At 74.9% G+C, this 55,685-nt stretch carries 56 protein-coding genes and 1 pseudogene (2 of these 57 cut by a window edge); 44 read left to right on the forward strand and 13 right to left on the reverse strand.

Features of this window, described 5'->3' with window-relative positions; translation table 11 throughout:
- From DER29_RS27545 to DER29_RS27625, 17 genes are all read left to right on the forward strand, one after another.
- Positions 1-41: the final stretch of an FtsW/RodA/SpoVE family cell cycle protein gene (locus tag DER29_RS27545; RefSeq protein WP_121400921.1), read on the forward strand. It extends 1,372 nt beyond the left edge of the window; the window shows 41 of its 1,413 coding nt (coding positions 1,373-1,413); its start codon lies beyond the left edge, outside the window; it ends in the stop codon at positions 39-41.
- A complete protein-coding gene (gene murG / locus DER29_RS27550) occupies positions 41-1,147 on the forward strand; it encodes an undecaprenyldiphospho-muramoylpentapeptide beta-N-acetylglucosaminyltransferase (RefSeq protein WP_121400557.1) in 1,107 nt (368 codons plus the stop codon). The genes DER29_RS27545 and murG overlap by 1 nt, the downstream gene beginning before the upstream one ends.
- Positions 1,148-1,178: 31 nt before the next feature.
- Positions 1,179-2,732 carry a UDP-N-acetylmuramate--L-alanine ligase gene (gene murC, locus DER29_RS27555; protein ID WP_121400558.1) on the forward strand — a complete coding sequence of 518 codons (1,554 nt, stop codon included), beginning with the start codon at positions 1,179-1,181 and terminating at the stop codon, positions 2,730-2,732.
- A complete protein-coding gene (locus DER29_RS27560; protein WP_121400559.1) occupies positions 2,729-3,544 on the forward strand; it encodes a cell division protein FtsQ/DivIB in 816 nt (271 codons plus the stop codon). Before murC ends, DER29_RS27560 begins: the two co-directional genes overlap by 4 nt.
- 246 nt (positions 3,545-3,790) lie before the next feature.
- On the forward strand, positions 3,791-4,906 hold the full coding sequence (ftsZ, locus tag DER29_RS27565; RefSeq protein ID WP_121400560.1) for a cell division protein FtsZ: 1,116 nt from the start codon (positions 3,791-3,793) through the stop codon (positions 4,904-4,906).
- 9 nt (positions 4,907-4,915) lie between these two features.
- The gene (locus DER29_RS27570; protein WP_121400561.1) at positions 4,916-5,662 is read left to right on the forward strand and encodes a YggS family pyridoxal phosphate-dependent enzyme; all 747 of its coding nucleotides are present in this window, start codon (positions 4,916-4,918) and stop codon (positions 5,660-5,662) included.
- A 191-nt stretch (positions 5,663-5,853) separates the two neighbouring features.
- Positions 5,854-6,549, forward strand: a complete 696-nt coding sequence (locus DER29_RS27575) for a cell division protein SepF (RefSeq protein ID WP_121400562.1) — start codon at positions 5,854-5,856, stop codon at positions 6,547-6,549.
- Positions 6,550-6,579: 30 nt separating this feature from the next.
- Positions 6,580-6,885 (forward strand): YggT family protein, encoded by a 306-nt coding sequence (locus DER29_RS27580; protein WP_088999245.1) that lies wholly within the window; start codon positions 6,580-6,582, stop codon positions 6,883-6,885.
- A gap of 44 nt (positions 6,886-6,929) precedes the next feature.
- Positions 6,930-7,742 carry a DivIVA domain-containing protein gene (locus DER29_RS27585; protein ID WP_121400563.1) on the forward strand — a complete coding sequence of 271 codons (813 nt, stop codon included), beginning with the start codon at positions 6,930-6,932 and terminating at the stop codon, positions 7,740-7,742.
- Between the two features lie 76 nt (positions 7,743-7,818).
- Positions 7,819-8,439 (forward strand): hypothetical protein, encoded by a 621-nt coding sequence (locus DER29_RS27590; RefSeq protein ID WP_121400564.1) that lies wholly within the window; start codon positions 7,819-7,821, stop codon positions 8,437-8,439.
- An 18-nt stretch (positions 8,440-8,457) separates the two neighbouring features.
- Positions 8,458-8,757, forward strand: a complete 300-nt coding sequence (locus tag DER29_RS27595) for a DUF167 domain-containing protein (protein ID WP_121400565.1) — start codon at positions 8,458-8,460, stop codon at positions 8,755-8,757.
- Positions 8,758-8,779: 22 nt separating this feature from the next.
- A complete protein-coding gene (locus tag DER29_RS27600) occupies positions 8,780-10,279 on the forward strand; it encodes a potassium/proton antiporter (RefSeq protein ID WP_121400922.1) in 1,500 nt (499 codons plus the stop codon).
- Positions 10,280-10,502: 223 nt separating this feature from the next.
- A complete protein-coding gene (locus DER29_RS27605; RefSeq protein WP_121400566.1) occupies positions 10,503-10,922 on the forward strand; it encodes a TraR/DksA C4-type zinc finger protein in 420 nt (139 codons plus the stop codon).
- Positions 10,923-10,988: 66 nt separating this feature from the next.
- Positions 10,989-11,624 (forward strand): signal peptidase II, encoded by a 636-nt coding sequence (gene lspA, locus DER29_RS27610; RefSeq protein ID WP_121400567.1) that lies wholly within the window; start codon positions 10,989-10,991, stop codon positions 11,622-11,624.
- Complete coding sequence (locus tag DER29_RS27615) at positions 11,621-12,565, forward strand: RluA family pseudouridine synthase (protein WP_121400568.1); 945 nt, start codon at positions 11,621-11,623, stop codon at positions 12,563-12,565. Before lspA ends, DER29_RS27615 begins: the two co-directional genes overlap by 4 nt.
- A 290-nt stretch (positions 12,566-12,855) precedes the next feature.
- Positions 12,856-14,550, forward strand: coding sequence for an AAA family ATPase (locus tag DER29_RS27620; protein WP_199729570.1), 1,695 nt, complete (start codon positions 12,856-12,858; stop codon positions 14,548-14,550).
- A 56-nt stretch (positions 14,551-14,606) separates the two neighbouring features.
- Positions 14,607-15,554, forward strand: coding sequence for a DUF2567 domain-containing protein (locus tag DER29_RS27625; RefSeq protein WP_370040683.1), 948 nt, complete (start codon positions 14,607-14,609; stop codon positions 15,552-15,554).
- On the opposite strand, the gene DER29_RS27630 is transcribed toward DER29_RS27625, so the two are convergent.
- On the reverse strand, positions 15,469-16,173 hold the full coding sequence (locus DER29_RS27630) for an LON peptidase substrate-binding domain-containing protein (RefSeq protein WP_121400570.1): 705 nt from the start codon (positions 16,171-16,173) through the stop codon (positions 15,469-15,471). The two genes, DER29_RS27625 and DER29_RS27630, sit on opposite strands and share 86 nt — an antisense overlap.
- Before the next feature lie 106 nt (positions 16,174-16,279).
- Here DER29_RS27630 and hisD point away from each other — a divergent pair, with 106 nt between their 5' ends.
- From hisD to hisF, 12 genes are all read left to right on the forward strand, one after another.
- Positions 16,280-17,602 (forward strand): histidinol dehydrogenase, encoded by a 1,323-nt coding sequence (gene hisD, locus DER29_RS27635; protein WP_121400571.1) that lies wholly within the window; start codon positions 16,280-16,282, stop codon positions 17,600-17,602.
- Complete coding sequence (locus DER29_RS27640; protein WP_121400572.1) at positions 17,599-18,672, forward strand: histidinol-phosphate transaminase; 1,074 nt, start codon at positions 17,599-17,601, stop codon at positions 18,670-18,672. Before hisD ends, DER29_RS27640 begins: the two co-directional genes overlap by 4 nt.
- Positions 18,673-18,709: 37 nt before the next feature.
- Positions 18,710-19,321, forward strand: a complete 612-nt coding sequence (gene hisB, locus DER29_RS27645) for an imidazoleglycerol-phosphate dehydratase HisB (protein ID WP_091104907.1) — start codon at positions 18,710-18,712, stop codon at positions 19,319-19,321.
- A gap of 55 nt (positions 19,322-19,376) precedes the next feature.
- Positions 19,377-19,550 carry a hypothetical protein gene (locus tag DER29_RS34735; RefSeq protein WP_199729571.1) on the forward strand — a complete coding sequence of 58 codons (174 nt, stop codon included), beginning with the start codon at positions 19,377-19,379 and terminating at the stop codon, positions 19,548-19,550.
- Positions 19,547-20,179 carry an imidazole glycerol phosphate synthase subunit HisH gene (hisH, locus tag DER29_RS27650; RefSeq protein ID WP_121400573.1) on the forward strand — a complete coding sequence of 211 codons (633 nt, stop codon included), beginning with the start codon at positions 19,547-19,549 and terminating at the stop codon, positions 20,177-20,179. Before DER29_RS34735 ends, hisH begins: the two co-directional genes overlap by 4 nt.
- Before the next feature lie 99 nt (positions 20,180-20,278).
- Positions 20,279-20,602 (forward strand): hypothetical protein, encoded by a 324-nt coding sequence (locus tag DER29_RS27655; protein ID WP_121400574.1) that lies wholly within the window; start codon positions 20,279-20,281, stop codon positions 20,600-20,602.
- A gap of 17 nt (positions 20,603-20,619) precedes the next feature.
- Entirely contained in the window at positions 20,620-21,345 is a 726-nt protein-coding gene (gene priA, locus DER29_RS27660; RefSeq protein ID WP_121400575.1) for a bifunctional 1-(5-phosphoribosyl)-5-((5-phosphoribosylamino)methylideneamino)imidazole-4-carboxamide isomerase/phosphoribosylanthranilate isomerase PriA, read from the forward strand.
- The gene (locus DER29_RS27665; RefSeq protein ID WP_121400576.1) at positions 21,342-21,731 is read left to right on the forward strand and encodes a RidA family protein; all 390 of its coding nucleotides are present in this window, start codon (positions 21,342-21,344) and stop codon (positions 21,729-21,731) included. Before priA ends, DER29_RS27665 begins: the two co-directional genes overlap by 4 nt.
- Before the next feature lie 117 nt (positions 21,732-21,848).
- Positions 21,849-22,292 carry a MarR family winged helix-turn-helix transcriptional regulator gene (locus tag DER29_RS27670; protein WP_121400577.1) on the forward strand — a complete coding sequence of 148 codons (444 nt, stop codon included), beginning with the start codon at positions 21,849-21,851 and terminating at the stop codon, positions 22,290-22,292.
- 5 nt (positions 22,293-22,297) lie between these two features.
- Positions 22,298-22,723 (forward strand): organic hydroperoxide resistance protein, encoded by a 426-nt coding sequence (locus DER29_RS27675; protein WP_121400923.1) that lies wholly within the window; start codon positions 22,298-22,300, stop codon positions 22,721-22,723.
- Positions 22,720-23,721: an NADP-dependent oxidoreductase gene (locus tag DER29_RS27680; protein ID WP_121400578.1), complete on the forward strand. Its 1,002-nt coding sequence runs from the start codon at positions 22,720-22,722 to the stop codon at positions 23,719-23,721. Before DER29_RS27675 ends, DER29_RS27680 begins: the two co-directional genes overlap by 4 nt.
- 93 nt (positions 23,722-23,814) lie before the next feature.
- The gene (hisF, locus tag DER29_RS27685; RefSeq protein ID WP_101411832.1) at positions 23,815-24,582 is read left to right on the forward strand and encodes an imidazole glycerol phosphate synthase subunit HisF; all 768 of its coding nucleotides are present in this window, start codon (positions 23,815-23,817) and stop codon (positions 24,580-24,582) included.
- A gap of 36 nt (positions 24,583-24,618) precedes the next feature.
- On the opposite strand, the gene DER29_RS27690 is transcribed toward hisF, so the two are convergent.
- Together DER29_RS27690 and DER29_RS27695 are read right to left on the reverse strand one after the other, a co-directional pair.
- Entirely contained in the window at positions 24,619-25,080 is a 462-nt protein-coding gene (locus DER29_RS27690) for a hypothetical protein (protein WP_121400579.1), read from the reverse strand.
- A 54-nt stretch (positions 25,081-25,134) separates the two neighbouring features.
- Positions 25,135-25,788, reverse strand: a complete 654-nt coding sequence (locus tag DER29_RS27695; protein ID WP_121400580.1) for a YitT family protein — start codon at positions 25,786-25,788, stop codon at positions 25,135-25,137.
- A gap of 58 nt (positions 25,789-25,846) precedes the next feature.
- Here DER29_RS27695 and DER29_RS27700 point away from each other — a divergent pair, with 58 nt between their 5' ends.
- Together DER29_RS27700 and DER29_RS27705 are read left to right on the forward strand one after the other, a co-directional pair.
- Positions 25,847-27,304, forward strand: a complete 1,458-nt coding sequence (locus DER29_RS27700) for a PLP-dependent aminotransferase family protein (RefSeq protein WP_121400581.1) — start codon at positions 25,847-25,849, stop codon at positions 27,302-27,304.
- A gap of 104 nt (positions 27,305-27,408) precedes the next feature.
- Positions 27,409-28,704, forward strand: coding sequence for a low temperature requirement protein A (locus DER29_RS27705; protein ID WP_121400582.1), 1,296 nt, complete (start codon positions 27,409-27,411; stop codon positions 28,702-28,704).
- A 123-nt stretch (positions 28,705-28,827) separates the two neighbouring features.
- Here the strand turns inward: DER29_RS27705 and DER29_RS27710 are convergent, their stop codons facing one another.
- From DER29_RS27710 to DER29_RS27720, 3 genes are all read right to left on the reverse strand, one after another.
- Complete coding sequence (locus tag DER29_RS27710; RefSeq protein ID WP_121400583.1) at positions 28,828-30,654, reverse strand: long-chain fatty acid--CoA ligase; 1,827 nt, start codon at positions 30,652-30,654, stop codon at positions 28,828-28,830.
- A gap of 137 nt (positions 30,655-30,791) precedes the next feature.
- Positions 30,792-31,745: a terpene synthase gene (locus tag DER29_RS27715; RefSeq protein WP_121400584.1), complete on the reverse strand. Its 954-nt coding sequence runs from the start codon at positions 31,743-31,745 to the stop codon at positions 30,792-30,794.
- Positions 31,746-31,869: 124 nt separating this feature from the next.
- Positions 31,870-32,499, reverse strand: a complete 630-nt coding sequence (locus tag DER29_RS27720; RefSeq protein WP_121400585.1) for a TIGR03085 family metal-binding protein — start codon at positions 32,497-32,499, stop codon at positions 31,870-31,872.
- A gap of 144 nt (positions 32,500-32,643) precedes the next feature.
- Between DER29_RS27720 and DER29_RS27725 the strand changes: the two genes are divergently transcribed.
- Both DER29_RS27725 and DER29_RS27730 read left to right on the forward strand, forming a co-directional pair.
- Positions 32,644-34,521, forward strand: coding sequence for an ABC transporter ATP-binding protein (locus tag DER29_RS27725; RefSeq protein WP_121400586.1), 1,878 nt, complete (start codon positions 32,644-32,646; stop codon positions 34,519-34,521).
- Positions 34,522-34,722: 201 nt separating this feature from the next.
- The gene (locus DER29_RS27730) at positions 34,723-36,450 is read left to right on the forward strand and encodes an ABC transporter ATP-binding protein (protein ID WP_121400924.1); all 1,728 of its coding nucleotides are present in this window, start codon (positions 34,723-34,725) and stop codon (positions 36,448-36,450) included.
- 85 nt (positions 36,451-36,535) lie between these two features.
- Here the strand turns inward: DER29_RS27730 and rpsD are convergent, their stop codons facing one another.
- On the reverse strand, positions 36,536-37,147 hold the full coding sequence (rpsD, locus tag DER29_RS27735) for a 30S ribosomal protein S4 (protein ID WP_121400587.1): 612 nt from the start codon (positions 37,145-37,147) through the stop codon (positions 36,536-36,538).
- Positions 37,148-37,215: 68 nt separating this feature from the next.
- Here rpsD and DER29_RS27740 point away from each other — a divergent pair, with 68 nt between their 5' ends.
- Entirely contained in the window at positions 37,216-37,977 is a 762-nt protein-coding gene (locus tag DER29_RS27740; RefSeq protein ID WP_121400588.1) for a DUF2470 domain-containing protein, read from the forward strand.
- A 26-nt stretch (positions 37,978-38,003) separates the two neighbouring features.
- Here the strand turns inward: DER29_RS27740 and DER29_RS27745 are convergent, their stop codons facing one another.
- Genes DER29_RS27745 through DER29_RS27755 form a run of 3 tightly spaced genes read right to left on the reverse strand, consistent with a single transcriptional unit; the run spans position 38,004 to position 40,088 of the window.
- Complete coding sequence (locus tag DER29_RS27745; RefSeq protein WP_121400589.1) at positions 38,004-38,612, reverse strand: TetR family transcriptional regulator; 609 nt, start codon at positions 38,610-38,612, stop codon at positions 38,004-38,006.
- A 13-nt stretch (positions 38,613-38,625) separates the two neighbouring features.
- Positions 38,626-39,363: an ABC transporter permease gene (locus tag DER29_RS27750; RefSeq protein ID WP_121400590.1), complete on the reverse strand. Its 738-nt coding sequence runs from the start codon at positions 39,361-39,363 to the stop codon at positions 38,626-38,628.
- Positions 39,360-40,088: an ABC transporter ATP-binding protein gene (locus DER29_RS27755; protein ID WP_121400591.1), complete on the reverse strand. Its 729-nt coding sequence runs from the start codon at positions 40,086-40,088 to the stop codon at positions 39,360-39,362. The genes DER29_RS27750 and DER29_RS27755 overlap by 4 nt, the downstream gene beginning before the upstream one ends.
- A gap of 296 nt (positions 40,089-40,384) precedes the next feature.
- Here DER29_RS27755 and DER29_RS35630 point away from each other — a divergent pair.
- The 4 genes and pseudogenes from DER29_RS35630 to DER29_RS27770 form a co-directional block, all read left to right on the forward strand.
- Positions 40,385-40,981 (forward strand): annotated as a pseudogene (locus DER29_RS35630) (phosphoribosyl-AMP cyclohydrolase); the annotation flags it as partial.
- Positions 40,982-41,161: 180 nt separating this feature from the next.
- On the forward strand, positions 41,162-41,599 hold the full coding sequence (hisI, locus tag DER29_RS35635) for a phosphoribosyl-AMP cyclohydrolase (protein WP_121400925.1): 438 nt from the start codon (positions 41,162-41,164) through the stop codon (positions 41,597-41,599).
- Positions 41,596-43,191, forward strand: coding sequence for an anthranilate synthase component I (locus DER29_RS27765; protein ID WP_121400592.1), 1,596 nt, complete (start codon positions 41,596-41,598; stop codon positions 43,189-43,191). Before hisI ends, DER29_RS27765 begins: the two co-directional genes overlap by 4 nt.
- Positions 43,188-43,817, forward strand: a complete 630-nt coding sequence (locus DER29_RS27770) for a Trp biosynthesis-associated membrane protein (RefSeq protein WP_121400593.1) — start codon at positions 43,188-43,190, stop codon at positions 43,815-43,817. The genes DER29_RS27765 and DER29_RS27770 overlap by 4 nt, the downstream gene beginning before the upstream one ends.
- On the opposite strand, the gene DER29_RS27775 is transcribed toward DER29_RS27770, so the two are convergent.
- A complete protein-coding gene (locus DER29_RS27775) occupies positions 43,810-44,067 on the reverse strand; it encodes a hypothetical protein (RefSeq protein WP_101415126.1) in 258 nt (85 codons plus the stop codon). The genes DER29_RS27770 and DER29_RS27775 overlap by 8 nt on opposite strands.
- Positions 44,068-44,559: 492 nt before the next feature.
- On the opposite strand from DER29_RS27775, the gene trpC reads away from it, so the two are divergent.
- The 3 genes from trpC to trpA are packed head-to-tail and all read left to right on the forward strand — an operon-like array spanning position 44,560 to position 47,447.
- Positions 44,560-45,363, forward strand: a complete 804-nt coding sequence (gene trpC, locus DER29_RS27780) for an indole-3-glycerol phosphate synthase TrpC (protein ID WP_199729589.1) — start codon at positions 44,560-44,562, stop codon at positions 45,361-45,363.
- A 37-nt stretch (positions 45,364-45,400) separates the two neighbouring features.
- Positions 45,401-46,639: a tryptophan synthase subunit beta gene (gene trpB / locus DER29_RS27785; protein ID WP_121400595.1), complete on the forward strand. Its 1,239-nt coding sequence runs from the start codon at positions 45,401-45,403 to the stop codon at positions 46,637-46,639.
- A 4-nt stretch (positions 46,640-46,643) separates the two neighbouring features.
- On the forward strand, positions 46,644-47,447 hold the full coding sequence (trpA, locus tag DER29_RS27790) for a tryptophan synthase subunit alpha (protein ID WP_121400596.1): 804 nt from the start codon (positions 46,644-46,646) through the stop codon (positions 47,445-47,447).
- A 75-nt stretch (positions 47,448-47,522) separates the two neighbouring features.
- Here trpA and DER29_RS27795 read toward each other — a convergent pair whose 3' ends face one another.
- Positions 47,523-48,065 carry an NUDIX hydrolase gene (locus tag DER29_RS27795; protein ID WP_121400597.1) on the reverse strand — a complete coding sequence of 181 codons (543 nt, stop codon included), beginning with the start codon at positions 48,063-48,065 and terminating at the stop codon, positions 47,523-47,525.
- Between the two features lie 101 nt (positions 48,066-48,166).
- On the opposite strand from DER29_RS27795, the gene lgt reads away from it, so the two are divergent.
- Positions 48,167-49,345: a prolipoprotein diacylglyceryl transferase gene (gene lgt / locus DER29_RS27800; RefSeq protein WP_121400598.1), complete on the forward strand. Its 1,179-nt coding sequence runs from the start codon at positions 48,167-48,169 to the stop codon at positions 49,343-49,345.
- A gap of 13 nt (positions 49,346-49,358) precedes the next feature.
- A complete protein-coding gene (locus DER29_RS27805; RefSeq protein ID WP_121400599.1) occupies positions 49,359-50,546 on the forward strand; it encodes an NAD(P)/FAD-dependent oxidoreductase in 1,188 nt (395 codons plus the stop codon).
- Between the two features lie 154 nt (positions 50,547-50,700).
- On the opposite strand, the gene DER29_RS27810 is transcribed toward DER29_RS27805, so the two are convergent.
- Complete coding sequence (locus DER29_RS27810) at positions 50,701-51,546, reverse strand: GNAT family N-acetyltransferase (RefSeq protein ID WP_121400600.1); 846 nt, start codon at positions 51,544-51,546, stop codon at positions 50,701-50,703.
- Between the two features lie 146 nt (positions 51,547-51,692).
- Here DER29_RS27810 and gltB point away from each other — a divergent pair, with 146 nt between their 5' ends.
- Positions 51,693-55,685, forward strand: partial view of a glutamate synthase large subunit gene (gene gltB, locus DER29_RS27815; protein ID WP_121400601.1) — the 5' portion only. It continues 702 nt past the right edge of the window; the window shows 3,993 of its 4,695 coding nt (coding positions 1-3,993); it begins with the start codon at positions 51,693-51,695; its stop codon lies beyond the right edge, outside the window.

Below are 55,685 nucleotides of genomic sequence, written 5' to 3' on the forward strand. Positions count from 1 at the left end.
ACCGGACGCGCCGCGGGTCGGCGGACGAGAGGAGACGTTGATGGGTCCGCTGCGTTCGGTGGTGCTCGCGGGAGGTGGCACCGGGGGGCACATCTACCCGTTGCTCGCCTTCGCCGACTGCCTGCGCCGACACGACCCCGGCGTCCGGATCACCTGCGTGGGCACACCGAGGGGCCTGGAGAACGAACTGATCCCGCCCCAGGGCTACGACCTGCGCCAGATCCCGGCCTACCAGCTGCCCCGGTCGGTGAACATGAACCTGGTCAAGACCCCCGGCCGGATGTGGACCGCGGCCCGCGCCGCGGGCAAGGTCATCGACGAGGTGCGCGCCGACGTGGTGGTCGGCTTCGGCGGGTACGTCTCCGTGCCGGCCTACCTCGCCGCCTGGCGCCGCGAGCTGCCGATCGTGATCCACGAGGTGAACGTGCCGCCGGGGGTGGCCAACCGGCTGGGGATGCGGTTCACCAACCACGTGGCGGTCGGCTTCCCGCACCAGCCCGCCCAGGCCGAGGCCCTGCGCGACGCCCGGGTCGTCGGCGTGCCGCTGCGCCGGGGCATCGCCGGGCTGGACCGGTTCGCCATGCGCAACGCGGCCAGGGCCCACTTCGGACTCCGCCCCGACCTGCCGGTGCTCTTCGTCGCCGGCGGCTCGCAGGGCGCCCGTTCGATCAACCTCGCCGTGGCCGGCGCGGCCAAGGAACTCGCCCGCAACGGGGTGCAGGTGCTGCACGTGATCGGCGCCCGCAACGAGCCGGTGCCCGTGCCGACCGACCTGCCGGTGCCGTACGTGACGCTGCCGTACCTGTCCGAGATGGAGGCCGGCTACGCCGCGGCGGACCTGATGCTCGGCCGGGGCGGGGCGATGACCTGCGCGGAGGTGGCCGCCATCGGGCTGCCCACCATCTACGTGCCGTACCCGCACAGCAACCAGGAGCAGAAGCGCAACGCGCTGCCCGTGGTGGAGGCCGGCGGCGGGCTGCTGGTCGACGACGCCGAGCTGACCCCCGACTGGGTCGAGCGGACGGTCATCCCGCTGATCCGCGACCCGCACCGGCTGCACGCGATGGGTGCCGCCGCCGCTGCGTACGGCCGCCGCGACGGCGACGAGGCGCTGCTCAACTTCGTCTACGAGGCGGTGGCACGGTGACTCGACGCACCGCGACGGGAAGGTACTCGGCATGAACACCGCACAGTTCACCCCGGCCGGCACGCTCACCGCCGAGGACCTGGGCACGATCCACCTGATCGGGGTCGGCGGGGTCGGCATGAGCGGGCTGGCCCGGCTCTTCCTCACCCGCGGCATCCGCGTCTCCGGCAGCGAGCTGCGGGAGTGGCCCAGCCTGGCCGGCATGCGCGCCCTCGGCGGCACGATCCACATGAGCCACGAGGCGTCCAACCTCGACGGCGTCGACACGGTCGTCTACTCCTCGGCGATCCCGCAGGACCACCTGGAGATGGTGGAGGCACGCCGGCGCGGCCTGCGCGTACTGCACCGCTCCGAGGCGCTGGCCGCCGCGATGACGGGCCGCCGGACGGTGGCGGTCGCGGGCACCCACGGCAAGACCACCACCACCTCGATGGTCACCATGGTGCTCCAGCAGGCCGGGCAGGACCCGTCCTTCGTCATCGGCGGGGAGATCTCCGAGGTCGGCTCGGGCGCCCACCACGGCACGGGCGAGCACTTCGTGGTCGAGGCGGACGAGAGCGACCGCTCCTTCCTGATCTACCGCCCGTACGTGTCGATCATCACCAACGTCGAGGCCGACCACCTGAACACCTACGGTGACCTCGCCACGCTGGAGGCGGCCTTCGCCGAGTTCGCCCGGCTCACCGACCCGGACGGCTTCATCATCACCTGCGCCGACGACCCGGGCGGGCGGCGGCTGGCCGAGACGCTGCGCGCGGAGGGCCGTCGGGTGCACACCTACGGCGAGGCGGCCGACGCCGACCTGCGGCTGACCGACATCGCCTCGTCGGCCCGGGGGGTGCGCTACCTGGCGAGCATCGACGGGCGCTCGCTCGGCGAGTTCCGGCTGCCGGTGCCCGGGCGGCACATGGGACTCAACAGCGCCTCGGCCGTGCTGACCGCGTACCTGCTGGGCCTGCCGCTGGAGGCGGCGGAGGGCGCGCTCGCGGCGTTCCCCGGCGTGCGGCGGCGCTTCGAGCGCAAGGGCCTCGCGGACGACGTGCTGGTCTACGACGAGTACGCCTACCACCCGACCTCGATGACGCTGGCGTTGCGGACGCTGCGCGAGGTGGCCGGGGACGGCCGGGTGATCGTGGTCTTCCAGCCCTACCGGCTCTACCGCACCCGCGACCTCCAGGCGGAGATCGCCGAGTCGCTGGCCATCGCCGACGAGCTGGTGCTGCTGGAGGTCTTCGGCCCGGGCGAGCTGCGCGAGCCGGGGGAGGGGTCGGCGGCGCTGATCGAGGCGGTGCCGTTGCCGGCGGAGCGGAAGGTCTTCGTGGACTCGTGGGAGGCCGCGCCGGTGGAGGTGGCCCGGCGGGCCCGCCCCGGCGACGTCGTGGTGACCATGGGCGCCCCCCCGATCTCGCTGATGGGGGACCAGCTGCTGGCCGCGCTCTCGGCGCGTACGGCCGATCCGGCGGCGCCGGCGGGCACGACGCCCGGCGGCGACGCGGGCGGGACGACGACCATCGGCGGCACCGTCCCCGGCGTCGGCGGTGCCGGCGGCGCGGTCCCGGACGGCGCGGCGCCCGCGGCCGGATGAGTCCCGGTCCGGCGCGGGGGCGCACCACCGGCGCGGACGGTGGCGGCCGGCGCGGACCGGTGCGCCGGTGGCAGTTGGTCCGTGCCGGCAGCGACGCGGTCCCCGCCTCGACCCGCCGGTTCATGGCCCGGGCCCGGCAGCGTCGGATGCGCGCGGCGCTGCCGTGGGCGGTCGCCGCGGGCGTGCTCGCGGTGGCCGGGCTGGTCGCCTGGACCCTGCTCGGCACCGGCCTGTTCGGGGTGCGTGAGGTCCGCGTCGAGGGCGCCGCGCTCGTCACGACGGTGCAGGTCCGCGACGCGGCCGCGGTGCCCGACGGCGCCCCGCTGGCGCGGGTGGACCTGGCCGCCACCGCGCGGCGGGTCGGCGGGTTGCCGGCGGTCCAGCGGGCGGTGGTGACCCGGGACTGGCCGGACACGCTGGTGGTCCGGGTGACCGAGCGCACCGGCGCGGCGGCGGTGCCGCGCGGGGAGCAGTTCGTGGTGATCGACCGCGCGGGCGTGGTCTTCCGGACCGTGCCACGGCCACCGGACGGCCTGCCGGTGGTCCGGCTCGCCGAGCCGGGCCCGGACGACGGGTCGACCCGGGCGGCGCTGGAGGTGCTCGGCGCGCTCACCCCGCAGCTACGCGCCGAGCTGGTGGACGTGACCGTCGAGGGGCTGGCCCGGATCACGTTGCGGCTGCGCGGCGACCGGGTGGTGGTCTGGGGGGACGCGACCCGGGGCGCGGACAAGGCCCGGGTGGCCAGCGCCCTGCTCGACCGGAAGGCCGACACCATCGACGTCAGCGCTCCGGACGTGGTGACCCTGCGGTGACCGGTGGCTCCGCCCGCGACGTGACCCGTCCCGCTCCGGCGGCGACACGCCGAGCGGGTCCTTGGCTCATCGCGTGAGGGCGCTTACGTTGCCCCGAAGGGGATCAGTGGTTGACATAACTGTAAGCCTCTAGTAGAGGGTGAGGGTTTAATCCTGATCCTCACTGGTGACAGCTGTCGTCGGCCGCTGGTCTGGCCAGGCCTTACCCGGTCGGCCCATGCCAATCTCGAAGGGAAAGGACCGGAGATGACACCTCCGCACAACTACCTGGCGGTCATCAAGGTCGTCGGCATCGGTGGCGGCGGCGTCAACGCCGTCAACCGGATGATCGAGGTTGGGCTCAAGGGCGTCGAGTTCATCGCGATCAACACCGACGCGCAGGCGCTGCTCATGAGCGACGCCGACGTGAAGCTCGACGTCGGCCGTGAGCTGACCCGTGGGCTCGGCGCCGGGGCCAACCCCGACGTCGGCAAGAACGCCGCCGAGGACCACCGCGACGAGATCGAGGAGGTGCTCAAGGGCGCCGACATGGTCTTCGTGACCTGCGGCGAGGGCGGCGGCACCGGCACCGGCGGGGCGCCCGTGGTGGCGAACATCGCCCGCAAGCTCGGCGCGCTGACGATCGGCGTGGTCACCCGGCCGTTCTCGTTCGAGGGCAAGCGCCGCCAGGTGCAGGCGGAGTCCGGAATAGACGAGCTGCGCAACCAGTGCGACACGCTGATCGTCATCCCCAACGACCGGCTGCTGGCGCTCGGCGACCGCAACATCAGCATGATGGACGCGTTCCGCACCGCCGACCAGGTGCTGCTCTCCGGTGTCCAGGGCATCACCGACCTGATCACCACCCCGGGTCTGATCAACCTTGACTTCGCCGACGTGAAGAGCGTGATGAGCGGCGCGGGCAGCGCGCTCATGGGCATCGGCAGCGCGCGTGGTGAGAACCGCGCCGTCGAGGCGGCCGAGGCGGCCATCTCCAGCCCGCTGCTGGAGCAGAGCATGGACGGCGCGCGCGGCGTGCTGCTCTCCATCGCCGGCGGCTCGGACCTGGGCCTGTTCGAGATCAACGACGCGGCCCAGCTCGTCACCGACGCTGCCCACCCCGATGCCAACATCATCTTCGGCGCCGTCATCGACGACGCCCTCGGCGACGAGGTGCGGGTCACCGTCATCGCGGCGGGCTTCGACGGCGGCGCGCCGGCGTACAAGGCGGCAGAGCCGCCCCGCAAGAGCAACCAGAACCAGCCGACGCAGCCGAGCACCCCGGTCGCGCCGCCGGCCACCATGCCGGCCCCGCAGCAGTCGCCCCGCCGGGTGCTCTTCGACGACGTCGACGTGCCCGACTTCCTCAAGAACGGTTCCTGAGTACCGCCGATGACCGACAGCCCAGCCACGGTGCGCCCGGACCGGCGCGCCGAGATCGCGGCCGGCCTGGGCCGCGTACGGTCCCGGATCGCGGACGCCTGTGCCGCCGCGGGACGGGACGACTCCGAGGTCACCATGATCGCGGTGACCAAGACCTACCCGGCCGGGGACGTGGTGGCCCTGGCCGGGCTCGGCGTCGTCGACATGGGGGAGAACCGCGACCAGGAGGCGTCCGCCAAGTCGGCCGAGGTGGCCGCGGCGGGGGTGACTGCGCGGTGGCACTTCATCGGGCAGTTGCAGCGCAACAAGGCCCGGTCGGTGGTCCGCTACGCCGACGTCGTGCACTCGGTCGACAGTGTCCGGCTGGCGCGGGCGCTGGACGCGGCGTCGTCGACGGCGCGGGACCGGCCGCTGGACGTGCTGGTCCAGGTGAGCATCGACGGTGACGCGGCCCGGGGCGGGGCGCTGCCGGACTCGGCCGACCCGGGCGCCGGGCTCGGCGCGGTGGCCGAGGCGGTGGCCGGCGCGGAGGCGCTGCGGCTGGCCGGCCTGATGGCGGTGGCGCCGCTGGGCTGGGAGCCGGAGCGGGCGTTCGCCCGGCTGGCCGAGGTGGCCGCCGGGTTCCGGACGGTCCACCCGGGAGCAGCCGCGCTCTCCGCCGGGATGAGCGGCGACCTGGAAATCGCGATCCGGTACGGCGCGACACATGTCCGCGTCGGCAGCGCGTTGCTCGGAATGCGTCCCACGCTGCGGTAGCCTGACCGCGGGAAGCAAATTACATCTGTGTTGTTTGGGGGAGCGGCGTCCCGTTGTCGGGGGTCGTGGCACGCGACGCGAATCGCGTGCCAGGGGATTGCCGATCCGCTCCGGTGGGCAAGAGTGGTCCACTCGCGACAAGCGACACGGTACGGGGGCGCGTGCCGCACGGCGGACGGGAAGGGCGCGGGATGGGTGCACTGCGCAAGGCGGGGGTCTGGCTCGGTCTGGTCGAAGAGGACGACGAGCGGGCCTACGACGACGGTGGCTACGACAAGGGTGGCTACCGCGATTCGCGTTACCGGCAGAGCCGGTACTCGGAGGAGTTCGCCGACGACGACGAGGACGACTCCGAGGAGCCGCCGGCGCCCCGGTCCCGGCTGAGCGACCGTGGCCGGCTCTCCGAGCGCGCCGCCGCTCGGGCGGCCGACGCCGAGCGGGGTGACAGCGACCGGGCGGAGCGGGTCGAGCGGTCCAGCGTCCGCTCCATCACCCGCCCGTCGGCCGGTGAGACCTCGGGCGCGCTGACCTACCACACCCGCGACAACCTGGCCCTGGCGCCGCAGGCGCAGCCCCGGGAGCGCGCGGTGGTCGCCGAGGAGGAGCAGCGCTACCAGATCACCACGCTGCACCCCACCACGTACCGCGAGGCGCGCACCATCGGTGAGCACTTCCGCGACAACGTTCCGGTGATCATCAACCTCACCGAGATGGACGAGGCCGACGCGCGCCGACTTGTGGACTTCGCCGCCGGCCTCGCGTTCGGGCTGCGGGGTACGATCGAGCGCGTGACCAATCGGGTGTTCCTGCTCTCACCGGCCAATGTCCAGGTCACCGCGGAGGACAAGGCCAAGATCGCCGAGGGCGGCTTCTTCAGCCTGAGCTAGCCCCGCCCGACCCGAGGGACGTCGCCTGCCGTGTTGTCGATCGTGCTGCAAGTGCTGTACCTGGTGCTCTACTTCTTCCTGCTCGTCCTGCTGGCCCGGTTCGTCCTGAGCGCCGTCCTGCAGTACGGCCGTCGCTGGCAGCCGGGGCGTGGGGCATCGGTGGGGCTGGAAATCGTGTGGAGCGTCACTGATCCCCCTCTCAACGCGTTGAGGCGTGTGATCCCTCCGTTGCGAATTGGTACCGTGAGCATCGACCTGGCCTCACTTGTGCTCCTGGTTATCCTGTTCGTGCTGATGGAGTTCGTGTTGAGGCGGTCGATCATCGGCACCGTCTGATGACCGACGCGCTTTCGCGGCCGCAACTGACCCGAGGAGTTTCGATGCCGCTGACCCCGGCCGACGTCCACAACGTCGCCTTCAAAAAGCCGCCGATCGGCAAGCGGGGCTACGACGAGGAGGAGGTCGACGCTTTCCTGGACGAGGTCGAGCGCGAGCTTGCCCGTCTCATCGAGGAGAACAACGAGCTGCGCGCCCAGGTGGAGCGCGGCGGCCGCGGTGGCGCCCCCGCCGGCCCCGGTGGCGACGCCCGTCTCGCGGCGGAGCTCAACGACGTCAAGGCCCAGCTCGACCGGGTGCAGCGCGACAAGGCGGCGGCCGAGCAGGCCGCCCGCGCGATGCAGGCCGAGCTGGAGCAGGTCCGTTCCGCCGGTGGCCCGGCCGTCGGCGGCGCCGACGGCGAGCAGCAGGCGCTGCGGGTGCTGATGATGGCGCAGCGGACCGCCGACGACCACGTCTCCGACGCCCGTCGCGAGGCCGACCAGCTGCTCTCCGAGGCCCGTTCCAAGGCCGAGGAGGTCACCCGCGAGGCCCGCGCCAAGGCCGACGCCCTGGAGCGCGACGCCCGCCAGCGGCACCAGGAGGCCATGGGCGGCCTGGACGCCAAGCGCACGGCCCTGCAGAAGCACATCGAGGAGCTCAAGCAGTTCGAGCGCGAATACCGCACCCGGCTCAAGGCCTACCTGGAGAGCCAGCTGCGTGACCTCGACGGCCGCGGCCAGGGCCTGGAGGTCGAGATGACCCGTGGTGGTGAGGGCACCCGGGCCGCCAGCGGCGGCAACGGGCTGGCCACCGCCGGGCTCGCCGGCTCCTACGGCGGCGGCGGTCGCTCCGGCGCTCTCGAGACCGGTCGCTGAACCATCGGTCGGCGACCGTCGTCACGATGACGGTCGCCGACCTCGCCTCATCAGCACGACGCGGCGGGGGTGAGCCGTGATAGTCGCCAGTCTCCTGCTCATCCTCGTCGCGGTGGTGCTGCTGGTGCTCGGCCTGGCCGGTGGCTCCAGCGTTCTCCTGACCATCTCCATCGCGGCCAGCCTGCTGGCCGCCGTCGCGCTGGTCGCGGGCGCCCGCCAGGCGGCCGCGGGCCGGGCGGCGGCGGATCCGGGCCGGCCGGTCTGGCGGCCCCGTCGGGCGACCCGCCCGGCCGGGTCGGCCTTCGCCGGCGGGCCGCCGGTGGAGCCGGAGATCCCCGTCCAGCACGTTCCTTCCACGGTCGACGCCGACGGCACCGGGTGGCGGCAACCGCCCGAGCCGCCGGTGACCGACGGCGCCGTCCCGGCCGCCGCGCCCGGGGCCGGCCCCGCCGTGCCGTACGACGACGAGCCGCCCGCGCAGGACGTCACGCCGGTCGAGGCCGCCCGGGTGGCCCGCCTCGCCGCCGAGGTGCGGGTGGTCGACGGTCGGCCCCGCTACCACCTGGCCGACTGCGCGTACCTGGTGGGGCGGGAGCACGAGCCGCTTCCGGTCGCCGAGGCCGTCGACCTCGGCTTCACCCCGTGCGCCCGCTGCGCACCCGACACCGCCCTGCTCGCCGACGCCGGCCGGATCTGAGCGGCGGGACGCTTCCCGATGGACGCCACGCTGACCGTCGCGGTCCGGGTGAAGCCCGGCTCCGCCCGGGCCCGTGTCGGCGGCCGCTTCGACGGGCCGCACGGGCCGGCCCTGGTGATCGCGGTGCACGCCCCGGCCGTGGACGGGCGGGCCACCGAGGCGGCCCGGCGGGCGCTGGCCGGCGCGCTGGGCGTACGGCCGGCCGTGGTGTCGTTGCGGGCCGGCGCGGCCAGCCGCGACAAGCTCTTCCAGGTCGAAGGCCCCGCCCCGGAGCTGACGGAGGTGCTGCGCCGGCTGCGTGACGGGGCCGCCGGGTGACCGACGCCGGGGCCGGGCGGCGGTGACGCCGGGGCTGGATCTCGCGCTCCTGCTCGGCGCGGGTGTCCTGCTGGTCGCGGTCGGCGCGGTCCGGCTCTCCACCCGGCTCGGCGTGCCGAGCCTCCTGGCCTACCTGGCGCTCGGGGTGGCGATCGGGGAGACGGGGCTGGGCATCCGCTTCGACGACGTCGAGCTGACCCGGACCCTGGGCTTCTGCGCGCTCATCGTGATCATCGCCGAGGGCGGGCTGACCGCCCGGTGGAGCGCCCTGCGTCCGGTGCTCGGGCTGGCCGCCCTGCTCTCCACGGTCGGCGTGGTGGTCAGCATCCTGGTGGTCGGCCTCGTCGTGCACCTGCTGCTGGGACTGGACTGGCGGCTGGCCCTGCTCTACGGCGCGGTGCTCTCCTCCACCGACGCGGCGGCGGTCTTCGCCACGCTGCGCCGGCTGCGGCTGCCGCCCCGCCTGACGGCCACCCTGGAGGCGGAGTCGGGGATGAACGACGCCCCGGTCGTGCTGCTGGTGGTGCTGCTGTCCCGGGAGGGGGTCACCCACCCGTGGTGGTACGAGATCTCGCTGGTCAGCTACGAGTTGGGCGCCGGTGCGGCGGTCGGCTTCGCGGCCGGCGTCGGCGGGCGGTGGGCGCTGCGCCGGGCGGCGCTGCCGTCGGCGGGGCTCTACCCGATCGCGGCGGTCGGGCTGACCGTGTTCGCCTACGCCGCCGGCGCGGTGCTGCACGCCTCGGGCTTCCTCGCCGTCTACGTGGCGGGGGTGATCCTCGGCAACGCCCGGCTGCCGCACCGGCAGGCGATCCTCGGCTTCGCCGACGGCCTCGCGTGGCTGGCCCAGATCGGGCTCTTCGTGCTGCTCGGGCTGCTCGTCTCGCCGGGCCGGCTCGGCTCGGCGGTGCTGCCGGCCGTGGTCGCCGGGCTGGCGCTCGTGCTGCTGGCCCGGCCGCTGTCGGTGGCGGCGTCCGCACTGCCGTTCCGGTTCGACATGCGCGAGCAGGCGTTCCTGTCCTGGGCGGGGCTGCGCGGGGCGGTGCCCATCGTGCTCGCCACCATCCCGCTGTCGGAGCGGGTGCCGGGCGCCGACCGGCTCTTCGACTCGGTCTTCGTACTGGTGGTGATCTTCACGCTGTTGCAGACCGGGACGCTGGGGCCGGTGGCCCGCCGGCTGCGGGTGACCGCGCCGGCCGAGGCGACCGAGATCCGGGTGGAGACGGCGCCGCTGGAGCGGATGGGCGCGGACCTGCTCCAGCTGGAGGTGCCGCCGGGTTCCCGGCTGGCCGGGGTGCACGTCGACGAGTTGCGCCTGCCGCCGGGCGCCTCGGTGACGCTGGTGCTGCGCGACGGGGCGGGCGTCGTGCCCGGCCCGGACTTCCGCCTCAAGACCGGCGACAGCATGTTGATCGTGGCGACGGCCGGGGTGCGCGACGAGACGGAGCGGCGGCTGCGGGCGGTCAGCCGGCGGGGTCGGCTGGCCCGCTGGTTTGGCGAGTACGGCCAGGGTCCCGACGCGTGATCTGCTAGCGTTCCTTTTGCCCCAGTTAGGGATGACTAGGGGCCGAACGTTCGGTGCGTCGGAGCGGCACGTTGTCGTGCGCCTGTACGTTCCGTATTCTTGCGAATCTCCGGAGTGCGCGGCCCCGTCGCCGCGCGCCCCTTTTGTACCTGGGGGCGCCGATGCCGGCGGCCCCTGTCCAGGTGCCGCGGAACGCCGCGGTTCCGCGGCCGAGGGAGCGACGATGGCGAAGCCAGCCGACACCAGGACCGCCGGCCGGAAGCCGGTGGCGAAGGCCACCCGCAGCGCTGCGGAGACCGAGAAGATCCGGGCGGCCCTGGCGGCGCGGCGTGACGAGTTGCGCGCCGAGTACGATCGGACGCTGAGCGAGATCACCGAGCTGCAGCGCGACCGGCTGACCGACTCGGCCGGGGACGACCAGGCCGACACCGGGACCAAGACGTTCGAGCGTGAGCAGGAGATCTCACTCGCCAACAGCATCCTGGAACGGATCACGCAGGTCGAGCGGGCGCTGGAGCGGCTCGACGAGGGTGGCTACGGCTGGTGCGAGCGGTGCGGCAACCCCATTCCGGTGGAGCGGCTCGCCGCCTTCCCGTCGGCCACCCTCTGCGTGACGTGCAAGCAGCTGGAGGAGCGGCGCTGAGGCCCGCTCCCCGGCGGCCATGGGAGGCGGCGCGCGAGCGCCGCCGCGAGCGTCGATGGGGAGCAGATGTCCGAAGCACCGCCCGCCGGTCCCGGCAACGCTGAGCCGGGTGCCGACAGCGCCGAGCCGAGGGCCGGCACGCCCCACCGCCGGGCCGCCGCCATCCTGTTCGGCATCGCGCTCACCGTGCTCGCCGCCGACGCGGCGACCAAGCACCTCGCCCTGGGCGCCCTGGAGGACCGCGAGCCGGTCCGGCTGCTCGGCGGCGCGGTCTACCTCAGCCTCACCCGCAACAGCGGCGCGGCGTGGAGCATCGGCGCCGACCACACCTGGGTCTTCCCGCTGATCACCCTCGGGGTGGTCGGTTGGATCGTCTGGATGGCGCTGCGCCTGCGCTCGCTGCCCTGGGCGATCTCGCTGGGCCTGGTGCTGGGCGGGGCGCTGGGCAACTTCACCGACCGGGTCTTCCGCGCCCCGGGCTGGTTCGTGGGGCACGTGGTGGACATGGTCAGCGTCTTCGCCCCGTACGGCCGGGTGTTCCCGGTGTTCAACCTGGCCGACAGCGCCCTGGTCTGCGGCGTGCTGCTCGCCCTGGCGCTGGAGCTGACCGGCCGGCAGCGCGACGGCAGCCGGATCGGTCACGGCGAGCCCACCGACGAGGCGGCGGCCCAGGCCGACGCCGGGCAGCGGGAGCGGGCATGACCGCCGCCTTCGCCGCCGGCGGCGACCACCGTTCCCTGCCCGTCCCCGACGGCCTCGACGGCTCGCGGCTCGACCAGGCCGTGTCGCGGCTGTTCGGGCTGTCCCGCACCGCCGCCGCGGCCCTGGTCGACGCCGGCGACGCGCTGGTCGACGGGGTCGCCCGGCCGAACTCCCACCGGGTGAAGGCCGGCTCCTGGCTGGAGGTGACCCTGCCCGCGCCGGTCGCCCCGCCCACCGTGGTGCCGCAGGCGGTGCCGGGCCTGCGGGTGGTCTACGCCGACGACGACATCGTGGTGGTGGACAAGCCGGTCGGTGTCGCGGCCCACCCGAGCCCCGGCTGGACCGGCCCGACGGTGATCGGCGCGCTGGCCGCCATCGGGCACCGCATCTCGACCAGCGGCGCCGCCGAGCGGCAGGGCGTGGTGCACCGGCTCGACGTGGGCACCACGGGCATCATGGTGGTGGCCAAGAGCGAGCAGGCGTACACCGCGTTGAAGCGGGCGTTCAAGTACCGCGAGGTGGAGAAGCGCTACCACGCGGTGGTGCAGGGGCATCTCGACCCGCTGCGCGGCACCGTCGACGCCCCGATCGACCGGCACCCCACCCACGACTACCGCTGGGCGGTGGTCTCCGGCGGCAAGCCGAGCATCACCCACTACGACACGGTGGAGGCGTTCCCGGCGGCGAGCCTGGTCGACGTCCGGCTGGAGACCGGGCGTACCCACCAGATCCGGGTGCACTTCTCCACGCTGCGGCACCCGTGCGTGGGCGACCTCACGTACGGCGCCGACCCGACCCTGTCCGCCCGGCTCGGGCTGACCAGACAGTGGCTGCACGCCCGGTCGCTGAGCTTCCTGCACCCCCGCACGGGGGACGAGGTGCGCTTCGTCAGCGACTACCCTGACGACCTGGACCGCGCGCTCGAGATCCTCCGCGACTGAGCGTCGTCCCGCCCGTGACGATCCGACGAGGGGATCCCGCCCATGCGCCCCGGTGCCCCGGAACCGACGGTGGGCGAAACGTCGGAACCCGCACCGGGCGTGACGGAACCTTCACCGGGGTCGGCCGGACCGACCTGCGGCGGGTCGCCGCCGGCGGCCCTGTCGACCTCCCCCGACGCCGGCGTCGGCGGCGTAGCAGGGCCCGTGCCGTGACGGGAGGACGAACCGAAGGTGCGTAGACGGGTGTGGTCCGAATAGGGTTTCGTTCGTAGCCTGTCAGACGGGCATCGATGGCGCTGGGAGGGCGAGCCGTGGAGGGCAGCGAGACCGGCTGGGGGCGGCCGGCCGAACCAGCACCGCGGTGGCGGGCGCTGCTCGACCGGGCCCGGCACGGCAGCCGCACGGCTGAGCAGGCCGAGGCCGACCGACACGCCGATCCGCCGCCCCTCCCGCCGGAGCCGCTGCCCCGCCGCTCCTCGGGCAACGGCTATGCCGCGCGGGTGCCGGCCATCGGGCGGGCCCCCGAGCCGTACGCGCCGGAGCCCGGCCCACCGCCGTACGGCGCGGAGTACGGTCGCCCGGTCGACGCGGGCTACCGGGCCGAGGCCACCTACCGCGTGGAGCCGGCCTACCGGGCGGACCCGCTCGACCCCGCCTACCGGGTGGAGCCGGAGTACCCGGTCGAGCCGTCCTACCGGTCGGATCCGGTCGAACCGTCGTACCGTTCGGACCCGATCGAGCCCACCTACCGGTCGGATCCGGTCGAGCCGTCGTACCGTTCGGACCCGGTCGGACCGTCGTACCGTTCGGATCCGGTCGAGCCGTCGTACCGGGCGGAGCCGGGGCATCCGGCCGAGCCGGCGTACCGCGTGCCGGCCCAGCCTCCGCCGCCGCGCATCGAGACCGAGCCGCGCCGGGGCCCGGGGCCGACCGAGTCGCGCTACGCGGTGCTGGACAACGGCTACCGGCACGAGCCGCCCCCGGTCGAGTCCCGGTACGCGGTGCTCGACAACGGCTATCGCTCCCAGCGCGTCCACCAGGCCCCGCCCCCGCCGGCCCCGGCCGTGGTGCCGCCGCCCGCCGCGCCGCCGCCGGTGGTGCCGCCGCCCGCCGCGCCGGTGGCCGCCGAGCGGGGCTACCCGGCGCGCGTCGAGTGGCGCCCACGCGGCGCGGAGAACGAGCTGGAGCGGGCCGCCGGGGTGCTCCGCCGCGACCTGGGCACCCCTCGGGTGCTCGCGTTCGCCAACCCGAAGGGCGGCGTGCACAAGACCACCGCCACCGTGCTGGCCGCGGCGACCGTCGGCAGCGTACGCGGGCGGGGCGTGCTGGCCTGGGACGACAACGAGCTGCGCGGCACGCTCGGGCTGCGCGCCGGCAGCGCCCGGCACGCCCGGACCATCCGGCACCTGGTCAGCGATCTCGCGCACGTCGAGATCAAGGAGGGCCCCGAGCTGCTGGAGCACCTGGACGACTACCTGCGGCACGCCTCCGACGGCTCGTACGACGTGCTGGCCGGCGAGGAGAGCCCGCGGTTCGCCCAGCGGCTCGACCAGTTCACCGTCCGGCGGGTGCTGGAGCTGCTGCGGCGCACCCACGACGTGGTCTGCGTGGACACGGGCAACAACGTGGAGAGCGCCAACTGGCGGACCATCATGCAGGCGGCGGACCAGCTCGTGGTGACCACCGTGCCCCGGGAGGACGCGGCGTTCAGCGCCGACTGGATGCTGGACCTGCTGCACGAGGTGGGGATGGGGGAGCTGGCCGACAACGCGGTCACCCTGATCTCCTGCCCCACCCCGGGCCGCTCGCCGTTGCAGGACGACCTGGAGCGGCACTTCGCCACCCGCACCCGGGCCGTCGCCGTGGTGCCGTACGACCCGGCGCTGGAGACCGGCTCCTCGATCGAGTACCACCAGCTCCAGCAGGAGACCCGGCAGGCGTGGCTGAAGGCCGCCTCGGTGATGCTGGAGCCGTTCGCCCGGTGAGCGGGTGTGCCGCCACCGACCGCCCACGCCGCCTGCGGGCCTGAGAGGATCACCGGGTGAGCGCGGACACCCCCGAACCCGACCGGCCCGGCCGCCGGCCCGACGAGCCGGGGGCACCGGCCGCCTGGGCGGCATCCGACCCGCCGGCGCGCGTCGGCCCCGCCGACCCGTACGCCGCCGGGGAGCCCGCCCCGCCGCACGACGCCACGACCGGCCTCCCACCACACACCACGACCGGCGTCGCGCCGCATGCCACGACCGGAGTTCCGCCGCACGGCGGGACGGTGGAGTACATCCCCGGCGGGACCGGCCTGGAGTACGCCGCCGGCTACCCGCTTGCGCCACCGGCGGAGCCGGACCTGCCGCGCGGGCGGGCGGTGCGGCTCGCCCTGCTGGCGGTGCTCGCGTTGAGCGTGCTCGGGGTGCCGCTCGGCCTGCTCTGGGCCGCGCTCGCGCCCGACACGCCGGTGCTCAAGGTCGCCGACGGGGCGATCTACGCCGAGCCGCAGCCGGAGCAGCCGATCGCCGCCGACGGCTGGTTCAGCCTGCTGGGGCTGGGCTTCGGGGTGCTCGCCGCGCTCGCGCTGTGGTTCCTGCTGCGCCGGGTACGGGGACCGGTCGGGCTGCTCGCCGCCGTGTTCGGCGCCTTCGGCGCGGCGCTGGTCGCCTGGCAGGTCGGCCGGCGGACGGGGCTGGCCGACTACGAGCGGCTGCTGGAGGGCGCGCCCGTCGGGCAGGCCTTCGAGAAGCCGGCCGACCTGCGGGCCGGCGGGATCGAGTGGGTGCTCGGCGTGCTGCCGGTGCCGCACGGCAACCTGCTGCTGCCCGCGTTCGGCGCGGCCGTGACGTACACCCTGCTGGCCGGCTGGTCCCGCTGGCCGTCGCTGCGCCCGGAGCGCGAGCCCGGCGTGCCCGGGCTCAGTTGGGAGTCGGCGGGGACGCCAGCTCCGTCAGCGGCACCGGAACCGCCCGCACCTGGCGCAGCAGCGCCGCCTCACGGTTGAGCAGGCGCAACTCGGCGCGCAGCCGGGCGGCGGTGTCGTCGATGGCGAGCAGCCGCTGCCGGTCGGCCACGGTCAGCACGGCTGTCGCGGCCACCAGGTGCGACAGCACCGTCGGGTCCTCCGGCAGCTGCTCGGACAGCTCCTCGGGATCGGCGCGGATCAGGCCCAGGTACTGCCGGAAGACCGAGATCACCCGTGCGGCGAGCAGGTCGGCGACCTCGTCGGGCCCGCCCGGCTCGGGCAGCCACTCCACGTCGGCGGTGAGGTAGGGCTCGGTGTCCCGGTCGACGTCGGCGACGCGGAACCTGCGCTTGCCCACCGTGACGATGTCGAAGCCACCGTCGGGACGCTCGGTGACCTGCCGCAGCTCGGCGGTGCAGCCCACCTCGTGCAGGGTGACGTCGCCGCCACCGGGCAGCGGCCGGCCGTCCGGCCCGGTGGGGGCGACCTCCCAGCCGGCCCGGATGGCCACCACGCCGAACTCGCGCGGGGCGTCCTCGGGCAGCGCGACCAGGTGCCGGACCAGGGCGCGGTAGCGCTCCTCGAATATGTGCAGCGGCAGCACCAGACCGGGGAAGAGGACCATTCCGAGCGGAAACACCGGCAGCCGCGCAGTCACGCGTCGAGCGTAGCCCGATCCCGGCGCGGCGGCGTGGCCCGGCTCACCGTCCCGGCGTACGGGCGGCGCCGGTCGCCGTCCGGGCGGGCCGCCTAGACTCGCAAGGGTGTTGAACCGGATCGACCTGCGCGGCGGCGTCCGCGACCCGCGCCGCCTGCTGCCCCGTGCCCAACTCGACGTCTCCGTGGCCGTCGAGCGGATCCGCCCCCTCGTGGAGGCGGTCAGGGAGCATGGCTACCCGGCGATCCGGGAGGCCAGCGAGCGCTTCGACGGGGTCTCGCCCGAGGTGCTGCGGGTGCCCGCCGAGGCCCTCGCCGAGGCGGAGGGCACCCTCGACCCCGAGGTGCGCGCCGCGCTGCTGGAGTCGATCGCCCGGGCCCGCAAGGTGCACGCCGACCAGCGCCGCACCGACCACACCACCCAGGTGGTGCCGGGCGGCACGGTGACCGAGCGCTGGGTGCCGGTCGACCGGGTCGGCCTCTACGTCCCCGGCGGCCTGGCGATGTACCCGTCGACCGTGGTGATGAACGTGGTGCCGGCCCAGGCGGCCGGGGTGCGTGCGCTGGTGGTGGCGAGCCCGCCCCAGAAGGACAACGGCGGCCTGCCCGACGCCCGGGTGCTCGCCGCCTGCGCCCTGCTCGGCGTCGACGAGGTCTACGCCGTCGGCGGCGCCCAGGCCGTGGCGATGCTGGCGTACGGCGCGGCGGTCGACGCCGAGGGCGCCGCGTACTGCGATCCGGTCGACATGATCACCGGCCCCGGCAACATCTGGGTCACCGCCGCCAAGCGGCTGCTGCGCGGCGTCGTCGGCATCGACGCCGAGGCCGGACCGACCGAGATCGCCATCCTGGCCGACGACACCGCCGACCCGGCGCACGTCGCGGCCGACCTGGTCAGCCAGGCCGAGCACGACCCCCTCGCGGCCAGCGTGCTGGTGACCCCCTCGGTCGAGCTGGTCGAGGCCGTGGAGCGGGAGCTGGCCCGGCAGGTGCCGGCCACCAAGCACGCCGAGCGGGTCACCACCGCGCTCACCGGCGAGCAGAGCGGCGTCGTCCTGGTCGACGACCTCGACGCCGGGCTGCGGGTGGTCGACGCGTACGCGGCCGAGCACCTGGAGATCCAGACCCGGGACGCCCGCGAGTGGGCGCTGCGGGTGCGCAACGCCGGGGCGATCTTCGTCGGCGCCTGGTCGCCGGTGTCGCTCGGCGACTACTGCGCCGGCTCCAACCACGTGCTGCCCACCGGCGGCTGCGCCCGGCACTCCTCCGGCCTGTCGGTGCAGTCCTTCCTGCGCGGCATCCACCTGGTCGACTACTCCGAGCAGGCGCTGCGCGAGGTGGCCCCGCACGTGGTCACCCTGGCCACCGTCGAGGACCTGCCCGCGCACGGCCGGGCGGTCCAGGTGCGCTTCCCGGGGGAGCTGGGATGAGCGGTCTCGACGACCTGCCGGTCCGCGACGATCTGCGCGGGCTGTCGCCGTACGGGGCGCCGCAGCTCGACGTGCCCGTGCGGTTGAACACCAACGAGAACTCCTACCCGGTGCCCGAGCCGGTGGTGGACGCGATCGGCAAGGCCCTCGCGGCGGAGCTGCGCGACCTCAACCGCTACCCGGACCGCGACGCCGTGGCGCTGCGCGCCGACCTGGCCGGCTACCTCGGCCACGGGCTCACCGGCGAGCAGGTGTGGGCCGCCAACGGCTCCAACGAGATCCAGCAGCAGCTGCTCCAGGCGTTCGGCGGGCCGGGGCGCAGCGCGCTCGGCTTCACCCCCGCGTACTCGATGCACCCGCTGCTGGCGCTGGGCACCGGCACCCGGTGGGTGCCGGCCCGGCGGGGTGTCGACTTCGGGCTGACCGCCGACGAGGCGGTCGCCCAGGTCCGCGAGCACGCCCCGGACGTGGTCTTCCTCTGCTCGCCGAACAACCCCACCGGCACGGCCCTCGACCCGGCGGTGGTCGCCGCGGTGCTGGACGCCGCGCCCGGCATGGTCGTCGTCGACGAGGCGTACGCCGAGTTCGCCCGCCCCGGCACGGTCAGCGCCCTGGCGGTGCTGCCCGGGCACCCGCGGCTCGTGGTGACCCGGACGATGAGCAAGGCGTTCGGGTTCGCCGGCGGCCGGCTGGGCTACCTGGCGGCCGACCCGGCGGTGGTGGCGGCGGTGCAGCTGGTCCGGCTGCCGTACCACCTCTCGGCGCTCACCCAGGCCGCCGCCCGGGCGGCGCTGGCGCACCGCGACGCCCTCCTCGACACGGTGGCCGCGATCTGCGCGCAGCGCGACCGGATCGTGGCGCGGCTGCGCGAGCGGGGGCTGCGGGTGGCCGACAGCGACGCCAACTTCGTGCTGTTCGAGGTCGGGGGCGACCAGGCCGCTGCCTGGCGCACCCTGCTCGACGCCGGCGTGCTGGTGCGCGACGTCGGCCTGCCGGGCTGGCTGCGGGTCACCGCCGGCACCCCCGCCGAGACCGACGCCTTCCTCGCCGCCGCGGAGAAGATCCAGTGAGCTTGCGAGCCCCGCAGTCGCGACCGAAAGGCAGGCAATGAGCCGGACCGCCCGCGTGGAGCGGATCACCAAGGAGACGAAGGTGCTCGTCGAGATCGACCTCGACGGCACCGGCCGGGCCGAGATCGGCACCGGGGTCGGCTTCTACGACCACATGCTGCACCAGATCGCGCGGCACGGCGGCTTCGACCTGACCGTGCGCACCGTGGGTGACCTGGAGATCGACGCCCACCACACGATGGAGGACACCGCGCTCGCCCTGGGCGCCGCGTTCGACCAGGCGCTGGGGGACAAGGCCGGCATCCGGCGGTACGGCTCGGCCACCGTCCCGATGGACGAGGTCCTCGTCCGGGCCGCGGTCGACCTCTCCGGCCGCCCGTACGTGGTGCACGACGAGCCGGTGCTGGCGCCGTACATCGGGCCGGTCTACCCGACCAGCATGACCCGGCACATCTGGGAGTCCTTCGGCCAGGCGGCCCGGATCACCCTGCACGTGGACGTGTTGCGGGCGGCCCGCCCCGGCGGTCACCCGGACGCCCATCACGTGGTGGAGGCCCAGTTCAAGGCGGTCTCCCGCGCGCTGCGCGAGGCCACGGCGATCGACCCGCGCGCGGCGGGCGCGATCCCCAGCACGAAGGGGGCGCTGTGAGCGCGAGGAACGCAGCGCAGCGGAGTCCCGCAGTCGCGAACGGAAGGCGATTCTGATGGGTGGGGTGCTGCCGACGTTGCTGCTGATCCTGGCCGGTGTGCTGGTCGGCGGGGCGTGGTCGCTGCACAAGCAGGGCGCTCCGCGTGGGGCGGTGGTCCTCACGGCGCTGCTCGCCGCGCTGGCGACGGTCGGCGGCGTGCTGTGGCTGCTGCCGGGGGAGGGCGCGTGAGCCGTGTGGTGGTGCTCGACTACGGGTCGGGCAACCTGCGCTCGGCCGAGCGGGCCCTGGCCCACGCCGGCGCGGACGTGACGGTGACCGACGACCTGACCGCCGCCGCCGAGGCGGACGGCCTGGTGGTGCCGGGCGTGGGCGCGTACGCCGCCTGCATGGCCGGGATCGAGGACCTCGGCGCCGGCCCGGTGATCGCCGAGCGCGTCGCCGCCGGCCGTCCGGTGCTGGGCATCTGCGTGGGTATGCAGGTGCTCTTCGAGCACGGCGACGAGCACGGGGTGGTGACCAAGGGGCTCGGGCTGCTTCCCGGCGGGGTGACCAGGCTGACCGCCTCCCGGCTGCCGCACATGGGCTGGAACACGGTCGCGGCGCCGGCGGGGTCGGTGCTCTTCGCCGGCCTGCCCGCCGACAGCCGCTTCTACTTCGTGCACTCGTACGCGGTCGGGGACCCGGCCGCGCTGGCGGACGCCGGAGCCACGGTCGTCACCGCCCACCACGGGACGGACTTCGTGGCGGCCGTGGAGCGGGGGCCGCTCTGCGCCGCGCAGTTCCACCCCGAGAAGTCCGCCGACACCGGTGCCGCGCTGCTGCGCAACTGGCTCGCCACGCTCCCCACCGGTGACTGAGCGCCTGCCCGGTGCGGCGGGCCCGCTCCGGCCCGCCGCCGGCCGCCCTTCCGCCCGGCCACGGTCGCTCGGACGGCCGCGCCGCCAGCGGAGGACGACGTGAGCAAGGAGCGGGCCCGGCGTCGGGCGGCCCGGGAGGCCGAGGCCGCCCGGGAGCGGGTCGTCCGCGAGCGGCGGGCGGCCCGGCGGTCGCGGCGGCGGGCACTGGTCCGCCGGATGACGCCGTCGCTGCGCCGGGGGCGGACGGGCCGGCTGCCCCGGCACAGCCGCGGCGAACGCGCCGCCATCGTGCTGCTGACCCTGGCGGCGATGGCACTGATCTGGACGTTCGTCGACGATCTGGCGCTGCGGATCGCGCTGGTCGTGCTGTTGCTGCTCGTACTGCCGGCGATCGTGGTGATCGCCCTGGACCGTCGCACCTGACTTCGAGGAGAAATACCGTGAGCCTCACCCTGTTGCCCGCCGTGGACGTCGCCGACGGCCAGGCCGTCCGCCTCGTGCAGGGCGCCGCCGGCAGCGAGACGACGTACGGCGACCCGTTGGAGGCCGCGCTCGCCTGGCAGCGGGACGGCGCCGAGTGGATCCACCTGGTCGACCTCGACGCCGCGTTCGGCCGCGGCTCCAACGCGCACCTGCTGGCCGAGGTGGTGCGGCAGCTCGACGTGAAGGTGGAGCTGTCCGGCGGCATCCGCGACGACGAGTCGCTGCACGCCGCGCTCGGCACCGGCGCCGCCCGGGTGAACATCGGCACCGCCGCACTGGAGGATCCCCTCTGGTGTGATCGGGTCTGCGGGGAGTACGGCGACCGGGTGGCGATCGGGCTGGACGTGCGGGGCCGTACCCTCTCCGCCCGGGGCTGGACGCGCGACGGCGGCGACCTCTTCGAGGTGCTGGAGCGGCTGGACAAGGCGGGCGCGGCGCGCTATGTCGTCACCGACATCACCAAGGACGGCACCATGCGCGGGCCGAACCTGGACCTGCTGCGCGAGGTCTGCGCCCGCACCGACGCCCCGGTGATCGCCTCCGGCGGCGTATCCACCCTGGACGACCTGCGGGCGCTGGCCACCCTGGAGCCGATCGGCGTGGAGGGCGTGATCGCCGGCAAGGCCCTGTATGCGGGCGCCTTCACCGTGGCGCAGGCGCTGGAAACCCTGGCGGCGGCGTGACCGTCACGCGGCTCGGCTCGGGCGGCCCGTGGGAGCCGGTGTACGGCTACTGCCGGGTCGTCCGGGCCGGCGACCTGGCCTGGACGGCCGGGTGCACCTCGACGGTGGACGGCGTGGTCACCCACGTCGGGGACGCGGCGGCGCAGACCGCGCAGGCCCTGCGGATCGGGCTGGACGCGCTCGCCGAGGTGGGCGCGGAGCCCGGGAACGTGGTGCGGACCCGGATGTACGTCACGGACCGGACGTACGCCGACGAGGTGGGCCGGGCGCACAACGTGGTCTTCGGCGCGGTCCGTCCGGCGGCCACCATGGTGGTGGTGGCCGGCCTGCTCGACCCGGACCACCTGGTCGAGGTGGAGTTGGAGGCGTACCTCGGCGACCGCTGAGCCCCGACGGGACGGTCCGGGCCGCGAGGCGGCCGGTGGCGGGACGCGCCGGGGCGGTGCCGCTGCTCGCGGCCTGATCGGTTGCGCGCAATTTAATTGCGCGCTAGCGTTCTCAGGGTGACCGACGATCTGGTGCTGCGCCGGCAGGTGTGCTTCGCGCTCTACGCCGCGTCGCGCGCCCTCACCGACGTCTACCGGCCCGTCCTCGACGAGTTCGGCCTGACGTATCCGCAGTACCTGGTGCTGCTGGTGCTCTGGGAGCGCGACGACGCCCCCACGGTCTCCGAGCTCGGCGCCGCCCTGCGACTGGACTCCGGCACGCTCTCCCCGCTGCTCAAGAGGCTGGAGGGGGCGGGGCTGGTCGTCCGGACCCGGTCGGCGCGCGACGAGCGGCGGGTGGAGGTGGGCCTGACCGGCGACGGGCGGGCCCTGCGGGACCGGATGGGCGAGGTGCCGCTGCGGGTCGCCCGCGCCACGGGCCTCACCGAGGCGGAGCTGGTCGCCCTGCGCGACACCCTCACCCGGGTCACCGAGACGATCCACCGACAGAAGGAGCAGTGACCACCATGCAGGTGCTCTACACCGCGTCCGCCCGGGCCACCGGGGACGGTCGGGACGGCCACGTCCGCACCTCCGACGGCACCCTCGACCTGGGCCTGGCCGTGCCGAAGGAGATGGGTGGCGCCGGCGGCGCCGCCAACCCCGAGCAGCTCTTCGCGGCCGGCTACGCCGCCTGCTTCCACTCGGCGCTGCGCCTCGTCGCCCGCAAGGCGAAGGCCGACGTCTCCGGCTCGGTCGTCGAGGCCGAGGTCGGCATCGGCGCCAACGGCAGCGGCGGCTTCGGGCTGACCGTCGCCCTCGCGGTCGACCTTCCGGCCGTCGAGCGCGCCGCCGCCGAGGAACTGCTCGCGCAGGCGCACCAGGTCTGCCCCTACTCGAACGCCACCCGCGGCAACGTCGAGGTCGCCCTCACCGTGCGCGAGGCGCTGTGAGCACCCGCAACCGCGAGATCCACCTGGCCTCCCGGCCCCAGGGCTGGCCGACCGCGGACAACTTCCGGCTCGTCGAGACCGAGGTGCCCACCCCCGGGCCGGGACAGATCGTGGTCCGCAACCGGTACGTGTCGGTCGACCCGTACATGCGGGGGCGGATGAACGACGTCAAGTCGTACGTGCCGCCGTTCGCGCTCGACGCGCCGCTGGACGGCGGGGCGGTCGGCGAGGTCGTGGCCAGCGAGGCCGAGGGCGTCCGGCCCGGCGACACCGTCCTGCACGGCCTCGGCTGGCGCGAGTACGCGCTGCTCGACGCGCGGGCCGCCCGGAAGGTCGACCCCGACCTGGCCCCGGTCACCGCCTACCTGAGCGTGCTCGGCATGACCGGCCTGACCGCGTACGCCGGGCTGCTGGAGGTCGCCGGGATGAAGCCGGGGGAGACGGTCTTCGTCTCCGCCGCCGCCGGCGCGGTGGGCAGCCTGGTCGGCCAGATCGCCAAGCTCCGGGGCGCGGCGCACGTGGTCGGCAGCGCGGGCTCGGCGGCCAAGGTCGAGCGGCTGCGCGCGCTGGGCTTCGACGCCGCGTTCGACTACCACGACGGGCCGGTGCGCGACTCGCTGAAGGCCGCCGCCCCCGACGGTGTCGACGTCTACTTCGACAACGTCGGCGGCGACCACCTGGAGGCGGCGATCTCCGCGATGAAGGTGCACGGCCGCGCCGCGATCTGCGGAATGATCGCGCAGTACAACGACACCGAGCCCCCGGCCGCGCCGCGCAACCTGGCGCTGCTCATCGGCAAGCGGCTCACCCTGCGCGGCTTCCTGGTCGGCGACCACAACCACCTGCGCGACGAGTTCGTGCGCGAGATGGCCGGCTGGCTGCGGGACGGCAGGGTCTCGTACGACGAGACGGTCGTCGACGGCATCGAGAACGCCCCGGAGGCGTTCCTCGGCCTGCTACGCGGCGAGAACCTGGGCAAGATGCTCGTCCGGGTGTGACCGAGGGCGCCGCTCCCGGCGCCCGGGCCCCCGACGCGGTGGCCGGCCTCACCGGCCGGTCACCGCGGGCGCCGGGAAGGATAGGCTCGCGGCATGACGGTGGCGGTGCGGGTCATCCCGTGTCTCGACGTGGACGCCGGTCGGGTGGTCAAGGGGGTCAACTTCCTCGACCTGCGCGACGCCGGCGACCCGGTGGAGCTGGCGGCGGCGTACGACCGGGCCGGCGCGGACGAGTTGACCTTCCTCGACGTCACCGCCTCCTCCAGTGACCGGGGCACCATGCTCGACGTGGTCCGCCGCACGGCGGAGTCGGTCTTCATCCCGCTGACCGTCGGCGGCGGCGTCCGGCAGGTCGCCGACGTCGACACCCTGCTGCGCGCCGGCGCGGACAAGGTCGGGGTGAACACCGCCGCGATCGCCCGCCCCGAGCTGATCGCCGAGATCGCCGACCGGTTCGGCCGGCAGGTGCTGGTGCTCTCGCTCGACGTGCGGCGCGCACCCGGCGGCGGCACGCCCAGCGGCTTCGAGGTGACCACCCACGGCGGTCGGCGCGGCACCGGGCTGGACGCGGTCGAGTGGGCCCGCCGCGGCGCCGAGCTGGGCGCGGGGGAGATCCTGCTGAACTCGATGGACGCCGACGGCACGAAGGCCGGCTTCGATCTCGAACTGATCGGCGCGGTGCGCCGGGTGGTGGACGTGCCGGTGGTGGCCAGCGGCGGCGCGGGCGAGGTGGCGCACTTCGCGCCGGCGATCGGCGCCGGCGCGGACGCGGTGCTTGCCGCCAGCGTCTTCCACTTCGGGGAGCTGACCGTCGCCGAGGTCAAGGACGCGCTGCGCGGGGCCGGGCACCCCGTCCGCTGACCGCCCGCGCGGTCCGCCCGGTCCGGCTGCGCCCGCTCAGTCGCGGCGGGACCGGTTCTCGGGGGAGCGCCGGGGCGCCGGGATCGACCGCACCACGTACTCCTGCACGGCGGCGGCGTGGTCGGCCTCGTCCAGGTGCCAGTCTGCACTCACCGGGGCGTGTCGCCGGACCAGCACGCCCTGCACGGTGTCCACCGTGGTGGCCAGCCCGGCGCTCGGCCTGGTGCGCCAGAGACGCTCACCGTCGGCGGTGATCCGGAACCAGCCGTCGGTGACGCTGACCAGCCCGGCCCCGACGAGCCGACGGACCGCCGCCTCCACCTCGTGTCGTTCGGGGATCGCCTGGTTGAGGTGGTCGGCGGTGGAGAGCACGTCGGCGAGGCGTACGCCCTCGGGGCGGCGGCTGGACGCCGCGCGGCGGTGCCGTCCCGCACCGCTGGCGATCACCACCGAGACGAAGATCCAGGCATCGCTCCAGCGCCATCCGTTCTCCCCCATGCGAGGATTCTGCCGGGCGTGGCGTCCGAAGGGAACACCGGCGTCCGGGTCGCGTCAGGCGGCGGGGAGCGGCGCGACCGGGCCGGGGGCGGGGTCCTGTGGCCCGGGGACCGTGAACAGCGGCAGGAAGGCCTGGGTCAGCGGGCCGATGGCCAGCGCGTAGACGATCGTGCCGACGCCCACCGTCCCGCCGAGCAGCCAGCCCAGCGCCAGCACCGTGACCTCGATGACGGTGCGGACGAGCCGGACCGAGCGGCCGGGCCGGCGGGCGACGTAGCCGGTCATCAGGCCGTCGCGGGGGCCGGGCCCGAGGCGGGCGCCGAGGTAGAGACCCGTCGCCGCCCCGTTGGCCACGACGCCGGCGAGCAGCATCCCGGCCCGTACGCCCAGCGACCCGCCGGCCGGCAGCAGCGCGAGCGTCGCGTCGACCACCAGCCCGACGACCAGGACGTTGCTGACCGTGCCGAGGCCGGGGCGCTGGCGCAGGGGTATCCAGAGCAGCAGCACCAGCGCGCCCACCGCGATGGTGACTGTGCCGAAGGAGAGGCCGGTCAGCTCCGACAGGCCCTGGTGGAACACGTCCCACGGGTCCAGGCCCAGCCCGGAGTTGATCATCAGGGCCATGCTAACGCCGTAGAGGACGAGGCCCGCGAAGAGTTGGACGAGCCGCCGCGCGGGTCGATGCCGGAGATTGCCAATCGGTGCCACCCATGCCACGCTAAAGGCCAATCGGCGCAGCGTAAGAGCCAATCCGGGAGGAGTGGCCATGACGAGTCAGGTTCGGGGTGTCCAATTGGCCCGGCTCCTCGGTCAGTGGCATGCGCTTCCCGGTCGCCGTCGCAGCCCCGACTACGCCGCCCTGGCCGGTGCCGTACGCGGCCTGCTCGCCGACGGCCGGCTGCCGCTGGGCGTGCGGCTGCCCGCCGAGCGGGAGTTGGCCGAGGCGCTGAAGATCAGCCGGACCACGGTCACGGCCGCGTACCGGGAGTTGCGGGAGAGCGGCCACCTCGCCAGCCGGCGGGGCGCCGGCAGCTGGACGATGCTCCCGGGCACCCACCGGGTGGCGAGCACCGGCCTCTGGACCCCGCTGGACGACCGCGACATGATCGATCTCGGGGTCGCCGCGCTCGCCGCACCGCCCGAGCTGCTGCCGGCCGCCCGCGCGGCGGCCGAGGACCTGCCCCGCTACCTGGGCGGCGCCGGCTACCACCCGACCGGCATCATCGAGCTGCGCGAGGCGGTGGCCCGCGCCTACACCGACCGGGGCCTGCCCACCTCGCCCGACCAGATCATGGTCACCAACGGCACCCAGCACGCCCTCGACCTGGTGCTCCGGCTGGCCCTCGCCCCCGGCGGCAACGTGCTGGTCGAGGCGCCCAGCTATCCGAACGCGCTGGCCGCGCTGGCCGCCCGCCGGGCCCGGATCACCACCCACGGCCTGGCCGTCGAGGAGCCCGGATGGGACGCCGACCTGCTGCTCGGCGGCCTCCGGCAGGCCCGGCCCAAGCTGGCGTACCTGATCCCGGACTTCCAGAACCCGACCGGGCACCTGATGCCGGCCGCGCTGCGCGAGCGGGTGGTGGCCACCGCGCACGCCGTCGGCACCGACCTGGTCGTCGACGAGTCGTTCGTGGACCTGCCGCTGGACGGGACGGTGCTGCCTCCGCCCACCGCAAGCTTCGACCGGCACTCCCGGGTGATCACCATCGGCGGGATGAGCAAGCCCTTCTGGGGCGGCCTGCGCATCGGCTGGGTCCGCGCCTCCGCCCCGCAGGTGCAGCGGCTCGCCGCCGCCCGGGTCGGCGTCGACATGGCCAGCCCGGTCCTGGACCAGCTGGTCGCGGTCCACCTGCTCGCCGACGCGCCGGGCATCGTCGCCGCCCGGCAGGCCCAGCTGACCGTCCAGCGCGACGCGCTGCTCGCCGTGCTCGCGCAGCGCCTGCCCGAGTGGCGGGTCACCGTCCCGCACGGCGGGGTGACCCTCTGGGCCGAACTCGACGGGCCGATCTCCAGCGCGTTGGCCCGGGCCGCCGAGGAGGTCGGCGTACGCCTGGCGCCCGGTCCCCGCTTCGGCCTGGACGGCACGCTGGAGCGCTTCCTGCGGCTGCCGTTCACCCTGCCGGCCGCCGACCTGGTCGAGGCGGTCGGCCGCATCGCCGCCGTCCGCTACGACCTGGACCGGGGCGGCCGGTCGCAGTGGCGGGAGCCGGCGGTCATCGCCTGAGGGCCGGGGCGGCGTGCCGGCGGAACGAGCCGCCGGGGTCGGTCAATCGCGCCTGCGCCCCGCCCCGGGGCTGGGAGACTGCGCAGGTGGGGGACGTGCGGGGGATGCGGTGGCCGCGCGGGATCCTGCCGAACGCACCGGGTTCCCGCACCACCCGGCTCGAACTCTTCTACGACCTCGTCTTCGTCTTCGCCTTCCTCAACGTCACCACGGTGACCGCTCACAACCTGGATACCCGCGGGCTGGTCCGGTTCCTGGTGGTGCTCGCCCTGCTCTGGTGGTGCTGGAGTGGCTTCGCCGCGCTGGGCAACGTGGTCCGCACCGATCAGGGAATCGCGCCGCTGGTCGGGTTCGCCGTCTCCGCCGCCGTCTTCGTGCTCGCGCTGAGCCTGCCCAAGGCGTTCGTCGACCACCCTGGCGGGTTGCCCGGCCCGGTGGTCTTCGCCGTCTGCTACTTCCTGGTCCGCGCGACCCAGGTGACGATCTTCCTATGGGCCGTGCGCAGCGACCGGGAGGTGCGTCGGCGTGCACCCGTCCTGGTCCTGCCGTTCCTGACGGCGACGGGGCTCATCCTGACCGCCGCGCTGGTGCCGCAGCGGCTCTTCGACGGCAGCGCCGAGATGGGCGTCCGGCTGGCGTTGTGGGTCGCCGCGCTCGGCGCGGAGTACGGCGCCGGCCTGGCCCAGCACCGCGCCGGGTGGACGGTGCTCTCGGCGGGACACTGGGCGGAGCGGCACGCGTTGATCATCATGGTGGCGCTCGGCGAGTCGATCATCGCGTTGGGGCTCGGGCCGGGCCCCAACGCCGCCCTGCCGCTGACCTGGCCGGTGATCGTCGCGGCGCTGCTCGGCATCGCGGTGGTCGCGGCGCTGTGGTGGGCGTACTTCGACACCCTCGCCCTGGCCATGGAGCAGGTGCTGCACCGCACCCGGGAGCGGCGTACCCGCGCCGGGCTGGCCCGGGACGTGTACACCTACCTGCACCTGCCGCTGATCACGGGCGTGATCCTCTTCGCCCTCGGCCTCAAGGGACTCATCTACGAGGGCGCCGACCCGGCGACCCCGCGGTGGGGGGTGCCGCTGCCCGGCTTCGACCTGCTGGCCCTCTTCGGCGGCGTCGCGCTCTACCTGCTCACGCTGATCATGCTCGGCAGCCGGATGCTGGGGGCGGCGCGCTGGCCGTCGATCGGCGGGGTGGCGCTGCTCGTCGCGCTGACCCCGGTGGCCGGGCGACTGCCGGAACTGGTCGCCCTGGCCATGCTGGCGGTGGCCGCCGTGCTCACGGTCGCGGTGCAGACGGTCGTCGACCGCCCGCGGCGGCGGCGCGTGCGGCAGGTGGCGCTGGAGGAGCAGCTCGCCTCCGAGGTGGAGCAGACCCGGTGGCGGGGGCACCACCTCTGACTCCGACCCCGCCGTGGGGGACGGCCCGCCTGCGGAGCCGGGCCCCCGGCCCGAGGCGGAGCACGGGACGCAGGCCGCCGTCGGCGGTCCCGCACCGCAGCGCGGGCCGCCGACGTCGCGTGCTCAGAGTTCGGCCAGCGTGCCCGCGTACATCTTCTCGATCTCGCCGGCGAAGTTGCTCTCCACGCCGCGGCGCTTGATCTTGAGGGACGGGGTGATCTCGCCGTCCTCGATGGTCAGGTCGCGCGGCAGGATGGCGACCTTCTTGATCGTCTCCCAGCGGTTGAGCTTGGCGTTGAGCTCGGCCACGTACCCCTCGACCATGGCCTTCGCCTCCGGCGAGGCGACGATGTCGGCGTAGTCGCGGCCCTCCAGCGGGGTGCCGGCGGCCCAGCCCTTGATCGCGTCCGGGTCCAGCGTGACCAGCATCGTGCAGTAGTTGCGTGCCTGGCCGATGACCACCGCCTGCGAGGTGTACGGGCAGGTGGCCTTGAACATCCCCTCGATGTGCGAGGGCGCGATGTACTTGCCGCCCGAGGTCTTGACCAGGTCCTTCTTCCGGTCGGTGATCTTGAGGTAGCCGTCGGCGTCCAGCGTGCCGATGTCGCCGGTGCGGAAGAAGCCGTCCTCGGTGAACGAGGCCGCGGTCTCCTCCGGCAGGTTGTGGTAGCCGCGCATCACCGGCCGGCCGCGCACCAGGATCTCGCCGTCGGTGTCGATCCGGCACTCCAGGTCGCCCATCGCCTTGCCGACGGTGCCGATCCGCAGCCCGTCCGGCGGGTTGACGAAGTTGCCGGCGCTGGTCTCGGTGAGGCCGTAGCCCTCGGAGATCGGCAGGTTCGCCGCGGCGAAGAAGGTGGCGATCTCCGGGCTGAGCGGGGCGGCGCCGGAGACGAGGACCCGGATCCGGCCGCCGAGGCGAGCCTGGAGCTTGCTGAACACCAGCTTCTCGGCCACCGCGTACTTCAGCTTCAGCCCCGTCGGGAGGGGCCTGCCGGCCTGCTCCAGGGCGACCTTCTCCTTGCCGACCCGGACGCCCCAGGCGAAGATCTTCGCCTTCGCGCCGCCGCTGTCCTGCGCGGTGGTCACCGCCTTGTTGTAGACCTTCTCGAACACCCGGGGCGCGCCGCACATCAGCGTCGGCCGGATCACCGAGAGCAGCTCGACCAGCTTGTCCACCCGGCCGTCGACGTACGTCGGCAGACCCACGTGGATCGCCCCGCAGAGCAGGGTCTTGCCGAACGAGTGCGACAGCGGCAGCCAGAGGTACTGCAGGTCGTTCTCGCGGAGCAGCCCCAGCTCGGCCTGGGCCACGCCCTCCCAGCACCAGCCGCCGTGCAGCAGCTCGACGCCCTTCGGGCGCCCGGTGGTGCCCGAGGTGTAGATCAGCGTGGCCAGGTGCTCGGGGCCGATCCCGGCGACCAGCATGTCGATCAGGTCGGGCTCGGCGGCCAGCGCGCGGGCGCCCTGCTCCTCCAGCTCGGCGAGGGTGAGCTGGGGAACGGCGGCGGCCGGGTCGGCGGCGCCGTCGAAGAGCACGACGTGGGTCAGCGCCGGCAGGTCGGCGCCCGCGATCTTGGCGGCCTGGGCCGGGTTCTCGGCGAACAGCACCCGGGAGCCGGAGTCGGCGATGATGTAGGTCGCGTCGTCGGGCTCCGTCGTGGGGTAGACGGTGGTGGTAGCGCCGCCGGCACACATGATGCCGAGGTCGGCGACCACCCAGTCGAGCCGGGTGTTCGCCAGGATCGCGACCGGATCCTCCAGGCCGACACCGAGGCCGTGCAGCCCGGCGGCGACCGCCTTGGCGCGACGGGCCATCTGCTCCCAGCTCAGCCAGACCGGCCCGGAGTCGTCGGGGGCCGGGTGGGCGAAGGCGTCACGGTCGGGGGACGCCGCCACGCGCTTGAGGAACATGTCGGGGATGGAACGGTACGGTACATCGAGAGCCATCGCTGTAGCCGCCTTCGGGGGTGGAGACGTGACCATGGTCACGTCGGTGTTCGTTACCGAAGGGTATTGCCTGCGCCCGGGCATCGGCTAGCCCTGTGGATCACGGCTGGGCCACGTCTCGGAAGATGGACCCCGGTTCAGGCGTACCGGGCCGCCCCCAGCGACCAGTCGTAGGTGGCCCGGATCCAGTTGCGCCGCGCGGTGAGGGCCGGCCGCAGGCCGTCGTCGCCCGTGGCGAGCAGCGCCGCCTCCGTCGCCAGGTACGCCGTCAGGCCCTCGTTGAACCGGTCGGCCGCCGCCCGCAGGGCCGCCGACTCGTCGCCGTCCGCCCGCCCCGCGGCGATCACCGCGACCAGGTTGTGCGCGTCCGGCTGGCCGAGGTGCTCCTTGCCGTACGAGAAGACGTCGTTGCACCAGCAGACCAGGTCGGCGGCGAGCAGGTCGAGGGCGACCAGCGACGGCTCGGTGCGCTGGGTCGCGCCCGGCAGCGCCCCGGCGGCCAGCTCGGTGAGGGTGAAGCTGGGGTGGACCCCTCCGGTGTGCCGGCGCATCTGGACGTACTCGGCCAGCCCCGGCGCCCGCCCGTGCTCCCGGTTCGCCGCCTCCCAGAGCAGCGCCAGCAGGTACTCCCGCACGTCGCCGACGAAGCGCAGCAGCGCCACGGGCCCGCCGGCGGCGTGGGCCCGTCGGCACAGGTCGCCCAGCGCCTCGCCGAGCGGCCCGGCCGCGGTCGCCGGCCCGTCGGTCCGTCCCCCGTGGCCGTCCAGGACGTCCAGGAGGGCGGCCACGGTCGGCGCCAGCCGGGTGGGGGAGTCGCCGAGGCCGTCCTCGTCGCAGGCGTCGTCCATCACGAACAGCCAGGAGATCAGGTCGGTGAGCAGTCGCAGCCCGTCCACCGGGCCCTCCGGGCAGGCCCGCCCGGCCAGCCCGGCGGCGTCGGCCCGGCGCAGCCGGTGCAGCCGGTGCCCGTTAGCGATCAGCCCGTGGCCGAGCGCCCACTCGGTGCTCTCCCACGCCACCCGTGCGGTGGCGTCGTGCTGGCGCGCGGGAAAGGGGGGTTCCCGTAGCGCCGAGACCGCGAAGGTCCGCATGGTGCCCCCTGTCGCGCCGCCCCACGGCGGGACGGCGCGGGACAGCGTACGGGAGCGGGGATCGGTCGCGGTCGTTGGGTAACCGCTTTTTCGAATTGTGCTGTGGCCGTTTACGCACAGCGCGTCACATGCCCAGGTTGGCGCCCCGGAGCCGCTCGGCCGGCGCCGCCGGCCCGTCGATCTGCACCCGGGACACCCGCTGCCGGCCGCTGAGGAACAGGGCCAGTTCGCCCGGTGCGCCCACCACCCGCACGGGTTCGCCGCCGCGGCCGACGGAGAGCTCCCCGTAGCCGGGCGCCTGGACGAAGACGTCCGCCGGGAACCGGCGCAACGCCAGCCGGGCCAGCCCGGCGCACCGCTTCCAGAGCGCCGCGTTCAGCCCCGCCGCCAGGTCGCGCGGGAGCCAGCCCGGGCGGGCGCGCCGCACGTCCTCGTGGTGGATGAAGAACTCCAGCGTGTTGGCCAGCTCGTCGGTGACCGGGTTGCTGACCGGACTCCACACCGGCGGCCGGCGCACCTGCTCGAGAAGGCGTGGCCAGGGGCGCGCGGCGACGCGTAGGCGCACCCGTTCGGAGTAGCCGCGCAGCGGCGGGAGCAGGATGCCGCCGGCGGCGTCGGGCCGGCGTTCGCGCAGCACCAGGTGGGCGGCGAGGTCGCGGGTGCTCCACCCCTCGTTGACCGTCGGCGCCTCCGGTCCCAGCGTCTGCATCAGGTCGGCGAGCGCCTCGCGCTCCGATCGGGCGTACCGCGGCATGCACCGATCGTAGGCCCGTACGGCCCGCTCGGCGCGTCGAGTGCGCCGGCGGCCGTGACGGTGGACATAGCGGACCGGGGCGGCGGAGCTGGCCCGGACCGGTAAGGATGAGGAAGATAAGTGCGGCTTACGGCGGGGGAGAGCGTGGCGAGCAGGACAAGTCGGGACGTGCTGGTGCGGGGGCTGGCCGTCCTCGGGCGGGCGATCCGGGAGGAGCCGCGCATCTTCGCGGTCGCGGTGAGCGGCAGCGTGCTCTTCGGCGCCATGACGGTGGCCAGCGCGTACGTGGTGGGCGCCGTCGTCGGCGACGTGGTGGTGCCGGCGATCGAGCGCGGCGCGGTCGGGGTCGGCGGGCTGGCCCTGGCGGCCGTCGCGCTGTTCGGCATCAGCGTGCTGCGGGTGGCCGGCATCTTCGGCCGCCGCCTCGGCGCGGGCTACATGCAGTACCGCCTCCAGGCCGCCTACCGGCGCCGGGTCACCCGCCGCTACCTGGAGCTTCCGCTGTCCTGGCACCACCGCAACGCCACCGGCACGCTGCTGTCCAACGCCAACTCCGACGTCGAGGCCGCCTGGTATCCGATCGCCCCGCTGCCGTTCGCGGTCGGCACCCTGGTGATGCTGGTCGGCGCGGTGGGGTCGCTCTTCGTCACCGACTGGGCGCTGGCCCTGGTCGGCGTCGCGGTCTTCCCGGCGCTCTTCGCGCTCAACGTCGCCTACTCCCGCCGGATGGCTCCCCGCCAGGCCCGGGCCCAGCGGCTGCGCGCCGAGGTCAGCGGCATCGCGCACGAGAGCTTCGACGGTGCCCTGGTCGTCAAGACGATGGGCCGGGAGGCGCAGGAGACCGACCGGTTCGCCGCCCGCGCGGGTGAGCTGCGCGACTCGCTGGTGGCGGTCGGGCGGCTGCGCGGCGTCTTCGATCCGATGCTGGAGACCCTGCCCAGCCTCGGCACCCTCGCCGTGCTGGTGGTCGGCGCGATCCGGCTGCGGCAGGGCGCGATCAGCGTCGCCGAGCTGATCAGCGTCGCCTTCCTCTTCACGGTGCTGGCGTTTCCCGTACGGGCCATCGGCTGGGTGCTGGCCGAGCTGCCGCGCAGCGTCGCCGGCTGGGACCGGGTCCGCCGGGTGCTCGACGCGACCGGCGAGATGGCGTACGGCGACACGACGCTCGACGTGACGGACCCCCGCCCCGCCACCCTCGCGTTCGACGGCGTGCGGTTCGGCTACGAGCCGGCCGAGGCGCACCTGCCCGGCACGGAGGTGCTCGGCGACGTCTCCTTCACCGTGCCCGCCGGGAAGACCGTGGCCCTGGTCGGGCCGACCGGCTCCGGCAAGTCGACGATCGCCGCGCTGGCCGTGCGGCTGGTCGACCCGCTGGCCGGCACGGTGTGCGTGGACGGGGTGGACGTCCGCCGGCTCACCGCCGCCTCGTTGGCGGGCACCGCCGCGCTGGTCGCCCAGGTGCCGTTCGTCTTCGACGACACGGTGCGCGCCAACATCACGCTGGACCGGCCGGGCATCGGCGACGACGACGTCTGGGCCGCGCTGCGGCTGGCAGAGGCGGACGGCTTCGTCGCGGCCCTGCCCGACGGTCTCGACACGAGGGTCGGCGAGCGGGGCACCTCGCTCTCCGGCGGCCAGCGGCAGCGGCTCACCCTGGCCCGCGCGCTCGCCGGCCGGCCACGCCTGCTGGTGCTCGACGACGCGACCAGCGCCGTCGACCCGCGGGTGGAGGCGGCCATCCTGGCCGGGCTGCGCTCCTCGGCGGGGCAGGCCGGGCCGGCCGCGTCGATCCTGGTGGTCGCCTACCGGCGGGCCACCATCGCGTTGGCCGACGAGGTGGTCTACCTGGAACAGGGCCGGGTGCTCGCCCGCGGCCCGCACGCCGAGCTGCTGGCCACGGTGCCGGGCTACGCCGACCTGGTCACCGCCTACGAGCAGGCCGAGGTCGACCACACCAAGGACGAGACGTACGACGAGGTCGCCCCGCTGCCGTCGGGCCTGGAGATCGAGGTGGACCGGTGAGCGCGAGGAGTGCAGCGCAGCGGAGCCCCGCAGTCGTGAACGGAAGGCGGGCCCGGTGAGCGCGAGGAGTGCAGCGCAGCGGAGCCCCGCAGTCGCGAACGAAAGAGGGATCCGGTGACCACCACCACGGACACGGCGCGGAAGACTGGGGCCGCCGAGGCGCCCGAGACGCCCGAGGCGCCCGAGACGACGTGGCAGACGCTGCGCCGGGGTCTGGCGCTCTCCCCGGAGCTGCGGGTCGGCCTGGCCGGCACGCTCGGCCTGGCCCTGGTCTACATGGTCGGCCGGGCGGCCGTTCCGGTGGCCGTGCAGCAGGGCATCGACAACGGCATCGTGGGCGGCCTGGACCTGGGCGTGATCTGGAAGGTGGTGGCCGCCACCGCCGCGGTGCTGGTGGTGACCACGCTCTGCGGTTACCTGATGATGCGCCGGCTCTTCACGGTCAGCGAGACCGCGCTGGCCAACGTGCGGATCCGGGCGTTCCGGCACGTGCACGACCTGTCGATGCTGCACCAGCAGTCGGAGCGGCGCGGTTCGCTGGTCTCCCGGGTGACCAGCGACGTCGACCAGATCACCCAGTTCCTCCAGTGGGGCGGCGTGATCCTGGTGATCAACCTCGGCCAGCTGGCGGTCACCACGCTTGTCATGTTCGCGTACTCCTGGCAGCTGACCCTGATGGTGTTCGCCGCCTTCCTGCCCGCCGTGTTCGTGATCCGGCGGCTCCAGCGCCGCCTCGCCGGGGCGTACGGGGTGGTCCGGCAGCGCACGGGGACGCTGCTCGGCGCGATCGGGGAGAGCGTGGTCGGCGCGCCGGTGATCCGGGCCTACGGGATCGCCGGCCGGACGGCCCGCCGGCTCGACGAGGCGATCGACGGGCAGCGCCGGGCCCAGCAGCGGGCGATCAGGATCAGCATCATGGGCAGCTCGGTCGGGGAGCTGGCGGCCGGCCTGGCGCTGGCCGGCGTGGTGGTGCTCGGGGTGACCCTCGGCGCCGACCGCACCCTGAGCATCGGCGAGGTGACCGCCTTCCTCTTCCTGGTCACGCTCTTCATCCAGCCGGTGCAGATCGCCACCGAGGTGCTCAACGAGGCGCAGAACGCCATCGCGGGCTGGCGCCGGGTGCTGGACGTGCTGGACGTCGAGCCGGACGTCGCCGACCCGGGCGAGCAGGGGCGTGAGCTGCCGTCCGGCCCGCTGGACATCCGCTTCGCGGGGGTGCGCTTCGCGTACCCGGGGGGTCCGCCCGTGCTGCACGACGTCAGCCTGGAGATTCCGGCGAAGAGCCGGGTGGCGGTGGTCGGGGAGACCGGCAGCGGCAAGACCACCTTCGCCAAGCTGCTCACCCGCCTGATGGACCCGACCGCCGGCCAGGTGCTGCTCTCCGGCGTGCCGCTGGACCGGGTCCGGTTCGCCTCGCTGCGCTCGCGGGTGGTGATGGTCCCGCAGGACGGCTTCCTCTTCGACGCCACGGTGGCGGAGAACGTCCGCTTCGCCCGCCCGGAGCTGACCGACGAGCAGCTCGGGGCGGCCTTCACCGAGCTGGGGCTGGCGGACTGGCTGGACGGGCTCCCGTCGGGGCTGCACACGCCGGTGGGGGAGCGCGGCGAGGCGCTGAGCGTGGGGGAGCGGCAGCTGGTCGCGCTGGCCCGCGCGTACGTGGCCGATCCGGACCTGCTGGTGCTGGACGAGGCGACGAGCGCGGTCGACCCGGCCACGGAGGTGCGGCTGCAACGCACCCTGGACGCGGTCACCCGGGGGCGCACCACCCTCGCGATCGCGCACCGGCTCTCCACGGCGCAGGCCGCCGACGAGGTGATCGTGGTGGACAAGGGCCGGATCGTGCAGCGCGGTCCGCACGACGAGCTGGTCCGCGACCCGGAGTCGGTCTACGGCCTGCTCTACGCCTCCTGGCTGGAGCAGACCCGCTGACCCGGCCCGCCGTGCGTACGCGCCGACCCGTTTCCGCCGGCCCGGTCCGGCGCGCGGCCCGGCTGCGCGCCGGGCCGCGCGTGGGTCAGCGGGAGTAGAACTCCACCACCAGTTGCTCGTCGCAGATCACCGGCACCTCGTGCCGGGCGGGCTCGCGCAGCAACGTGGTTCGCAGCTCGCCCAGCTCCACCGACAGGTACGGCTGGCCGGGTCCCTCGGTGGCGTTGGCGCCCGCGGCGGCGAGCTGGAACGGCACGGACGCGCGGCTGCGTTCGCGGACGGCCACCACCTGGCCCGGACGCAGCCGGTACGACGGCCGGTCGACCTTGCGTCCGTCGACGGTGAAGTGGCCGTGCGCGACGAGCTGCCGGGCCTGGTAGATGCTGCGGGCCAGGCCGGCCCGGTGCACCACCGCGTCGAGCCGTCGCTCCAGCAGCGCGACCAGGCTCTCGCCCGTCTTGCCGGCGCTGCGGGCGGCCTCGTCGAAGACACGCCGGAGCTGGGTCTCGCTGACGTTGTACTGGTGGCGCAGGCGCTGCTTCTCCAGCAGCCGCACCTGGTAGTCCGAGGTCTTGCGGCGCTGCCGGCCGTGCACTCCGGGCGGGAACGGGCGCCGCTCGAAGTACCGCACGCACTTGCGAGTGAGGGGGATGCCGAGGGCGCGGGAGAGGCGGGCCTTGGGCCTGGGTTGGTTCACGCTGGACGTCTCCGATCCGGTGCTCTAGTCTGCGAGTTAGGTAAGGCTAACCTACGAAGGAGTCGTCCATGCGGCCCAGCCCGGCGGAGATCGTCCGCACCCTCGTCGCGGGCCGGCTGCCCGGCATCGCCCACGTCGCGCACCGGCCCGGCCCGCACCAGGTCCGGCACGTGACCGACCCGGACGGCCGGGTGCTGCTGCTGGTGCCGGTCGTCAGCGACCTCGCCGCCGCGCTGTGCCCCGCCGACGGCGACTGCGAGGTCGCGCTGGTGCTGGACGTGCTGGACCTGCCGCCCGCCGCCGGCGCGCCGAGCCTCGGGCGGGCCTGGGTCTCCGGCTGGGCGGCCCGGCTGGACGGGGAGGAGGAGCGCCGCGCCGCGCTGGACTTCGCGGCCGTGGAGCCGGCCGGCGACCTGCTCGACGTCGGCACCCGGTTCCGGCTGCACCGCTTCGAGGTGGTCGAGGCCCGCTGGGAACGCGGCGACACCGTCAGCCGCGTCGACCCCGAGGCGTACGCCGAGGCGGAGCCCGACCCGCTGCACGCCGTCGAGGCCGAACTCCTGGCCGACCTCGCCGACCACCACGCCGCCGAGGTGGCCGGGTATCTTCGCCGCCAGCTCGGCCTCGCCGACGGCGCCCCCGACACCGCCCCCCGGGTGGTCCGGATCGACCGGTACGGCCTGCTGGTCGCCCACGGCCGACCCGGCGCCCGCCGGCGCGTGCGGCTGGCGTTCCCGCGTCCGCTGGACTGCCAGGCGGAGCTGACCCGGCTCCTGCATCCGCTGGTCTGCCGCCACGCCTCGTCGTCCCGGCACGCCGACCACGCCTGACCGGTGCCGCCGCCCCGGCCGTTCCGTCAGCCGGCGAAGACCTCGGCGAGGTCGCCCGTCAGGTAGCGCTGCACGGTGGGGCCGACCGCCGCGACGAGCGTCTCCGGGGCGGCCGAGGCGACCGGTTCCAGCCGGACCACGTGCCGCATCATGGCCAGCCCGATCAGCTGGCTGGCCACCAGCGACCCGCGCAGCGGCAGCTCGGCCGGGTCGACGTCGAGCTGGTCGAGGACCCTGCGCAGCACCTGGGTGACCAGGAACTCCCGCAGCAGCCGGGCGGTCCACTCGTTGCTCACCGCCGAGCGCAGCAGGGCCACGCCGGCGGTGCCGGCCGGGGAGTCCCAGGCACCGAGGAAGGTGCGCACCAGCCGCTCCCCGAGCCCCGCGCGGTCGCCCGCGAGCACGCTCGGCAGCAGCTCGGCCGGGTCGACCGGCGCGTGCATCGCGGCCAGGAAGAGCCGGTCCTTGCTGCCGAAGTAGTGGTGCACCAGCGCCGGGTCCACCCGCGCGGCGGCGGCGACGGCCCGGATCGAGGCCCCGTCGAAGCCCCGCTCGGCGAAGGCGGCGCGGGCCGCGTCGAGGATGGCCTGCCGGGTGTCCGGGTTGCCGGGTCGTCGTCCGGTCCGCCGCACCATCGTCGCCCTCCGCTCAGCCGCTGCGCCGCCGGAGGGTGGCCGCGGCGAGCACCAGCGCCAGCGCCGCCGCGCCGGCGACCACCGCCACGTCCCGCCACATCGTGCCGGTCGGCTCGGCGTGGGCGCCGACCTCCTGGAGCGCCTCGACGGCGTACGACAGGGGCAGCGCGTCGCTGACCGCCTGCAACCAGCCCGCCATCTCGCCCCGGGGCACGAAGAGCCCGCAGAGCAGCAGCTGGGGCACCACCACGACCGGCATGAACTGCACGGCCTGGAACTCGGTGCGGGCGAAGGCGCTGCAGAACAGCCCGAGCGCGACGGCGAGCACCGCGTTCAGCGCGGCGACCAGGACCACCAGCCCGCTGTGGCCGGCGGTGTCCAGCCCGAAGACCCCGTACGCGACCACGGACGCGACGACCGCCTGGACCACCGCGGCCAGCCCGAACGCGATGCCGTAGCCGAAGAGCAGGTCGAGCTTGCCCAGCGGGGTGGTGAGCAGCCGCTCCAGCGTGCCCGTGGTGCGCTCGCGCAGCATCGCGATGCTGGTCACCAGGAACATGACCACGAAGGGGAAGAAGCCGAGCATCACCAGGGCGACCCGGTCGAACGTCGACGGCTGGTCGACGTACATGGAGTGGACCAGGGCGAACAGCGCCGAGGGGACCACCAGCAGCAGCGCCACGGTGCGCCGGTCGTGCCGCAGCTGGCGCAGGATGCGGCCGGTGGTGGCGGCCAGGATCCGGGGGTTCACGACGTCTCCCGTCCGGCGGCGCCCGCCCTGGTCAACCGCAGGAACGCCTCGTCCAGATCGTCGGTGCCGGCGGCGGCGCGGACCGCGTCGGGGGTGTCGTCGGCGATCAGCCGCCCCTCGCGGATCAGCAGCAGCCGGTCGCAGCGGGCCGCCTCGTCCATGACGTGGCTGGAGACCAGCAGGGTGGTGCCGGCGGCGGCCATGGCGTGGAACCGGGCCCACAGGTCGGCCCGCAGCACCGGGTCCTGACCGACGGTGGGTTCGTCGAGGACGAGCAGCTCCGGTTCCCCCACCAGGGCGCAGGCCAGCGACGCCCGGCTGCGCTGCCCGCCGGAGAGGGTGCCGACCAGCTGGCCGGCGGCCGACCCGAGCCCGACCTCGGCGACCGCCCGGTCGGCTTCGGCCCGCCCCCGGCCGTGCAGGGCGGCGAAGTAGCGCGCGTTCTCCCGCACCGTCAGGTCGGCGTAGACGCTGGGCGCCTGGGTGAGGTAGCCGACGCGGCGGCGCAGCTCCGGCGACCCGGCGGGGCGCCCCAGCACGGTCACCGAGCCGGCGCCGAGCACCTGCACGCCGACCACCGCCCGCAGCAGCGTGGTCTTGCCGCTGCCGCTCGGGCCGAGCAGCCCGGTGACCGAACCGCGCGGCACGCGCGCGCTGACGCCGTGCAGCACCCGCCGCCCGCCCCGCTCGACGACCAGCTCGCGTACGGCGATCGCCTCGTCCACCGGCGCCTCCGGGGAAACTCATCATCCGTTGAACTCCACGCTAACGGAGATGTCCGCCGGGCGGGGGTCGCCGGGGGACCGGTACCCCGAGGCGGCCGTGCGATCGGTCGGGCATTAGCCTTCGGACCGGACAGCAGGTCCGCCAACGGGCATCAGGCGCGGCATAGGGCATTGCGCCCTGATCGGACGTACGGCACGATGGCGCCGTGGGTCACGCTGCGTCACCGGACGAGGGGTTCCTCGGCGAATGGGCGGCCCGGTTGCGGGCCGGCGTCGAGCAGCCCGTGGTCGGCATCATGCTGCGCGGCAGCCACGCCCGGCGGGCCGCCACCGCGCACAGCGACGTCGACGTCGACGTGCTGCTCGCCGGCGCCCCGTACGCCGCCCGCCGGGCGTTCCTGGCCGAGCACGGGGGCCGGCTGACCCACGTCTCGGTGGCCGCCCGCGACGTCCGCTCCTGGCTGAGCCGCCTCGGCGAGCCCGCCGACTGGGCGTTCGGGCTGCCGGTGACGGCGCCGGTGCGGCTGCTGTGGGCGGACCCGCACTGGCGGCCCCGGATCGACCTGCCGGTGCTCTGCCATCCCGCCGGCGAGCCGCAGTTGGAGGAGCTGATCGCGACGCTCGGTAAGGTGGCCGGCGCGCGGGACGCCGACGACCACCTCGGCGTCCGGCTGGCCGCCGCCGACCTGGCCCGGCTCTGCCCGTCCGTGCTGCGGCTGGCCAACCCCACGGTCCGGGTGACCTCCCGGCGGGCGGCCTTCGCCGCCGCCCTCGACCTGCCGGTGGCGCCCCCGAACTACCGGGAGGACCTGCTGCTCTGCCTCGGCCTGCGGCCCGGCTCCGTCGGCCAGCTCTGCGCCGCCGGGGCCCGCCTGGTCGGCGGCGTCCTGCCGCTGATCCGCCCGTACGCCGCCGAGGTCGCGCGGGCCGCCGGCGCGGACCTGGCCGACGCCCTGACCGACGGCCGGCTGGACCGCTACGTCGACCAGCTGACCCGGCCCGCCCACCGGCCGCCGCGGCCCCGGCGGGAGCCGTCACCCGTGCCCGCCCCGCGTCCGGGACAATGGGTCACTGTGCCCGTACCTGACGCGCCCGCGACCGGCGCCCACCCCAGTCCGCAGGAGCCCGCGGCCGACGGCGCGGTCCGTCCGTCCCGGCTCGACCCGGCCATCGCCGCCCGGCTGCGCCGCACCCCCGACGGCCTGGTGGCCGCCGTGGTCCGCCAGCACGACTCCGGCGAGGTGCTGATGGTCGCCTGGATGGACGACGAGGCGCTGCACCGCACCCTGACCACCGGCCGGGCCACCTACTGGTCGCGCAGCCGGCGGGAGTACTGGGTCAAGGGCGCCACCTCCGGGCACCACCAGTACGTCCGCGCCGTGGCGCTGGACTGCGACGGCGACGCGCTGCTGGTCGACGTCGACCAGGTCGGCGCGGCCTGCCACACGGGGCACCGCACCTGCTTCTTCACCGAGCTGCCGGTCGGCGGGGACGGGGCTGGTGCCCGGTGAGCGCGCCCGGTCCCGCCGTCGCGAACGGCGGGCGTTCCCGCACCGACGGCGCGGTCAGCCCGGACCCGGCCACCTTCACCGAGCTGGCCGCCCGCTGGCGGGTCGTGCCGGTCACCCGCCGGCTGCTCGCCGACGCGGAGACCCCCGTCGGCGTCTACCGCAAGCTCGCCGGCGGCCCGGGGACGTTCCTGCTGGAGTCCGCCGAGCAGGGCGTCGGCTCGGCCGGCCTGGCCTGGTCGCGCTACTCGTTCATCGGCGTACGCAGCAGCGCCACGTTGACCGAGCGGGACGGCGCCGCGGTGTGGACGGGGCGCCCACCGGCCGGCCTGCCCACCTCCGGCGACCCGGTCCGGGTGCTGCGCGAGACCGTCGAGGCGCTCGCCGGCCCGGCGTGGGACGCGGCCAGCGGCATGCCCCCGCTGACCGGCGGCATGGTCGGCTACCTGGGTTACGAGCTGATCCGGCGGTTCGAGCGGCTGCCCGAGCTGACCGAGGACGACCTGGGCGTGCCCGAGCTGGGCATGATGCTCGCCACCGACCTGGTGGTGCTGGACCACTACGACGGCTCGGCGATCCTCGTCGCCAACGCGATCCTGCCGCCGCTGTCCGAGCCGGACCGCGACGCTGAGGTCACGGCGGCCTACCACCACGCCGTCGGGCGGCTCGACGCGATGACCACCGCGCTGTCCCGGCCGATCCCGCCGATGGTCTCGACCGTCGGGCGCCCCCCGGCGGGCGAGGTGCGCAGCCGTACGCCCGAGGGCGGCTACCCGAAGGCCGTCGAGGCGGCCAAGGAGGCGATCCGGGCCGGCGAGTGCTTCCAGATCGTGCTGGCCCAGCGGTTCGAGCGGGACACGCACGCCGACCCGCTGGACGTCTACCGCGTGCTGCGCACGACGAACCCCAGCCCGTACATGTACCTGCTGCGCTTCGACGGCTTCGACATCGTCGGGTCCTCGCCGGAGGCGCATCTGAAGGTGACCAGCGACGCCGAGGGGCGGCGGCGGGCGTTGCTGCACCCGATCGCCGGCACCCGGCCGCGCGGCGGCACCCCCGAGGTCGACGCCCGCCTCGCCGCGGAGCTGCTCGCCGACCCGAAGGAGCGGGCCGAGCACGTGATGCTGGTCGACCTGGGCCGCAACGACCTGGGCCGGGTCTGCCGCCCGGGCACGGTCGAGGTGCCGGAGTTCGCCACCATCGAGCGCTACAGCCACGTCATGCACATCGTCTCGACCGTGGTCGGCACGCTGCGCGAGGACCGTACGGCCTTCGACGCGCTGGCCGCGACCTTCCCCGCCGGCACCCTCTCCGGCGCGCCCAAGGTGCGGGCCATGGAGATCATCGAGGAGCTGGAGCCGGTCCGGCGCGGCATCTACGGCGGCACCGTGGGCTACTTCGGCTTCGGCGGCGACCTGGACATGGCGATCGCGATCCGCACCGCGCTGATGCGCGACGGCAGGGCGTACGTGCAGGCCGGGGCGGGGGTGGTGGCCGACTCCGACCCGGCCGCCGAGGACCAGGAGACCCGGAGCAAGGCCGCCGCCGTGCTCGCCGCCATCGCCGCCGCCGAGACCCTCCGGCCCGCCCGGTGACGGCCGCCGAGCCGGGGACCGCTCCGGCGAGCGACGCGGGCCGGGGCGCGCGGCCGGGCGCCCAGCGGCGCGAGCTGACGTACGCCGTGCTGCTCTGCGTGGCCGGCGCGGGCCTGGCGCTGTGGGCGTCGACCCGCACCTGGGCGGTCGAGTTGACCGCCCGGCCCACCCCGCTGCCGCCGGTACGCGACGCCCGCACGGGCGCCGGCCTGCTGCCCTGGCTGCCGGCGCTGGCCCTGGTCGGGCTGGCCGGCGGCGGGGCGGTGCTCGCCACCCGGGGGCGGGCGCGGCGGCTGCTGGGCGGGCTGCTGTGCGTGCTCGGCGCGGCCGTGGCGGCCGGCGGCGGCTACGGCCTGGTCGCCGCGTTCGACGGCGAGGTGGCCCGGCACTGGCCGGCGCTCTGCCTGCTCGGCGGGGTGCTCGCCACGGCGGGCGGGCTGCTGACGGCGCTGCGGGGGCGCCACTGGCCGGCGATGGGCGCCCGCTACGAGCGGCGGTCGGCGGGCGACGCCGCGCCGGCCGCCCCGGGTGGGGGCGGCCGGGGCGAGGGCGACCGGGTCACCGGCCGACAGACCACCGAGGCGTGGGACGCGCTGGACCGGGGCGAGGACCCGACGGTCAGCTGACCGGCTGGCGCTCGCGGGCGGCGGCCCGGGCCGCCGCCAGCTCCGCCACCAGGCGGTCGAGTTCGGCCCGCTGCTCCGCCCGGGCCCGGTCGGCGCAGACCGCCTCCCAGGCGTTGCCCCGCGCGGTGCGCATCCGTGCCTCGCCCACCACGGCGCGCTCCAGGGTGTGGACCACGCCGACGGCGAGCGACGCGACGGTACGGGAGACGGTCGTCAGTCCGATGGGCTGGTGCGGCTCGACAGTGCTCATGATCACCCCGCAGAGGATCGTTGGTGACGGTGGGGCAGGCGCGTCATCGAGTCTGCCCGAGGACGATGCTGGCCGGTTCACGTTTCGCCGTGGTGACCGACACGTCAACACTGCTCGCAGGCCCGCCACCAGGCAAAGGGCCGTTCGGCCTTGAGGTAGGTCACACCATCGACGGGCGTCGGCGGTGGGCACCGAACCGGGCGGCCGACCGCGCCACCAGATAGGATCACGTCGATGACCTTGGGGGGCGGAGGCGGGGATGGTCGGGTGGCGTTCGTCGTGGGGCGTGGTCGCCCTGCGTGACATCCCGTTCACCGGAGGTCGGCCATTATGCCCCAGCCCATCTCGTGAGGCACGCCATACCCCCGGCGCCCGTCGCCAGGTGGCGCCCCCTAGCATCGGCCCATGACACCCGGAGAGGGGAGTCCGTTGGTGACTGCTGAGCATGCGCACGCGGAGGGGGACGAGGCCGGTCCGGCGGCGTCCGTAGGCGTGCTCGACGAGATCCTGGCCGGCGTGCGTGAGGACGTCGCCCGGCGACAGGAGCAGGTTTCGCTGGAGCGGATCCGCGACCTGGCCGCCGCCGCGCCGCCGCCGCTGGACGCGTACGCGGCCCTGCGCAAGCCGGGCGTCGCCGTGATCGCCGAGGTGAAGCGCTCGTCGCCGTCCAAGGGGCGGTTGGCCGAGATCGCCGACCCGGCCGACCTGGCCGGCGACTACGCCGCCGGCGGCGCGCGGGCGATCAGCGTGCTCACCGAGGGGCGCTGGTTCGGCGGCTCGCTCGACGACCTGGCCGCCGTCCGCGCCGCCGTCAGCATCCCGGTGCTGCGCAAGGACTTCGTCGTCTCCAGCTACCAGGTGCACGAGGCCCGCGCGCACGGTGCCGACCTGGTGCTGCTGATCGTCGCCGCGCTGGAGCAGAACGCCCTCGTCGGCCTGCTCGAGCGGATCGAGTCGCTGGGCATGACCGCGCTGGTCGAGGTCCACGACGAGGAGGAGGCCGACCGCGCCCTGGAGGCCGGTGCCCAGGTGATCGGGGTCAACGCCCGCAACCTGCGTACGCTGGAGGTCGACCGCTCGGTGTTCGAGCGGATCGCGCCCGGCCTGCCCAGCAGCGTCGTCAAGATCGCGGAGTCGGGGGTGCGCGGCCCGCACGACCTCATCCGGTACGCCTCGGCGGGCGCCGACGCGGTCCTGGTCGGCGAGGGCCTGGTCACCCAGAAGAGCCCCCGCGAGGCGGTGGCCGAGCTGGTCAACGCCGGCAACCACCCGGCCACGCCCCGCCCGGTGCGCTGATCCCGCGCCGGTTCGTCAGCACCGAGAGGACCATCTCATGAGCGCCGACGCGTTGGCCGCACCGGCCGGTCCGCTGCCCGACCCCGCCGGCCACTTCGGCCGCTTCGGCGGCCGGTTCGTACCGGAGGCGCTGGTCGCGGCGCTCGACGAGCTGGACGCGGCGCACCGCGCGGCGATGGCCGACGAGTCGTTCCGGGTCGAGTTCGGCGCCCTGCTGCGCGACTACGCCGGCACCCCCTCGCTGCTCTACGCGGCGCAGCGGTTCTCCGCCAAGGTGGGGGCGCGGGTGCTGCTCAAGCGCGAGGACCTCAACCACACCGGGGCGCACAAGGTGCGCAACGTGCTCGGCCAGGCCCTGCTGACCAGGCGGATGGGCAAGCGCCGGGTGATCGCGGAGACCGGCGCCGGCCAGCACGGCGTCGCCACCGCCACCGCCGCCGCCCTGTTCGACCTCGACTGCGTGGTCTACATGGGCCAGGTCGACACCGAGCGGCAGGCGCTCAACGTGGCCCGGATGCGGATGCTCGGCGCCACCGTCGTCCCCGTCACCAACGGCTCGCGCACGCTCAAGGACGCGATGAACGAGGCGATGCGCGACTGGGTCGCCAACGTCGACGACACCCACTACCTGATCGGCACCGCCGCCGGGCCGCACCCCTTCCCGGCGATGGTCCGCGACTTCGTCCGGGGCATCGGCGACGAGGCGCGGCAGCAGTGCCTGGACCTGACCGGCGCGCTGCCGGACGCCGTCACCGCCTGCGTCGGCGGCGGCTCCAACGCGCTGGGCATCTTCCACGCCTTCGTCGGCGACCCCGACGTGCGCCTGTACGGCTTCGAGGCCGGCGGCGACGGGGTGGAGACCGGCCGGCACGCCGCCAGCATCACCGGCGGCTCCGCCGGGGTGCTGCACGGCACCCGGACGTACGTGCTCCAGGACGCCGACGGGCAGACGTGCGAGTCGCACTCGATCTCCGCCGGGCTGGACTACCCGGGCGTCGGGCCGGAGCACGCCTGGCTGCACGACAGCGGCCGGGCGACCTACCTGCCGGTGACCGACGACGAGGCGATGGCCGCGTTCGAGCTGCTCTGCCGCACCGAGGGCATCATCCCGGCGATCGAGAGCGCCCACGCGCTCGCCGGCACCCTCAAGATTGCCCCGAAGCTCGCCGCGGAGCTGGGCCGGGAGCCCACCATCGTGGTCAACCTCTCCGGCCGGGGCGACAAGGACGTGCACACCGCCGGCGACTACTTCGGCATCCTCGACAAGGAGCAGTGAGAACGTGAGCCGGATCGGGGTGGCCTTCGACAAGGCCCGCGCCGACGGGCGGGCCGTGCTGGTCGGCTGCATGCCGGCCGGGTTCCCGACCGTCGAGGGCAGCATCGCCGCGATGACCGCCATGGTCGAGGCCGGTGTCGACGTCATCGAGGTCGAGATCCCGTACTCCGACCCGGTGATGGACGGGCCGGTGATCCAGAAGGCCAGCGACATCGCCCTCGCCGGCGGCGTACGCACCAGGGACACGCTGCGCGTCATCGAGGCGGTCGCGGCCACCGGGGCGCCCGTGGTCACGATGACCTACTGGAACCCCGTCGAGCGGTACGGCGTCGACGCCTTCGCCCGGGACCTCGCCTCGGCCGGGGGCACCGGGCTGGTCACCCCCGACCTGATCCCCGAGGAGGCCGGCGAGTGGCTCGCCGCCTCGGACGCGTACGGGCTGGACCGCACCTTCCTGGTCTCGCCGTCCTCGACCGACGCGCGGCTGGCGATGACCGTCGGGCACTGCCGGGGCTTCGTCTACGCCACCGCGATCATGGGGGTGACCGGCGCCCGGGCGCAGACGTCCGACGCGGCGCCCGTCCTGGTGTCGCGGGTGCGGGAGGTCACCGAGCTGCCGGTCGGCGTCGGGCTGGGCGTCGGCACGGGCGCGCAGGCCGGCACCGTCGCCGGGTACGCCGACGGCGTCATCGTCGGCAGCGCCCTGATCCGCTGCCTGCTCGACGCGCCGGACGAGGCGTCCGGGCTGGCCGCCCTGCGCGCGCTGAGCGCGGAACTCGCCGAGGGCGTCCGCAACCCCGCCCGCTGAGCCCGGCCGCGCCATCCCGGCCGCCGAGTGGGGCGACCCCGACCCGGCGGGCCAGGTCACGGCCCGCCCCGGGGGTCAGTGCTGGGGTGTCCGGTCGGCCGGCGGAGTGCTCCGCTGCCCCGGTGGGTGGCCCGCCGCCGGCACCGGATCGCCCGGGGCGGCGTCACGCAGCACGCCGGAGCGGCCCGCCAGGGCGTCGGTGAGCGCCGCCCGGGTGGTCGGGGTGAGCGCCTCGGGCAGGGCCGAGGGGTGGTGCCAGGACAGCCGGCAGCCGCCCGCCGGGTCGCCGACCGGCCCCGACCCCCGCGTACGCGCCCGGAAGACGTGCACCAGGACGTCGGGCAGCGGCCCGGCCCGCCCGGCCGCCGAAGCCGCGCGCGCCGGCGGCGACGGCCCGCACCGCCCGGCGAGGTGGTAGAGGCCGACCAGGTCGACGACCTCGACCTCCCACCCGGTCTCGGCCCGGATGTCGCGCGTGGCCGCGTGCACGGGGCTCTCGGCCGGGCGCAGCCGCCCACCGGGCAGCCCGTGGCGCTCGCCCCGCCCCTGCCGGCACAGCAGCACCCGGCCGGCGTCGTCGGTGACGACCGCGGCGACCGCCCAGGTGAGCGCGCTCATGGACAAAGAGCCTACGGCGGCGCAAACCAGAAGTCACCGGTACCGGCGGACGGTGGACCGGGGTGCCACCGGAGGGGTGCACGGCGGTAGCGTGTGCATCCGTGACTCTCGCCTCGCTGACCCCCCAGGCGGCTCTGCCCAGCCCCAGCACCGCCGTCTGGCAGCTCGGACCGGTGCCGATCCGGGCGTACGCGCTGTGCATCATCGTCGGCATCGTGGTGGCCTGCTGGGTCACCGAGCGGCGGCTGCGCCAGCGCGGCGTCGCCCCCGGCGCGGTCCTCGACATCGCGGTCTGGGCGGTGCCGGCCGGCATCATCGGCGCCCGCATCTACCACGTGATCACCTCGCCGGAGAAGTACTTCGGCACCGGCGGCGACCCGATGAAGGCGTTCGCCATCTGGGAGGGCGGTCTCGGCATCTGGGGCGCGGTGGCCGGCGGGGCCGTCGGCGCGTGGCTCGCGGCCCGGCAGCTCGGCATCCCGTTCGCGGTGGTCGCCGACGCGCTGGCGCCCGGCCTGCCGCTGGCGCAGGCGATCGGCCGCCTCGGCAACTGGTTCAACAACGAGCTCTACGGCGGCCGGACCAGCCTGCCCTGGGGGCTGGAGATCCACCGGATGGACCCGGACAACCCGGGCCATGCGCTGCGCGACGACGCCGGCCAGCCGATCCTCGAACCGGGCCTCTACCACCCGACGTTCGCCTACGAGCTGCTGTGGAACCTCGGCGTGGCCGCGCTCGTCCTCGTCCTCGACCGCAAGCTGCGTCTCGGCCGGGGACGGGCGTTCGCCCTCTACGTGATGGGCTACACGGCCGGGCGGTTCTGGATCGAGCTGATGCGCACCGACGAGGCGAACACCATCCTCGGCGTACGCCTGAACGTCTGGACCGCCGGCCTGGTCTTCCTCGGCGCCCTGGCCTACTTCGTGCGGGTGCGCGGCCCCCGGGAGTACCTCGTCCCGGTCGGCCCCGCCGCGACGCCGGAACCGGTCGTCGACTCCGACGTCTCGCAGGTCGACCTGTCCGCGCGGGAGGCCGGCGCCCGGCCGGCCGCCCCGGAGGGCTACCGCGTGGTCAGCGAGGAGCAGTACCGGCACTGGCGGGACACCGGCGAGGCGCCGGCCGAGCCGGACGGGGCGGCCGCGCCCGGGTCGGCCGACGCGCCGTCGGACGGGGCGGCCGGTGCGGACGCCGCCCCCGGGTCCGGTGCCGCCCCCGCCGGGGAGACCCCGGAGGACCGGGCCGGGGCCACGGGCACCCGGCCCGCCGACCGCGACAGCTGAGAAGGAGCACCCCATGCGTAGCGCGGTCGTGGTCGGCGCCGGGATCGGCGGCCTCGCGGTCGCCGGCGCGCTGGCCCGCTCCGGCTGGCGGGTCACCCTGCTGGAGCGTGCCGACCGCGTCCGCCCCGAGCCGACCGCCGTGGCGCTCTGGCCCAACGGCGTACGCGCGCTGCGCGCCCTGGGCCTCGGTGCCGGCCTGGAGGCGATCGCCACGGGGCTCCCCGACGGCGGGGTGCGCCGCCCGGACGGGCACTGGCTGGTGCAGCCCCGCCCCACGCCGGCCGACCGGATGCCGGTGGTGGTGCACCGGGAGGACCTGCACGACGCGCTGATCGCCGGCCTGGGCGACGAGGTCGAGCTGCGTACCGGGGTGACCGTGCGGACGGTCCGCGCCGTGTCCGGGGAGCGCCCCTCGGTCGGCGACGGTCGGCACACCATCGAGGCCGACCTGGTCGTCGCCGCCGACGGCACTGACAGCGCGGTCCGCCGGCAACTCGCCCCCGAGTCGGGCGTCATCAGCTCCGGCTGCGCCGCCTGGCGGGCGGTGATCCCCTGGTACCGGGCCCCGAAGCTGCCCGCCGACCGGCCCGTCGGCGGCGAGGTGCTCGGTGCCGGCTACCGCTTCGTGTCCGCCTCGCTGGGCGAGCGCGGCTCCTCCGGCGGCTCCAGCCGGGGCGGCATCTACTGGGTGGCCACCGCCGTCGGCGCGCCCCGCCCGGAACCGCCGGAGACCCAGCTCGCCCTGCTCCGCCGCTGGTACGCGGGCTGGCCCGCGCCGATCGCCGACCTGCTCGACGCCACCGACCCGACCGACCTGGTGCAGCAGGAGATCCGCGAGCTGCGGCCGCTGCCGAGGTCGTACGGCTTCCCGACCGGCCCGGGCGGGGTGGTGCTGCTCGGCGACGCCGCGCACGCCATGCCGCCGCACCTCGGCCAGGGCGCCTGCCTCGCCTTCGAGGACGCCGCGACCCTCGCCTCGCTGCTGCGCGAGTCCCGGCTGCCCGACGCGGTGACGGCGTACGACCGGGTGCGCCGGCCCCGGGCGGCGACGGTGGTCCGGCAGACCCGCCGGATGTCGGCGGTGCTGAAGGCCCGGGGCCCGCTGGCGCTGCGCGCCCGCGACGTCGCCCTGGGCGCCCTGAGCCCCCGCCTGCTCTCGACGGCCGCCACCACGGCCTCCCAGTGGCGCCCCCCGACCTGACTCCTCCCCACCCCACCCGCGCCCGGCGCCTCACCCGCCGCTGCTGCCGATCATGCAGTTGTGGTGGGGGATGAAAGCCGTGAGCCGGGTCGAATCAGGCACCACAACTGCATGATCGACGCGGCCGGGGGCGGGCCCGGGGTGGAGGGCTCGGTCAGGGGGTGACGGGGGCGGGTTCGGCGATGCAGGCGGTGCCGACGCGGCGGAAGCCGACGCGCAGGTAGACCCGGGCGATGTCCTCGCTGCCCGCCGAGAGGAAGACCAGGTCGGTGCCGGCGGCCAGCAGCTCGCGGGCCAGCGTGGCGGTGACCGCCGCGCCCAGGCCACGGCGGCGGGCGGCCGGCAGGGTGGCCACGCCGGCGATCTCGGCCACGTCGCCGACCCGCATCGCAATCCCGCTGGCCAGCGCGCCCTCGGCGGGCGTCTCCGCCAGCACCGACAGCCGCCGGCCGTCGGCGACGCTGGTGCGTTCCTCGTCGAGCGCCGTCTCGTCCAGCGCGGCCATCGCGGCGTCCCGCTGGGCGGGGCCGGCCTCGCCGGGTGCGGTGCCGGCCGCGGAGAACCCGACGGCGGCGACCGCTCCCCGCGCCGCCACGTCCGCCGCGAAGTCGGGCGCCGCCCCGTCGAGCACCCGAAGCGGTACGTCCGTGAGGGTCCCCGGGTCGGGCAGGGCGGCCGGGTCGAGCACCATCAGCGGCGCCTCCAGCACCGACAGCCCCGCCGAGCGGGCCACGGCCAGCAGGTCGGGGGTGGTCTCGTGCACCCATTCGAGGGCCTCGGGCAGGCCGAGTTCGCGCTGCCGCTCGCGTACCGCCGTGACGTCCGCCAGCGACGGCGCCTCGGTGGCGTCGAGCCGGGGCCGGGCGTAGAACGGCCAACCGACGCCTTCGCGGACGAAGAGGACGAGGGCGCCGTGCTCCTCCGTACGGGCCGCGTCCCGGGGCACCGCGTCGTAGAAGTGCTCCAGCCGACCGAACAGGTCCCTGTCAAGAAAATCCACCGCGCGAGACTACACGTCCCAGAGTCTGGAAGGTGTGATCAATCTGCACTGGCCTTGCGCTCCGGACCCTAACGTAGACTCAATAGACCCTTGAGGGCCGACGTCGTCCCGATCGAGATCCACCCTGAGCGACGACAGGAGGCCCGGTGGCCTTTCCGTACCCTCACAGCAGCCCGAAGCAGGCCCCGCACCTCGGCCCGGGAGCGCCCGCGGCCGGGCTCTACGACCCCGCGCAGGAGCACGACGCCTGCGGTGTGGCCTTCGTGGCGGACCTGCACGGGCGGCGCTCGCACGCGGTCGTGGTCAACGGCCTCGACGCGCTCTGCCGGCTGGATCACCGGGGAGCCCGAGGCGCGGAACCCAACACCGGCGACGGCGCGGGCATCATGATCCAGATCCCGGACGCGTTCCTGCGCGCGGTGGTGGAGTTCCCGCTGCCGCCCGCCGGCGAGTACGCCACCGGCCTGGTCTTCCTACCCGACGACGACGCCGCCGAGGCCCGCGCCCGCCGTGTGGTGGAGAAGTACGCGCTGGTCGAGGGGGCCGACGTGCTCGGCTGGCGGGACGTGCCGGTCGACCCGGGCGGCCTCGGCGAGACCGCCCTGGCGGCGATGCCCCGGGTGCGGCAGCTCTTCCTCGCCGCGCACCGGCTCACCGACTCGGCGGCCGGGCCGGCCGGGTCGCCCCTGAGCGGTGTCGAGCTGGAGCGGGTCGCGTTCTGCGTGCGCAAGCAGGCCGAGCGGGAGAGCGCCGAGCGGGGCGTGCCGGCATACTTCCCGTCGCTGTCCGCACGGACCATGGTGTTCAAGGGCATGCTCACCCCCGACCAGCTCCCGGCGTTCTACCCGGAGCTGGCCGACGAGCGGGTGGAGAGCGCGATCGCGCTGGTGCACTCCCGGTTCTCCACCAACACGTTCCCCTCCTGGCCGCTGGCGCACCCGTACCGGCTGATCGCGCACAACGGCGAGATCAACACCATCCGCGGCAACCGGAACTGGATGCAGGCCCGCGAGGCGCTGCTGCGTACCCCGAACCTGCCGGGCAACATCCGCCGGGTCTTCCCGGTCTGCACCCCCGCCGCCTCCGACTCGGCGAACTTCGACGAGGTCCTCGAACTGCTGCACCTGGCTGGGCGGAGCCTGCCCCACGCGGTGCTGATGATGATCCCCGAGGCGTGGGAGAACGACCCCGACATGGCCGCCGACAAGCGCGCCTTCTACCGCTTCCACGCGAGCCTGATGGAGCCGTGGGACGGGCCGGCCTCGGTCGCCTTCACCGACGGCGACGTCGTCGGCGCCGTGCTGGACCGCAACGGGCTGCGCCCGGGCCGCTGGTGGCGTACGGACGACGGGCTCGTGGTGCTCGGCAGCGAGGCGGGCGTGCTCGACCTCGACCCGGCCCGGGTGGTCGCCAAGGGCCGCCTCCAGCCGGGCAAGATGTTCCTGGTCGACACCGTCGCCGGCCGCATCGTGCACGACGAGGAGATCAAGGCGGAGCTGGCGGCCGAGCAGCCGTACGCCGACTGGCTGCACGCCGGCCTGATCGAGCTGACCGACCTGCCTCCGCGCGAGCACACCGTCTACACCCACGACTCGGTACGCCGCCGCCAGCAGACCTTCGGCTACACCGAGGAGGAGCTGAAGATCCTGCTCGCGCCGATGGCGCGCACGGGCGCCGAGCCGCTCGGCTCGATGGGCACCGACACCCCGATCGCCCCGCTGTCCACCCGGCCGCGGCTGCTCTACGACTACTTCCACCAGCTCTTCGCGCAGGTCACGAACCCGCCGCTGGACGCCATCCGCGAGGAGCTGGTGACCAGCCTGGCGTCGACCATCGGGCCGGAGGGCAACCTGCTCGACCCGGGCCCGGCGAGCTGCCGGCAGATCGTGCTGCCGTACCCCGTGATCGACAACGACGAGCTGGCCAAGATCCTCTCCATCGACGAGGACGGCGACCTGCCCGGGTTCAAGGCGGTCCGGGTCTCCGGGCTCTACCGGATCCGGGAGGGCGGCGCCGGGATCAAGGCCCGGCTGACGGAGATCTGCCGGCACGTCTCCGAGGCCATCGAGGACGGCGTGCGCATCCTGGTGCTGTCGGACCGCGACTCCAACGCCGACCTCGCCCCCATCCCGTCGCTGCTGCTCACCGCCGCCGTGCACCAGCACCTCGTGCGCGAGCAGACCCGCACCCAGGTGGCGTTGATCGTCGAGTCCGGCGACTGCCGCGAGGTGCACCACGCGGCGGTGCTGATCGGCTACGGCGCGGCGGCGGTGAACCCGTACCTGGCGTTCGAGTCGGTGGAGGACATGATCTCCACCGGAGCGCTCGTCGGCACGGATCCGGCGAAGGCGGTCCGCAACTACGTCAAGGGCCTCGGCAAGGGCGTCCTGAAGATCATGTCCAAGATGGGCATCTCGACGGTGTCGTCCTACTGCGGGGCGCAGGTCTTCGAGGCCGTCGGGCTGGACGCCAAGCTGGTCCAGCGCTACTTCCGGGGCACCCCGAGCAAGATCGGCGGGATCGGGCTGGACGGCATCCACGCCGAGGTCGCCGCCCGGCACGCGGTGGCCTGGCCGCCGCCGGGCGCCGAGGCCACCGGCCGGCTGGAGGTGGGCGGCGAGTACCAGTGGCGCCGCGAGGGCGAGCTGCACCTGTTCAACCCGGAGACGGTCTTCCTGCTCCAGCACGCCACCCGCAGCCGCCAGTACGACGTCTTCCGCCAGTACACGGCCAAGGTCGACGAGCTGGCCGCGAAGGCCGGCTCGCTGCGCGGGCTGTTCACCCTGCGTACCGGCGTGCGGCCCCCGGTGCCGATCGACGAGGTCGAGCCGGCCACCGAGATCGTCAAGCGGTTCGCCACCGGCGCCATGTCGTACGGGTCGATCTCGGCGGAGGCGCACGAGACCCTGGCGATCGCGATGAACCGGCTCGGCGGCAAGTCCAACACCGGCGAGGGCGGCGAGGACGTCGAGCGGCTGCACGACCCGACCCGCCGTTCCGCCGTGAAGCAGATCGCCAGCGGCCGGTTCGGGGTGACCAGCGAATACCTGGTCAACGCCGACGACCTCCAAATCAAGATGGCGCAGGGCGCCAAGCCCGGCGAGGGCGGGCAGCTGCCCGGCAACAAGGTCTGGCCGTGGATCGCCCGTACCCGGCACGCCACCCCGGGCGTCGGCCTGATCTCCCCGCCGCCGCACCACGACATCTACTCCATCGAGGACCTCGCGCAGCTCGTGCACGACCTGAAGTGCGTCAACCCGTCCGCCCGGGTGCACGTCAAGCTCGTCAGCGAGGTCGGCGTCGGCACCGTCGCGGCGGGCGTGGCGAAGCTCAAGGCCGACGTCATCCTGATCTCCGGCCACGACGGCGGCACCGGCGCGTCGCCGCTGAACTCGCTCAAGCACGCCGGCACCCCGTGGGAGCTGGGGCTGGCCGAGGCGCAGCAGACGCTGCTGCTTAACAAGCTGCGCGACCGGGTCACCGTGCAGGTCGACGGGCAGCTCAAGACCGGCCGGGACGTGCTGGTCGCGGCGCTGCTCGGGGCCGAGGAGTTCGGCTTCGCCACCGCACCGCTGATCGTCGAGGGCTGCGTCATGATGCGCGTCTGCCACCTCGACACCTGCCCGGTCGGCATCGCCACCCAGAACCCCGTGCTGCGGGAACGCTTCACCGGCCGGCCGGAGTTCGTGGAGAACTTCTTCCTGTTCCTCGCCGAGGAGGTCCGCGGCTACCTGGCCGAGCTGGGCCTGCGGTCGATCGAGGAGGCCATCGGGCAGGCCGAGCTGCTCGACGTCGCCCCGGCGATCGCGCACTGGAAGGCCGGCGGGCTCGACCTGACCCCCGTGCTGCACCTGCCGGAGCTGCCGGCCGGGGCCGCGCGCCGGGGCGTACGGGCCCAGGACCACGGCCTGGAGCTGGCGCTGGACAACGAGCTGATCGCCCTGGCCGGGCCGGCGCTACGCGACCGTACGCCGGTGCGGGTGGAGGTGGCGGTGCGCAACGAGCACCGCAGCGTCGGCGCGATGCTCGGCGGCGAGGTGACCCGCCGCTTCGGCGGGGCCGGCCTGCCCGCCGACACGATCGAGTTCACGCTGCGCGGCACCGCCGGCCAGTCGTTCGGCGCGTTCCTTCCGCGCGGG

The sequence above is a fragment of the Micromonospora sp. M71_S20 genome, from assembly GCF_003664255.1.
Lineage (GTDB): Bacteria > Actinomycetota > Actinomycetes > Mycobacteriales > Micromonosporaceae > Micromonospora.

What these genes read in the sequence shown, in the direction of transcription:
- murG (WP_121400557.1), top strand. Translation starts at nt 41, where the DNA reads ATGGGTCCGCTGCGTTCGGTGGTGCTCGCGGGAGGTGGCACCGGGGGG.
- murC (WP_121400558.1), top strand. Translation starts at nt 1,179, where the DNA reads ATGAACACCGCACAGTTCACCCCGGCCGGCACGCTCACCGCCGAGGAC.
- DER29_RS27560 (WP_121400559.1), top strand. Translation starts at nt 2,729, where the DNA reads ATGAGTCCCGGTCCGGCGCGGGGGCGCACCACCGGCGCGGACGGTGGC.
- ftsZ (WP_121400560.1), top strand. Translation starts at nt 3,791, where the DNA reads ATGACACCTCCGCACAACTACCTGGCGGTCATCAAGGTCGTCGGCATC.
- DER29_RS27570 (WP_121400561.1), top strand. Translation starts at nt 4,916, where the DNA reads ATGACCGACAGCCCAGCCACGGTGCGCCCGGACCGGCGCGCCGAGATC.
- DER29_RS27575 (WP_121400562.1), top strand. Translation starts at nt 5,854, where the DNA reads ATGGGTGCACTGCGCAAGGCGGGGGTCTGGCTCGGTCTGGTCGAAGAG.
- DER29_RS27585 (WP_121400563.1), top strand. Translation starts at nt 6,930, where the DNA reads ATGCCGCTGACCCCGGCCGACGTCCACAACGTCGCCTTCAAAAAGCCG.
- DER29_RS27595 (WP_121400565.1), top strand. Translation starts at nt 8,458, where the DNA reads ATGGACGCCACGCTGACCGTCGCGGTCCGGGTGAAGCCCGGCTCCGCC.
- DER29_RS27605 (WP_121400566.1), top strand. Translation starts at nt 10,503, where the DNA reads ATGGCGAAGCCAGCCGACACCAGGACCGCCGGCCGGAAGCCGGTGGCG.
- lspA (WP_121400567.1), top strand. Translation starts at nt 10,989, where the DNA reads ATGTCCGAAGCACCGCCCGCCGGTCCCGGCAACGCTGAGCCGGGTGCC.
- DER29_RS27615 (WP_121400568.1), top strand. Translation starts at nt 11,621, where the DNA reads ATGACCGCCGCCTTCGCCGCCGGCGGCGACCACCGTTCCCTGCCCGTC.
- DER29_RS27620 (WP_199729570.1), top strand. Translation starts at nt 12,856, where the DNA reads ATGGCGCTGGGAGGGCGAGCCGTGGAGGGCAGCGAGACCGGCTGGGGG.
- DER29_RS27640 (WP_121400572.1), top strand. Translation starts at nt 17,599, where the DNA reads ATGAGCGGTCTCGACGACCTGCCGGTCCGCGACGATCTGCGCGGGCTG.
- hisB (WP_091104907.1), top strand. Translation starts at nt 18,710, where the DNA reads ATGAGCCGGACCGCCCGCGTGGAGCGGATCACCAAGGAGACGAAGGTG.
- DER29_RS34735 (WP_199729571.1), top strand. Translation starts at nt 19,377, where the DNA reads ATGGGTGGGGTGCTGCCGACGTTGCTGCTGATCCTGGCCGGTGTGCTG.
- DER29_RS27675 (WP_121400923.1), top strand. Translation starts at nt 22,298, where the DNA reads ATGCAGGTGCTCTACACCGCGTCCGCCCGGGCCACCGGGGACGGTCGG.
- hisF (WP_101411832.1), top strand. Translation starts at nt 23,815, where the DNA reads ATGACGGTGGCGGTGCGGGTCATCCCGTGTCTCGACGTGGACGCCGGT.
- DER29_RS27690 (WP_121400579.1), bottom strand. Translation starts at nt 25,080, where the DNA reads ATGGGGGAGAACGGATGGCGCTGGAGCGATGCCTGGATCTTCGTCTCG.
- DER29_RS27700 (WP_121400581.1), top strand. Translation starts at nt 25,847, where the DNA reads ATGACGAGTCAGGTTCGGGGTGTCCAATTGGCCCGGCTCCTCGGTCAG.
- DER29_RS27705 (WP_121400582.1), top strand. Translation starts at nt 27,409, where the DNA reads ATGCGGTGGCCGCGCGGGATCCTGCCGAACGCACCGGGTTCCCGCACC.
- DER29_RS27710 (WP_121400583.1), bottom strand. Translation starts at nt 30,654, where the DNA reads ATGGCTCTCGATGTACCGTACCGTTCCATCCCCGACATGTTCCTCAAG.
- DER29_RS27715 (WP_121400584.1), bottom strand. Translation starts at nt 31,745, where the DNA reads ATGCGGACCTTCGCGGTCTCGGCGCTACGGGAACCCCCCTTTCCCGCG.
- DER29_RS27720 (WP_121400585.1), bottom strand. Translation starts at nt 32,499, where the DNA reads ATGCCGCGGTACGCCCGATCGGAGCGCGAGGCGCTCGCCGACCTGATG.
- DER29_RS27740 (WP_121400588.1), top strand. Translation starts at nt 37,216, where the DNA reads ATGCGGCCCAGCCCGGCGGAGATCGTCCGCACCCTCGTCGCGGGCCGG.
- DER29_RS27745 (WP_121400589.1), bottom strand. Translation starts at nt 38,612, where the DNA reads ATGGTGCGGCGGACCGGACGACGACCCGGCAACCCGGACACCCGGCAG.
- DER29_RS27775 (WP_101415126.1), bottom strand. Translation starts at nt 44,067, where the DNA reads ATGAGCACTGTCGAGCCGCACCAGCCCATCGGACTGACGACCGTCTCC.
- trpB (WP_121400595.1), top strand. Translation starts at nt 45,401, where the DNA reads ATGAGCGCCGACGCGTTGGCCGCACCGGCCGGTCCGCTGCCCGACCCC.
- DER29_RS27795 (WP_121400597.1), bottom strand. Translation starts at nt 48,065, where the DNA reads ATGAGCGCGCTCACCTGGGCGGTCGCCGCGGTCGTCACCGACGACGCC.
- DER29_RS27805 (WP_121400599.1), top strand. Translation starts at nt 49,359, where the DNA reads ATGCGTAGCGCGGTCGTGGTCGGCGCCGGGATCGGCGGCCTCGCGGTC.